Raw genomic sequence first — 57,671 nt, forward strand, 5'->3', positions numbered from 1 at the left:
GGTTGGCTCATGCTGTTAGATAAAGCACCGCTGAAATGATATTGCTGACGCTAACTATTGTGATTGGTCTAGTCTTTTGGGCACTGCGCCTGATGGATCGGGCTGTTGAAAATCAAGAATTTTCGCTGATGCTAGCTGGTTTCTTAGTCGCCTCTTCTGCCGCCGCTGTAGTCGGCGTCCATTTTTTGATGAGTGACTACTTCACGCTCATCGGCGGTCAATCCGGTTCTGCTAACCGTTACGATACCGCCTGGGTTGATAGTGACCTGCCCGTTTTGGTAGAGCGCACCAGCACGTATTCGCGCTCAAGATTTGAATAGACCTGATTTAACAGACCTGGCTTAAAGTTAGCCCCAATCGTCCGACGGCTACTGAGCTAACGCTCGTAAAAGCGCATCCCACGTAGACGGACCGACAATGCCATCGACCAATAACTGCTGATCGCTTTGGAACTGTTTGACAGCGGCTTCGGTTTGTTCTCCGTACCCACCGTCAATTTCACCCTGATAGTAACCTAGCGTTCGCAGTTCGCTCTGAAGCTGGGAGACAGCAGCACCCACAGCATCGACCCTGAGCACAGGCGGACCGTTAGGCGCTGGCGCTGGACTATTTTCCATGCTGACAACAGCGGCGGTGGGGGGTTCTACAGGCGCTTCACTGGCAGGAATCGGCTGAGCCGCCTCAGGCGTAGGGAGCAGCTTACCCCAAGTAGACGGCCCGACAATGCCATCGGCGGCAATGCCAGCTGCCGTCTGAAACCGGGCGACAGCCTCCTGAGTACTCTGGCTATAGGTACCATCGACGCTGCCTGAGTAAAAGCCCAGCAATTTTAGAGTGGCCTGCAGATAGCTCACGCTTTCGTCAGTGCTGCCCGCAGACAGAATTGGATAGGCCGGCTGCGCTATTAAGGGATCGATCTCTATAGATTGGGTAACCGATTGATCAGCACGTCTGGAAGAGCCCAGATCAGATATGCTGAGCGCTGGTGTGCCAAGGCCGAGGAGGATAGCGGGTAGTGCGATCGCCCCTGCGAAATAGATTGTCCGCTGATTAAACAATTTACGCCAGCCTTTATTAAGCAGTGGCTGTTCGTTAAGTCGCCTGTGATTGCGCGATCGCACCATTGCGGGTTTCCTCAGCCTTTTGCATAGTTCTGCTTGGCATAGTGTTGCATAGTCTGCCTTCAGCCATCTCAATATAAGCAGATATAATTCTCTGTGCAAAGGAGCGTCAAGGCCCGACCCTCAAATGCCTACATCTCACCTACCCACTCAAAACTCTACGAGCGATCGCTTCCAGGGAGCACTGCTAGGTCTGTGGCTTGTCCCCAGAGCGATCGCCGAGAGCAATCGCACCGCTGACGAGTGGGAGAACTGGGCAGCAGCAGTTGCCTTCGGGTTTGAGCATATCCTCGCCTCGCCCGCTGAGCCGCTGTCGCCTCAAAGCGCTCAGGAGAGACCTGTAACACTATCTACCGGGCGACCTATTCAACTCCCCCTCTGGCTAACTGATATAGCCGAGCTGCTGCGCTATCACGACAGCCGGGAGCGCCGCTGGCAGCGCTTTGCTACCGAGTCGCAAACATATAGGGCGCAAACATCTGGGACGCAAGCACCCGCCGAGGCTCAGTACTTGATACTCGGTGACCTTTTAGAATTCGCCCTGAGCGGCTGTGCGGATTCTCCAGTGAATTATTTAGTGCAGTTGCAAATGCGTTCTCAGCCGTATGAGCTATTGTCAGCGCCCTCTCGTCACTATCAGGGGATTTTGACCGAGATGCACGCACAATTGTCGCAGATCTGGCGATTGCCGGCCGTAAGCCAGTCTATATCAGGAAATCTCTACACTCACGATCTCACGGCTACTGAGCTGGCTGACCACGCAGCCTTTATAGGCGGGGTGCTTAGCGCACTTACCCATCCGGAGAGCTACTGCCTATCGGTACAAGCAGCGGCACGCTATGGCGGAATAGCCGCGCTAGCAGCCGGTGTGCTGGCAGGTGCGATTAGTGGACGGATGGCGCTACCTGTGCTGTGGCAGATGGGTTTATCTGCAAAATCCGAGCAAGCGCCTAGCCCTTCATCAAGTCTCAATCAAGAATTTTGTCATCAGTCAGGAAACCAGATAGAAAAGCAGGATGATTTAAACATCCCATTAAATAGAACATCTGCAGACAGGTCCCCCACAAACAAACTGGCCCAGCTTTCCCAACAGCGGCTTTCAGACGTGTCGGCGCTGGCCAATCGACTGTTTGAGCAGTGGGCAGGGATTTTGCCTGCGGCTAGCGCTCCATCGGCTGTAGTTGCTGTTAAAACAGCTTGCGGCAGGTCAGCCATCTAATTGCTTGCCTGGTTGCTTGCTACGGGTTACTCGCGATTGTTACGGCTATCGGCCTTGCCAAACCCATCCACTGTCAGCAGGCCCGACCTGAAAGCGCGTTAATCAGCTAAAAAACCCGCACTATAATGGCGAAATGATGTATTTCAAAACCCGCTTCACTCTTCCCCATACTGCCGCTGGTAGCCTCGCTACAGTGGCCCATTAGGCAATTTATTAGGTGGGCCAATGCGCGTTCTCCGTCATGTTGCCAGTTGGATTTATCAGCTGTGGCTGTGGTCGTCCAGGCGGCTGAGGTACGCCGTTCGCTATTGGAATAGGCGGATCAATCGTCGCTGTACCCCTTTAGTCAATAGCGCTCGGCAGTTTTTTCGACTAGAAGGGCTCCCCCCATCAGGGCCGAACCGGCAGGCTCGGGCAAGTCATGCTGCGCGATCGCAGACATCAGCCAGCAAAAAGTCTACCGGCAAAGACCTGATATCGCGAGGAGCCAGCAATCGAACCTGGATAGTAACGCTCGTAGCGGTTTTAGTGCTGACCGCCTGCTTTGGCCAACGCTTCTATAATCAGCCTGGCCTGGATGTACGGTCAATATCACCACAGACCTTCCGTGCGCCTGCAAGTGCCATTGTGGAGGATGAAAAGGAGACTGAGCTGCGACGCACTAACGTTCGCAATGGTGCCGTAGAGATACTCAAGCTCGATCCTGACCGCACGGCGGCGGCGGAGCGATCGCTTAAAACGCTTTTGCGGCAAGGGCGAGAGCTTCGAGAGCAGGCAGGTAGCCCCCAGTTTCTCAGCTCGGAGACTCTGTCAGAAACCACACAGGATACGCTATTTCAGGCTTCAGACAGTCAGTGGCAAATGATCTGGCGCTTAGCTGAGTTAGCGGGTGAATCCTCAGCTGAGCTATTCCCTGCGGCGGATCAGCCTGCGCCATCGCTGCCGCCCAAAATCGCCGCTCAGATGCGATCGCTAGCAGCTGACCAGGCAGATGCCCTGCAAGAGCTACTGTCTTATCAGGCCCAGTCAGGCAGCCAGGGTCTAGCACTGCTCCAAATTCGGATGGACACGCGGCGACGGCAATATCGTCAGACAGTTGATGAGCTAGCAGCAGCTAGCTCAGAGGATCAGCCCAAGGGCCCGCCCCTCTACAATTATCGCTTGTTTGAGCTCTCCGATGAGCAGTGGTCAACGCTAGAGAGCGATGCCGAGCAGATCTTTTCAGAGATGATGATTCAGGGCATTCATAGAGGCATGCCCGACGATCTACTACGCCGGGCAATAGAGCTGCGAGTACCGGCTGGGCCAACGCCAGAAGTAAAGCAGCTTACCGCTGATGTGATCGCAGCATCGCTGGTAGCCAACCTGGTTCGCGACGAAGAGCGCACCCGCCTGCGGGCCGATCAGGCCGTCAATGAGATTGAGCCGGTAATGGTCTCAATACATAGAGGCGACGTAATCGTGCGGGCTAATGAAGTCATCGATCAGTCTGATTTTGTACTGTTGGACTACTTCGACCTGACCGGGCGCTATTTTAACTGGATCGGGCTCTGCGGCTTTAGCCTGCTAGTAGCAGCGGCGGTCGCGTTTTACCTGTGGGTAGATCACCGGCAGGTTAACCAACTCAACCGGCGCGACCATGGGTTAGTGCTGCTGCTGTGTCTAGTCGTTTCCGGGCTGGCGGCGCTGCGAGTACCGACTTTGGGGCTGCCGGCTGTGGGGCTGCTGGTCGGCAGCTTTTACGGCTCAGCGTTGGGGCTGACGGTGGTGGGGCTGCTGACGCTGCTGCTGCCGGTCGGCCTATCAGTCAGTACGATTCCGCTGGTCACGGGAGCCTCAGCCGCGATGCTCGGCACCTGGATTGCGCCTCGGCTGCGATCGCGCGAAGAATTTGCCCTATTAGGCGGGTTTGTCGGCCTCTCCCAGGCCATAGTTCACCTAGTGCTGACGCTAATGCGCCTGACGGTAGCCACGCCGCTGTGGAAAGTCGTGTTTGTCGGTTCGGCCATGCATGGTCTCTATGGCCTGGCCTGGAGTGTCGTAGCGCTAGGCGTCAGCCCTTATCTAGAACACTTTTTTGATGTGGTGACGCCGATTCGCCTGGCTGAGCTGTCTAACCCCAATCGCCCGTTACTGAAGCGGCTAGCAGCCGAGACCCCTGGCACCTTTCAGCACACAATCTTCGTCGCTAACCTGGCAGAAGCCGCTGCCCGCGCTCTGGGCCGCAATGTAGAGCTGGTGAGAGCAGGCACCCTCTACCATGACATCGGTAAAATGCACGACCCTGAAGGCTTTATCGAAAATCAGATGGGTGGCCCCAACAAGCACGACCTGATTGATGACCCCTGGAAAAGCGCCAGCATTATCAAAAAGCACGTCACGCTGGGCCTGGTGATGGCGCGCAAATACCGGCTGCCAGAAGCCGTGCAGGCATTTATCCCAGAGCATCAGGGCGATATGAAAATCAGCTATTTTTACCAGCAGGCTAAGGCCAAACAGGCTGTAGAACCTACCCTGGTCGTCAATGCCGCCGACTTTAGCTACGACGGCCCGATTCCTCAAACCATTGAAACCGGGATCACGATGCTGGCCGATTCTTGTGAGGCGGCCTTGCGATCGCTCAACCCCGATGCCTCAATCGACGAAGCCTATACCATGGTGAACAAGATTCTGCGGGCTCGCTGGCGCAACCGACAGCTGATAGACAGCGGCCTCAGTCGCGATGACATGGACATAATTGCCAGCGTCTTTGTCCAGGTATGGCAGCAGCATAACCACAAGCGCATTTCTTATCCCAAAAGCGTACTGGCTGGGAAGGAGTCGTAAGGCCAGTAAATCAGTGACAAAACAATACGCATGTACTATGATTCTGGCATCCTGATTTCAGAGGTAGCGATAGCAGACAGCGGTCAAAGCCAGTGTCCTCTAAGTTTATCTAGAATCACTCAGGCTGCCCATAGGTAGCAGAACGGTAGCAGAACTTTGAAGCGCACCGATTCAACAAGACCCAACGGTCTAGAACGAACGGTGTCTAGTCGAACAAAATCTGTCTATAGGACCATGTAATGTTCCTGTGAGCGGATTTAAATAGTTTACAAACATTTGCAAATTTGTTTAAGACTCTCATTATCATGCGAACTCAATAGGCTTATTACCCGAACCAGGCAGGCTCCATTTTTCCGTAGAAATGCGCTAGGACTGTTTATGAGATCGACTTTCCGTCTTTAGTCAGCCGGTTTTCTGAGAGCTTCACAAACGATTAAATTGAACAATGGCTCTCATAAACGTTACAATTGTTTTCATAAATTAGGTTTTAAATTTCCTGTAGAGAAAAAGCGCAGATCAATATCTCTGTCCATAGCTTTTTCTCGGTGCAACTGTCTCATTTCGGGGTTCAAGCTTTAGACGGCTTGCATGCCAAGTGTTTGGGAGTTAGCCCTAGTGGTGCTCCCGGTCAAGAACTATTCTCTTACCGCTACATTTTTATGAAAGCCGCTCCTTCTGGCGATTTAGTTCGCACCTATCTCAAAGAGATTGGCCGTGTGCCACTACTCACTCACGAAGAAGAGATTATTCTGGGTAAGCAGGTCAAGCAAATGATGGAACTGCTTGCCGTTCATGCCGAGTTAGCCGAAACGTTGGGACGCGATCCTGATCAGGTGGAATGGGCTCAGGCTGCCCAGCTATCCGCAGACGATTTGGCCGTAGCGATTGAGTCGGGCGAACGCGCTAAACGCAAAATGGTCGAGGCCAATCTGCGGCTGGTCGTGTCAGTCGCCAAAAAATATATCAAGCGCAATGTCGATCTGCTAGATCTCATCCAGGAAGGCACTATCGGCATGCAGCGCGGGGTGGAAAAATTTGACCCGGCTAAGGGCTACCGCTTTAGTACCTATGCTTATTGGTGGATTCGGCAGGCCATTACTCGGGCGATCGCCGAAAAGAGCCGCACTATTCGCCTACCGATTCACATCACCGAAAAGCTCAACAAAATTAAGAAGTCCCAGCGCCAGTTCACGCAAAAAACGGGCCGCGCCCCCACCATTCCTGAGATTGCTCAAGATACAGAGCTGACCATTCAGCAGGTGCGTGACTATCTAGACAAGTCGCGGCAGCCCCTGTCGTTAGATTTGCGCGTAGGTGACAACCAGGATACTCAGCTCAGCGATCTGCTAGAAGACGATGGCCAAACGCCAGACGATTACGCCACGCAGTCATCGCTCAAGCGCGATTTAAATGCGCTGATAGCCGATCTGACGCCACAGCAGCAGCGGGTGATTTCGCTGCGCTTTGGCCTCGATGATGGCAAAAATATGACCCTGGCAAAAATCGGAGCCATGCTAGATATCAGTCGCGAGCGCGTGCGCCAGATTGAGCGAGAAGCGTTGACTAAGCTGCGGAAGCGTCGGGGCGACATGCGAGAGTACATCGCGGGTTAATCGGTATCGCGGGTCAATCGGTGGGGTCAGCCTGCTATGATGCTGGCGCACTTGACTAGCGCACTTGACTGGCGCACTCGACGGCGCGATGCTGTGACCCCACAACAATTGGCTTTGCTTTGCTTTTCGGTAATAACGGCTGCCTGCGGTCAGCTGTTGCTGAAGCTCGGGGCGCTCAAACTCGGAACCGCTGAGGCAACCGGACTACCGGGTCGTCTGTGGGCGATGGTCACTATTCCAGAACTGATTGCCGGATTTGCCGTCTATGGCACGAGTGCGATCGCCTATATTTTTCTCCTGACCCGAGTCAAGCTTAGCGTTGCGGCTCCTAGCACTGCTTTGATCTATGTGCTCTCAGTGTTAATCGGTTTTTTTGTCTTTAAAGAACCTGTTTCTTTCTCGCAGCTGCTAGGGTTAGCCTTCATTGCTTTTGGGGTGATTTTGGTGGTTTCGCGCTAGAGCAAGCGCCTGGCTAAAGCCGTTTAGTCCAGATCGCCTAGCTCGTTCTGGGGGGTTCCCAACGATGGCCCCGAAAATGATGCGGCGAAATGACACGGGGACTGCTTTGTAGTACATTAGGACTATTCTATTCGACTTGACGATTGCCCTCGCCAGCGGCGGGGGTCTTTTTTTGCCGTTTAGCAGTCGCTTGTGTCGTGAGCAAAGGGGCCAACGGTAAAACGGTATAAATAGTGGCTGCCGTTAGAAAATCTCATGCCCTTATCCATATACTCTGTAGGGCATAGGCTTTTGTGCAGGACCATGACCGCTAATTCTCAGAGTGCGCCTCAGACCTTTTATCCGCCAAAGCAGCGACCGCTGATGATCAGACTGGTACAGAGCATCACCACGCCTCTGGCCCGGCTGCTCTACAAAGTGTGGATATCGGTCTCTGAAGAAGACGTCGGCAAGGTGCGAACGATAGAGGACGCCCGCATTGTTTTTGTCTGCAACCATCCCACAATGGAGGATGGGATCAGTCTGTTTGCCCTGTCAGCTCGCCTGGGTCAGCTGTTTCACTACGTTGTCGCCTATGAATCGTTTAAAGGACTATTAGGCTGGTTTATTCAGCGGCTGGGGTGCTATTCGATTCGACGAGGATTGGGCGATCGCGCCAGCATCAGCCAAACCATTGCCCTACTTAAAAAGCCACAGTGTCGCCTGGTAATTTTTCCTGAGGGTGGCTGCTCCTACCAGAACGATACGATCATGCCCTTTCGCTCAGGGGCTATTCAACTACCGATGTCTGTACTGGCCCAACTCGCCAAAAAAGCGTCCTCCCCTGAGCAAATTCCCGATCTGTACCTAGTGCCCCTGACGTTGAAATATCGCTACTTGCAGCCCATGCGCCGGGTGATCAAAACCACGCTCGACCGGTTGGAGAGCCAGCTCCAGATTGCCGCCGTGCCAGCGGGCCACACTGATATTTACCAGCGACTGCGGCGGGTGGCTCACCAGGTGATTTTGAAAATTGAAGCTGAAGCCGGGTTGCCCCCCGAAAGCGATCTAGATTGGAATCAGCGGATCGAGCGGCTGCGGCAGATCTTTATCAAAAAGTGTGAAGCGGCGCTGGAGATTGAGCCCAATTTGCATGTACCGGTGCGTGAGCGGGTTTACAAAGTTCAGGCTCTACTAGAAGCTGAGCAAGAGTCTGCAGACGCTAGCGGCAGCAACCTCCACGCTGAAGCTGAACAGTCAGATATCTACTGGGATACTGTGCGGCTGCTCAACTTCGACGCTATTTACGATGGCTACGTTGCCGAATCACCTACGCCAGAGCGCTTTTTAGATACGCTGATGCGGTTAGAGCGGGAGGTGTTTCATCTGGAGCACGCCCAGCTTAAAGCGCTCCGCAAAGCCTACTTTTATATCGGTGACCCGATCAATCTCAAAGGTTATTTGGCAGACTATCAGCGCGATCGCTCCGGTACCACTGATCGGCTAGCTGAGCAGATCCACCAGACCATGCAGGCCAATTTGGAGCAGATGAACCAGGCGGCTCAAAGCAATGACCTGTCTTCTTTCTAGATGATTGGGTGGGTCTACAAGAATCTACGAACGTCGTTTTAGGGTACTTATGCGCTCTGAGTCACGCTGTCAGCTACCGCCATCGCTATCGCCGGGCGATCTGCTATATGTCATATCGCCTAGTGGTGGGCTACTCACCTCAGAAAAGTTTGCAGAAGGGCTGGCCATCTGGCGTCAGCGGGGCTACCGACTGCATTTGTGCGATGGCTATGATGATCGCTGGGGATATCTAGCTGGCAAAGACAGTCGCCGCCGGCAGCAGCTATTAGCCGCGCTGCAAAATCCTGAGTGTAAGGGCATTCTCTGCGCTCGCGGCGGCTATGGCGGTACCCGTTTACTAGAAGAGTGGGATTGGCCACCGCTAACAGCAGCCCCCAAATGGTTGATTGGCTTTTCAGATATCACTGGTTTGCTGTGGAGCTTGAGCAAGCAGGGCATATCGGGTGTGCATGGGCCAGTCCTGACGACGCTAGCAGATGAGCCGGCCTGGTCGATAGCGCGTTTGTTCAGCTGGGTAGAGCATCACCAGATAGCGCCTATACAAGGTCGCGGGTGGGCTGAGATGGGCTGTGGCGGTCAGGCCAGCGGCAGATTGCTGCCAGGAAATCTCTGTGTGGCCACTCACCTGCTGGGCACACCGGCTGAACCTGACTTAACCAATGTGATTCTGGCGTTCGAAGATGTCGGCGAAGCCCCTTACCGGCTGGATCGAATGCTGACTCAGTGGCGCTCTAACGGTCGGCTGAAGCAGGTGAAAGGAATTGCTTTAGGTCGCTTTAGCGGCTGGCAACCGGATCAGTCAGGGCCGACGCTGAGCGTGGCAGAAGTGATGAGCGATCGCCTCTCAGATCTGGGCATTCCGATTGTCTCTGATTTACCTTTTGGCCATGACGGTGCCAACGCCGCTCTGCCGGTGGGGATCTCCGTACAGCTCAATGCAGACGCAGGCACATTGAGCTGGCCAGATAGCGTTCTCCCATCACCGCCCGCTGAAGGATGGCCCGCTGAAGTGTGATAATCGTCAGATCTGGTACAGTCAGCTAGGATGACCCGTCTAAAATAAAGTTATCCCTCATTCTTGCTCGCCGTGGTTCCTCTTAAAGATAACAACCCCATCAGCACGACGCCGGTAGTCGTCTATGGTCTGGTTGTTCTGAATGTTGCTATTTTCCTCTACGAAATGTCGCTGGGAGAAAATGCTCTCCAGCAGTTTTTTAACACGTGGGCAATTGTCCCGGCTGAGCTGACTCAATCCTTCAGCGGCGGCGCAGCGGCTGAGCGCGAATGGTTTACGCTAATTTCTTCTCAGTTTCTCCACGGCGGATTTCTGCATGTGGGGGGCAATATGCTCTATCTGTGGGTCTTTGGCAACAATATTGAAGACCAGCTGGGTCATCTCAAGTTTCTGATTTTTTATCTGGCCTGCGGCGCGCTGGCAGGGCTAACGCAGTGGTTTTTTGACCCGGCTTCGACCGTGCCAACGCTGGGCGCTAGTGGGGCGATCGCTGGCATTATGGGAGCCTACATTATCCGCTTTCCCCGCGCTAAAATTCTCACCCTGGTGCCGCTGTTTATCTTCATCACGACCTTCCGCATTCCGGCTATTTTCTTCTTGGGCTGGTGGTTTGTACAGCAGGCCCTATATGGCATCGCTAGCTTGGGAGCGACGGCGGATGTCGGGGCAACGGGCGGCGTGGCTTACTGGGCACATGCGGGCGGCTTTGTTTTCGGCGCTGTTTTAGGGCCGCTGCTCGGGCTGTTTTCTAAAGAGACGGACCGCCATCGCTGGTAGTTATATCGCTTGCTCACAGAGACAATCCGCTTCTCTATAATCTGTTTTGTAATGGAGTCAATATGATGACCACCCAACTCAATGCGCCGACTGCGCCCGACCCGGCGTCTGTGGTTTACGAAGGTCAGTTCGGCAGCTTTACCATCGACCCGCATGATCGCCAGGAGGTAATTCTCTACCGGGCTGGATTGGTTGTGGCTGCTATCAGTTTTGCGATCGCCGTCCTCTGCGTGTTCTTTGCCAGCGCGGCAGCTCCCCTAGTAGCAACTATCTGCTACGGCCTGATGTGGCTAGCGCTTGGTCTCAGCTTCGCGAAGATCCATATCTACTTACGGCCCCTACACCGGGCGCTACAGATTTTTTGGGCGATTGGCGGGCTGGCGAGCGTGGCGATCGCCTTCATTTACCCCAGCCCTCTAGCGCTGACAGCCTATCAGCAGCCACTGACAATTTTAGGCATCGGCTTTACCTTTGCTGCCCTAACCGGCATTTTCTTCAAAGAAGCCTTTTGCTTTAATCGCCTGGAGACCAAATTTCTGGCGGTGATAGTGCCCGGTCTGCTGTTAGGCCATATGACGGGTCTTTTGCCCGACCAAACGGAGCGCGGTATGTTAGCTGTTTGGGCAGCGCTGTTTGCTATTTTTGCCCTGCGCAAAGTCATTCAGCCGATCCCGCCAGACATTGGCGACAAAAGCGTCTTTGCATACTTAGAAAAAGAGCGGCTAGAAAAAGAGCGGCAGCAGGCGGCTTAGTCTTGGCTTTAGGCTTGGCTAAGGATTAGCTTGCAAGAGGGTAGCGATCGCATTGACAATATGCTGAGCGCTGCCTTTGAGGAACGGTAGATCTAGCGTATCCGGCGTGTCCTGAGGCGTGTGGTAGTACGGGTTGCGAAAGTTAGCGGTGTCGCTGACAAAAAGAGTGGGAATATCTTTCTCCCAAAAGGGCGCATGATCGCTACGCAGCAGATCGGGGAAAAGTCTTAAAGTCGGCTCTGGAATTGGCAGACTCAGCACCCGGGGCTCACTGCGACCGGCAGAGCGCATAAATGCGTCAATCAGATCGCTCTGAGATTGCAGGCCCAACACAGCTAAAAAATCACCCGTCTCCGGCAAGTCTTGCAGCGGCAACCGCAGCGGATAGGTCTGACAGCCCTCTGCATGACAGGCGTAGCCGACCATATCAAGAATGACTGCGCCCTTCACCCCAGCAATATTGTCAGCATCTTGAGTAAACGCCAAACTGCCTAAAAGGCCGCTGCCGTCGCTCTGATGCTCTTCTTGGTCAAAAAAAACCAGCTTTAATGTCGCTAGAGAGCGATTTCCAGCTGCTGCCTGTTGCGAAAGTAGGCGGGCCGTTTCTAGTAGCGTGGCGATCGCACTGCCATTATCATCGGCTCCCGGCGAAGCAGCGACGGTGTCGTAGTGGGCACCTAGCACGATGGCCCCAGCATTAGGATCACTGCCGGGCAATTCAGCAATAATGTTCATACCGCTTTGCTGAGCACTGCCGCTTTGCTGAGCACTGCCGCTCGCAGCGGGGTCGTAGCGCTGCTGAACCGGGGTGAGGCCGTAGTCTATAAGTCGGGCAGTGATATAGCTACTAGCTACCGCCTTTTCTGAAGTACTGTAGCGAGGCTGCGCTAGGGCAGCTACGTGGGCCATCAGCCGCGCTTCATCCACTCTGAAATCTAGGCGGTCTTGAGGGCTGAGGGCTGGGCTAATATCAGAATCAATATCAAGACCAGAAAGAGAGCGGGCAGCAGAGGGTGCGCCAGAGGGTGGCATGAAAGCGTCTGTCAGTCGGTTGACCGGATTGTCCCAAGCAATGGCTATTGTGATCAAAAGAGCGATCGCAAAGAAGAGCCTGCTGCTTTTTCTCATAGGGCTAGCCGAAAGCGTACAGGCCTGACGCCCTGATAACGCCCTAATTCTATAGCAATCGTCATGGTTGCTGCCGAGCCAGGCCCTGTCGCTCCAGGCTAAGAGAGCTGATCGTCAAAGTCTGGGCTGCTTTCTTTTTGCAAAAGCCGGGAGAGCTGTCCGCGAATGTCAGCGAGCTGGGGGTTATTAGGCTTAGGAATGACGACCAAACGCACTTCGATTTCTGAGACATTGGCAATCCGAGTCGTTTTTTCCCACACCTTGCGCTCAGTGTCCGACTCAGACTCATACCGGAAAGTCACCACGCTATTGCCGACTTCCAAAATCTCGACGTTCTTAAACCAGCCGCTGCTGCTTTGGATGTAAAGCCATACGCCAGGCTTGCCAACCAGTTCCTTGAGCTTCTCTTCCATCTATGCTGCGTCCCAATCAGAAACTACGAGATTAAAAGATGACCGAAATTAGAAAGATACATCTACCTGTCGATGTATCTTTCCCACTTTGTCTTAAATTATCTAAGAAGTCTAGCACTGTCATGAAGTTGCCTGTTGAAGTTAATTAAGTAATTATTAAAAGAATATAAAAATGTAGCGTCATATGCAGTCAGGCTGTCCTTGCCCAGAGACGGCCTGAGGGCGGTGGTTTCAACTGACAGCTTCACAGCCCTGCCTGAGAAATATTCTCTACAAGATCTAAAAAGGCGTCTTTATATACAAGTGTTTATGGCGTACGTTCGATACGATGGCTTCGTAGCTTTATTTCGTAACAATGCGCGATTTCTCTTCAATAGATGCGACTGCCTACGATCTGATTGTGATTGGAGGCGGTATCAACGGAGCCGCAACGGCTAGAGACGGCGCGCTGCGAGGGCTCAAAACAATTTTGATTGATAAGGGCGACTTTGCCAGCGGCACCACTAGCTGGTCATCGCGGCTGGTACATGGCGGTCTGCGCTATTTAGAATATTTTGAATTTCACTTGGTACGGGAGTCGCTTGCTGAACGAGAAATTTTGCTCAAGAGCGCGCCTCACCTGGTGCATCCGCTACAGCTCACGATTCCTATTTACGCAAAGGGCTCGCGTAGCTACTGGGAAATCTGGGCGGGCATGATCCTCTACGACATTCTCAGCTTTGACAAAACTCTGCTGAACCACCGAATGTTGCCCAAGGCCAAACTCAAGCAGCTATTTCGCGAGGTCAATCCGGCGGGCGTGCAGGGCGCGGCGCAGTATTTTGACGCTCAGGCAGAATATGCTGAGCGGCTGTGTTTGGAAAACGTGCTCTCTGCTCAGGCAGCCGGGGCTACGGCGCTCAACTATGTGAAAGTGACGGCATTGGAGCGGGAAGGCGATCGCATCACCACCCTCACCTGCAAAGACGAATTTTCCGAAGCCACTTTCACTATCCAGACCAGCGATAAAGCAGTGATAGTCAACACTTCTGGCCCGTGGGTAGACCGGGTCTGCCGTCAGGGTGAAAGAGACCATCAGCCCGCACCGATTGGCACGAAACGCAAGATTGGCGGTACTAAAGGCAGCCATATCCTGGTAGACACCTTTCCCGGCGCACCCGAAGCCGCTTTTTATGTAGAGGCGCTGACTGATAATCGGCCTTTCTTTATCCTGCCGTTCTTAGGGCAATGTTTGATCGGCACGACAGACCTGCGGTTTGAAGGCGATCTGGATCGGGTAAAAGCCAGTGACGATGAAATTGATTACCTGATCACCGAAACTAATAAGGTCTTTCCGGCAGCCAGGCTGAGCCGCGAGTCGGTGAAATGTACCTATTCGGGCGTGCGGCCTCTGCCCTATACCGAGAGCAAAAATCCTGGGGCAGTGTCACGCAACCACGTATTGTACGACCACGGTAAAGACGGCGTGGTGAATATGGTGTCGCTGATTGGCGGTAAGCTCACGACCCACCGCCGGGTCGGCGAGGAAATGGTGGACTGGGTTTACAAGCGGCGGCAGCAGCCATCCCCGCCCTGCCAAACGCGGGTCCAGCCTTTGCCAGGCGCTATTTTGCCAACCGATCAGCGAATTGCTGAAGCGACCGCAGCCTATGGCGACCGGCTATCAAATCCGACGCTGGATCATCTCTTTACGCTCTATGGGGCGCGGGTCTTTAACTTGCTGCGCCTGATTGACGCGGCTCCTGATTTGGCCGAGCCGCTTGTGCCTGGGTTACCAGATATCAAGGCTCAGGTAGTTTACGCAGTGCGCGCTGAGATGGCCTACACGATTGGCGATATTTGCCGCCGTCGGACGATGCTGTCTTTGCAGGCCAACTATGGATTGGATGCGCTGGAGACGATTTCTCAAACCCTGCAAGCTCATTGCGGTTGGAGCGCAACAGATTGCGAAAAGGCGATCGCTAATTACAAAACCCTGATGGCCGAGAACTGCATTCCTGACTACGCAATGGCCGAGGTTTTGGGTGATGACGAGGCGCGATCGCAGCGCTCATTTGCGGCAGATGAGGCAACACCTCAGCTTGCGGTAGGCTAAGACAAAGCAGGTTATACACTTGACTGCGTAGCTATCTAACCTAACCCGCCATCATGACAGCATCTGCAACGGCTCCTTCAAATCTCTCAAATTCTACTCACGCACCGGCAGCTCAAGTACTTAACCTTGCGGTACTGGGGACGGGTGCGTGGGGTAGCGCGCTAGCTCATCTTGCCAGATACAACGGTCATCATGTGCAGACGTGGTCGCGCCGGGGGGAGCTAACGCTGGCGGAAGCGGTTGCCCAAGCCGATGTGGTGCTATCAGCTATCTCGATGAAAGGAGTGGCTAATCTGGCCGACCAGCTACAGCAGTCCTCGATGCCTGCTCAAGCGATTTTGGTAACAGCTACCAAAGGACTAGATCCTGAAACGACGCGAACGCCTTCGCAGATTTTTCGGGCAGCGTTTCCTAATCATGCTGTAGCGGTTTTGTCTGGCCCCAATCTTTCAAAAGAAATTGAAGGGGGTTTACCCGCAGCAACGGTGTTAGCCAGTGAGGATCAGGCGGCGGCTGAAACAGTGCAGCAGCTTTTCTCTTCTGATCAGTTTCGGGTATATACCAGCCCTGACCCGCTAGGCGCTGAACTGGGCGGCACGCTAAAAAATGTGATAGCGATCGCCGTCGGCGTCTGTGATGGTCTCAACCTGGGGACCAACGCCAAATCTGCTCTGATTACCCGCGCTCTGCCCGAAGTCATTCGCATTGGCATGCACTTGGGCGCAACCGAAGTCGAAACGTTCTATGGCCTGAGTGGGCTGGGCGATATGCTGGCGACCTGTAGCAGCAGCCTTAGCCGTAACTACCGGGTAGGCTACGGTCTGGCCCAGGGTCAGCCGCTCGATCAGGTTCTAGAAGAACTAGGCGGCACGGCTGAAGGCGTTAATACCGCCCATGTGCTGATGGAGATTGCGAACCGCGAGGAGATCCCCGCGCCGATTTCTCGTCAGGTAGACCGACTGCTCAAGGGCCGGATTACGCCTCAAGAAGCCTTAGAAGCGCTAATGGAACGTGAGCTAAAGCCCGAAGCCTGCGATCTGTAAAAGGCGTCTTGTCGGCTAAATATTTTCCCAGTTTTAAGCTGCCTGCCTTCCATACAAGGCGGGCAATTCTGGGGTCAAACAGATTTTTCAGCACAATAAATAAAAAATGAACAAAGACTGAGCAGCTTCTGGACTGTTCACATTTTGAAATGCTGACTACATTAACGATATACACGGAGGTCGCCAACGTTATTTTTTGTTAGGCAGTGTTATTTTTCGACAGACCAATCTTCCCACAGCTTCCTAAAGTCTCTGTAGGTATAACCTGTAGGCTTAAATTTACAAGGGTGTATAAGACCAGCGAACAACATAACAAGACACTACGAGAATATATCCATGAAAACAATTAGGTTCAAAGGGTTAGCGGCCCTATCAGGGCTCGGCTTCCTATTAGCAGCAGTCCCTACCCAGGCAGCAACTTTTACTGAAAGCGATGACGCGGGCGAAAGCCTGCAAACCGCAGCGGCAGTCACTTCTGCACAAAGTATGTCCCTGGAGTCAATCTCGGGCTCTCTCTCTGGAGATGCCGACCTGTTCAAGATTTTTCTGACGGGCGGGCAAACGTTCTCAGCGACGACAACCAGCAGCGAAACAGCAGATATTCCGGTTAACCAGGCGGCAGGGATTCCCATCGATGTCGTGATCGACCCCAAGATATTTTTGTTTGATGAATTAGGGAACGGGGTTTATGCCAATGACGATCTCTTTGGCTCTGTTCAGTCAACGTTGCTCTCTGGTCCGGGCGGATTCTCACCGACGGCATCGGGCATTTATTTCTTAGGCATTTCCGGGACGGGCTTGGAGGCCGTTAGCGCCAATGGCCAGATCTTTCCAAGTGAACCGTTTGACCAGATAGCTGGGCCGACCGGAGCTGGCGGAGGGTCGCCTTTGACCGGGTTTGTGGGCGATCGCACCGCTTCATTTGGCAAATACACCCTCTCTCTGACCGGTGCGCAAACTATTGCCGCCGCTCCCCCTACAGACCCTGCCGCCAGCGTTCCAGAGCCAGCAATGACGCTGGGCCTACTCATGGTAGGTGGCCTGATCATCTCGCAAGCCAAACAATCAAATAGGAATCAGATATCATGAAAAACAAATTTTTCTCTTGGAATTTAAAGAAGACCCTCGGCGCAGGCGGATTGATTCTAGCACTGGCGGCAGCAGCGGGAACGGCGACCTTCGTCAATGCCTCTGACCACGACGATGGTGAAACGGAACTCAAGGGCCGTAACCTGAACCTGACCGACCTGTACGTGTTTCGCGAAGGCGATCAAAATCCCAGCGCATCGCCTGACAATCTGGTGTTCGTCATGAATACCAATCCGCGATCTGTGGCCAGGCAACAATACTATTTCAGCAACAAGTCTCGATACGAGTTCATGGTCTCCCGCGTTGCTGACAAAGACGCCACGCCGACTGGAATGGCCGACATGACGCTGCGGTTTGAGTTCGCAGCGCCTGACGCCAATGACCAACAGGCTTACACGCTAACCGTGCTGGAAAATGGTGACACCGTTAGCACTGTTTCAGGGCAGACCACAGCTTTGGGCAGTGAGCCCATTGTTAATTCCGCAGATGTGGGCGGGTCTATGGTGAAGGTATTTGCGGGCCTGCGAGAAGATCCGTTTTTCTTTGACGTGGAGCAGTTTTTCCGGGTGCGAGCCGGGGCGCTGGGGATTGGTCCCGCAGTGGGCTTCCGCGATCCGGATCAAGCGGTCGATTTTGCAGCGGGCTACAACGTCAATGCGATCGCGGTTCAAGTACCCATCGCTCTTTTAAAGGGAAGCTCCGAAGCCACCACCTTTGATGTCTGGCAAACCATCTCTATCGGCAGCGGCAAGTCATTTGAGCAGGTTGAGCGATTGGCCCGTCCCGCTGTCAACGAAGGCTTAGTGGTCACTAACGACTTCTTAAACACGCTCAATAAAGTCACGCCCGCCTTTGAAGCCGCCGCCTTAGCTGGCCAAGAGCCTGCAGCGGGTGCGGCTGGCCCCATTGTCGGTGAAATTCAGCGCACGCTGATGGCCCTTGGCAACGACGAAGAGAGAACCGCTGCTCTGATCGGAGCCTTCCTACCGGATGTCATGCGAATTGATACGACTGCCCCCAGCGGCTACGGCAGCGCCTTGAATGCCCAGGGCAGCCCCATTGGCGGGCGGCTACTCAAGGATGATGTGGTCGATATTACGCTTTCGGTGCTGACCAATGGGGCGATTACCAGTGACAACGTTTCCTACGAAGGGACACCTGGCAACCCCGCTCAGGGCCACGAGCCGCTGATTTCGGACTTTCCGTATCTAGCGCCAGCGAACTAGGCAGCGCCAGGTCTGAAAGATTAAGGAAGTAGAGGGAGAGCTGGGTCGGGGGAGATCGTTTAGCCGCGATGCGCCTTCTCCAGCTTTCCCACCACTGACTCGATATCTCTCAATTGCCCCTATGGAAGCCGTTCTCGATGCAGCTTATTCATTTAAGAAAGCCTTTATCCAAGCGCTGGCAAGCTTCTAGTATCCTCTTACTGAGTTTGCTGACAGGAGCCCTATTGACGGCCACACCTTTTGGAAAACGCTTAATCGCCAGGCCGCCGTCCCGATACGCATACCCCTTTTCTCTATCGTTAGAGGGTGACAATCAACAGACCGTAGAAAGCGCTATTGCGTCTTATCAAGGGCGGGTTCAGCAGCATCCGGCAGATGGCTTAGATCGCGCTGCGCTAGCGGGCGCTTACCTAAAAATGGCTCGCGTCACGGGGGCGGCTAACTGGTATCTGCTGGCAGAGCAGGAGGCGCGGCAGTCGCTGACTAACCTACCTTTTAACAATGACGGTGCCGTGATGGTGCTAGCTGAAATTGCCCAAGCCAAACACGAATTTGCTGAAGCCGTGCGTTTGGCAGAGCAGGTCTCTGGCGCAAAATCGCTGACGGTAGTGGTTACTTCAAAACTGGCGATGGGTCAGCTAGCGGCAGCGGAAACGGCAGCAGACGAAATGGTGGATTTTGTCCCCTCTCTCGGTAGCTTAAGTCTGCGGGGGTTGACTCGGATGGCGCGAGGAGATCATCAGGGGGCACTGCTTGATTTTCAGCAGGCGATCGCCGCTGAAGAGCCCAGTGAACAGCGCGGCTCTGCTCAGATAAGAACCTTTCTAGGCAGGCTCTACGCCGAGCAGGGAAAAAGTGAACAGGCAGAGCAGCTATACCGCGAAGCCCTGAAAATTGTGCCTGACTATCCGCTGGCGCTGCTGCATTTAGCTCAGCTAGAGACGCGCTCAGGTGATTACCGAGCGGCTAATCGCTATTACTCGCAGCTCAGTACATCTGTCGCGAGCCAGGGGGTGGCGCTCCAGGGAATTGCCCGCATTCGCTCACTCCAGGGCAAAGCTGCTGAAGCCGAGTGGCAAAGTGCTGAAACGGTGCTAAGACAGCAGCTTGACGATAACGCTTTGGGACACAGGCGCGACCTGGCGCATTTGCTGCTAGAGCGCGGTCGTGACCGGGATGTGGCTGAGGCGATCGCCCTCATGCAAACCGAAACCCAAAACCGGCGCGATGCCGAAACGCTCGACATCCTGGCCTGGGCGCTATCGCGGGCGGGCCGCTGGCAGGAAGCGCAGGCCGCCATTCGTAAGGCACTTGATCAAGGCGTCCGAAATGCAGGTATTTTATACCGAGCTGCTGAAATTGAAACCGCATTAAGCCACCCAGATCAAGCTGAGAAATATATTCGCTCAGCTCAAGCGCTCGATCCATCCTTTGATCAGCAGACTCGCCAAAGACTAGGACTGGTTGCCCAAAAATAACGTTGCCATCATGACTCGAAAACTGCGTCGATACAGCATTCTGGGTTTACTAAGCGCCTGCTGCCTTTGGCTGGCTATGGCAGTGCCCGGTCAGGCTCACTGGGCCGATTTAGCAACCGCTGAAATTACCTTTCAATCGGCTGAGGTTTCATCTGGAGAGCAATCTGGGGGGCAGTCTGGGGCGCAAATTGCTCTGACCTACCCTACCCAGCTAACTGCCTTTGCCGATGACGACACCAGCGGGCAGCTTTCAGACGAAGAAATTAATCGCCATCGCGCTCAGCTCCAAACCTTTTTGCAAGATCGCATTCGGTTGCAAGACAGTCAGGGTCAAATGGCAGTCTTGAGCGTTAGCCCTCGCAGTGGCGTTGTTGGCGTCGTTTCTCCTAGCGGGCAGGCGGCTCCCAAGACCCACACAGGTTTGCAGTTGGACTATACCTGGCCAACCGCCGTTCAGGGTATTGAGATTGACTACAACTTATTTGTTCCAGATGCTCCTAAAGCTACCTGCTTAGCGACGATTTCTCAGGCAGGAGAGTTTACCAGCCACGTCTTTACCCCCCAAAAGACGACGCTGGTCCTAACGCCAGCGGGGACTGTGTTGAGTAAAGGCAAATGGGCACTGACGCTGATCGGGGTTTTTGCTTGGGGGGCGGCGCATTCAATGTCGCCCGGTCACGGCAAAACCCTGGTCGGAGCCTATTTAGTCGGCGAACGAGCTACGCCGCGCCACGCTATTTTCTTGGCAATGGTAACGACGGTGACACATACACTAGGCGTCTTTGCTTTGGGGTTGGTGACGCTGTTTGCCGCTCGCTACATTTTGCCAGAACAGCTTTATCCCTGGCTGAGTCTGCTATCGGGAACGATGGTGATGGCGATTGGGGTGAATCTGCTCTGGCAGCGGTGGCGGCGATATGTTTCTACAAAGGGCAGTAGCCATGAGGCTCACGGTCATACTCATACCCCTCATGCTCATACCCCTCATCATCACGGCCATACCCATCATCACGATCACGACCACGGTCATAGCGAGCATTCTCATAGCGAGCACACTCACGGTGAACCAGCTCACTCCCACCTGCCTGCTGAAAATGGTGAGCCTGTTACCTGGCGAAGTTTGCTGTTTTTAGGGCTGTCGGCGGGTTTAGTGCCCTGTCCGGCGGCGCTAGTGCTGCTGTTGGGAGCGATCGCCCTCGGCAACCCAACATCTGGCCTGATTCTAGTATTCGTCTTTAGCCTAGGACTATCGCTCGTGCTGACCGTGCTGGGGCTGTTGTTGGTCTATGCCAAGCAGCTATTTAAGTATTTGCCGACAACTCAGCTATCTTGGACGCGGTGGTTGCCGGTAGCTAGTGCCTCTGGGATCGTAGTTATCGGCATCGCGATTTCTACCCGGTCGCTGCTGCAAGTTTTCTAAAACCTAGAGTAGATAGTGATCGATGAACGGCTTCAGGGAGCAACGGCCTCAGATCCTTCGTCCGCACTGCTCGCATCGTCAAACAGATCGGCATCGGGGCTATCAACCGGAGCTTCAATAGCAGACGTATCGTCAGCGCTAGGACTGATGAGCGTATCTGGGATGTCTGTCGGTGTCGTTGGTGCAGATTCAGTGAGATCCGCCGCCGGTTTCTCCAGATTCGTAAGGGATTTTTCTATCTCCTCTTCTAATTTTTCTGATGCTTCTATCGACTCGTTTGCTGCGGACTCGAAGTCACTCAAATCCTCAGGAAGCTGACTGGGCTTTTCCTCGGCGGGTACCTCTAAGGGTTCAAGTTCATCAGATAGCTGGTCGAGTGGCTCATCTTCAGGCTCACTCAGGTCAGCCGGATCTTCCAGCTCAGCCTCCAACGAACGGATTTCAGCCGGATTTTCTTCAGCCGGATCAACTTCTGACTCTAGCTGAACAGCCTCCTCAGACTCTGCTGCTGCAGGCTGCTCCTCTAGCTGAAGTTCAGATTCGGTGATGTCTACAGGTTCTAGCTCCACAGGAGCGACGGGTTCAATGGGTGGCTCATAGTCAGGATCTGCAATCTGTCCAATCTGCTTCAGCGGCAGCTCACCACGCACAATTTTGGCCAGCGAATTTTGCTGCTCGGGGTCGTAATTAACTAGCCGCACCGTACTGTTAAAAGCATTGTCAATGGGGTTTCCCTGCTCATCGACCAGGGTTAGCTGCACCCAATTTTGCCCTGGCTTAAATCCTTTGAGATAGATCGGCTGCCACTGCTCAAACAAAAAGCTCTGGCCATTGACCGTACAGCGCACCCGCCAATCTGAGAGGTCATCTTCTGAGCTTTCTTGGGCGATCATATGCAGCGGCGCATTGGTCAGATAAAAATCGAGCAAGATCGGTTCAGCGCCGTAAGTGCCCTGGGGCTCGCTGTAAGTCAGCAGCGGCTGAGCCAGATCAGGCGCATTGGCTCCCGTTTTGGCGAAGACATGAAAAGTGGTTTGAGCGAAGGCTGCTTCGTTCTTAAAGCTTTCGCCCCAGGGCCGCACGGCAAATACCCTGAGCGTATGACTACCGGGCAACAGGTCTGAAAACTCTAGAGGATCGTCCAAACTATAGATAGATCGTGCCGGTTGATTATCAAGAATGACCTGCAGGTGAGGGCCCAAGCCAGTTTTTTCATCCTTATATATAGAGAGGCCGCGTAACGTCAGTTGGGCGCTGAGGCTAGTTTCTTCTATGACCTGGTCGGGCTTAGGTTTGGCGATCGCCACTTGGGGCTCGCTGTCCATCAGATTCGCCAGGTCTAAAAAGATGGCAGGCGGCGCGACCTCGCTGATTGAACCGCTGAGCGATCGCACCTGCTCGCCGCTCGGCACATCAGGCAAATCTAAAAGGCGTACAGACTGAGATTTATTAGCACAGCTCAACAGCACCAGGCTCAATAACCCGCTGAGGAATAGCCGCGCCGCTTGCTTGAGCCACCGATTCTGAGTCTCTGTCACCTTCATGAAATCCTCGCACCAAAACTTGACTGCTAAATCTGACCGCGCTACGCCACCTGATCATAATTGGACAGGGGCCCTCAAGTGATTTCTATTGCTAAACCTGACAGTCTGTTCACTTGAGCCAAAACTTTCAGGCGATAAGCCCATGCAACCAAACTTCTTTAAAGTTTGCAGAACGTCATCTTAGTCTGGGGTTCTCTATGGACGTAGCTCGTTTTCATCTATCCTCAGCCCCATTCTGCCGAAGGCGAGCCTGTAAAAAAAGCCCAACAATGCGAAATGTTTCTTTTTGTCCAGATAATCGCCAAATTTCGCTCTTCATATGTATGCAGCGAGCGTGCAAACCTTACAGGGATAGTATTTCCGCTGGTTGAACTATTGTTAACTTAATGCCGACCCGGCTCGCAGCCGTGACTATAATACGTGAGAACATCCCTTTACCTCCTTGGGTTTGGACCGATAGCGTCACGAGTCGAGTTACCTTTCGCCTGTGATTCTATGCAAATAGCTGCTTGTAACAGACAGCGCGGTCTTCACAAAGATCCGGTCTAGCTAAGTGCTCTTGCGAGTAACACTCTTGCCCTTGAGTTTTATCGATCTATCGCTCGCCTTCGGGCTGGATCGCCCACGTTGGTATCGTCCCGTTCTTTCTCTGTCTAGAGAGGAGAGTCTCCATGACAACTACACCGCGCGAGCGGGAAGCCACCAAAGCTAAGGTTGTGGTTGATAAAAACCCCACACCCACTTCATTTGAGAAGTGGGCCAAGCCAGGTCACTTTGACCGGACATTGGCTCGGGGACCTAAAACTACCACCTGGATTTGGAACCTTCACGCTGACGCTCACGACTTCGACAGTCATACCAGTGACCTAGAAGACATATCTCGAAAAATCTTTAGCGCTCACTTTGGTCATCTGGCCGTTGTGTTCATCTGGCTGAGCGGCATGTATTTCCACGGCGCTCGCTTTTCCAACTACGAAGGTTGGATGGCTAATCCGCTGGCTGTTAAGCCCAGTGCTCAGGTCGTTTGGCCGATTGTCGGTCAAGAGATCTTGAATGCTGATGTCGGCGGCGGCTTCCACGGCATTCAGATCACCTCGGGTCTGTTCCAGCTGTGGCGTGCTTCCGGCATTACCAACACCACTCAGCTCTATGCGACTGCCATTGGCGGTTTGGTAATGGCTGGTCTGATGTTGTTTGCTGGCTGGTTTCACTACCACAAGCGCGCTCCTAAGCTGGAGTGGTTCCAAAACGTAGAGTCCATGCTGAACCACCACCTAGCAGGTTTGCTGGGTCTGGGTTCTCTATCTTGGGCCGGTCACCAAATCCATGTGGCTGCCCCGATTAACAAGCTGCTGGACGCAGGCGTTTCGCCTAAAGACATTCCGCTGCCGCATGAGTTCTTGTTTGACAAGGCTTTCATGGCAGAGCTATATCCCGGTTTCGCGCAGGGTCTCAAGCCCTTCTTTACGCTAAATTGGGCAGCTTATTCGGATTTTCTCACCTTTAATGGGGGATTGAATCCGGTAACTGGCGGTCTTTGGCTGACTGATTCGGCGCACCATCATTTGGCGATCGCCGTCCTCTTCCTGGTTGCTGGTCACATGTACCGCACCAACTGGGGCATTGGTCACAACATCAAGCAAATTTTGGATAACCACAAAGGCGATCCGCTTTTGTTTGGAGGTGAAGGTCACGTCGGCTTGTACGACTTTTTAACGACCTCCTGGCACGCTCAGCTCGCCATTAACCTGGCGCTGCTCGGTTCGCTCACCATCATCGTGGCTCAGCATATGTATGCGATGCCGCCCTATCCTTACCTGGCGACTGACTACGCGACTCAAGTGTCGCTGTTTACTCACCACATGTGGATCGGTGGATTCATCGTCGTCGGTGCGGGGGCACACGGAGCTATTGCTCTGATTCGCGACTACGACCCGGCTAAGCATGTCAACAACGTGCTCGACCGGACGCTCAGAGTTCGCGACGCCATCATCTCTCACCTCAACTGGGTTTGTATTTTCCTTGGCTTCCACAGCTTTGGTCTCTACATTCACAACGACACCATGCAGGCATTGGGCCGCCCCCAGGACATGTTCTCGGATACGGCAATTCAACTGCAGCCTGTCTTTGCGCAGTGGATTCAGAGCCTGCACACCGCAGCGCCTGCCCTCAACGGCACCGCGCCTAACGCGCTAGCACCAGTTAGCTATGCCTTTGGCGGCGGTGTGGTCGCAGTCGGTGGCAAGGTTGCCATGATGCCGATTCAGCTCGGCACCGCTGACTTCATGGTTCACCACATCCATGCGTTCACTATTCACGTGACCGTGCTCATCCTGCTAAAGGGTGTGCTGTATGCCCGGAACTCTCGTCTTATTCCTGATAAGGCTGCACTCGGTTTCCGATTCCCTTGCGACGGCCCCGGTCGTGGCGGCACTTGCCAGGTTTCGGCTTGGGATCATGTGTTCTTGGGTCTGTTCTGGATGTACAACTCGATTTCGATTGTGATTTTCCACTTCAGTTGGAAGATGCAGTCAGATGTATGGGGCACAGTGTCCGACAACGGCACGGTCTCACATATTACCGGCGGTAACTTTGCCGCAAGTGCAATCACCATCAACGGTTGGCTGCGCGACTTCCTGTGGGCGCAAGCTTCTCAGGTCATCAACACCTACGGTTCGGCACTGTCGGCTTACGGTCTGATGTTCTTGGGTGCCCACTTCATCTGGGCCTTCAGCCTCATGTTCCTCTTTAGTGGTCGCGGCTACTGGCAGGAATTGATTGAGTCTATTGTGTGGGCTCACAACAAGTTGAAAGTGGCTCCGGCTATCCAGCCTCGCGCACTGAGCATTACTCAGGGCCGAGCTGTGGGCGTGGCTCACTACCTCTTAGGAGGGATCGCTACCACATGGGCATTCTTCCTGGCTCGAATGATAACAGTAGGTTAAGGAGCGCGGAGGACTCGCATAACTTATGGCAACTAAATTCCCTAAATTTAGCCAAGCGCTAGCGCAAGACCCGACCACTCGTCGGATCTGGTACGGGATTGCCACGGCTCACGACTTTGAAACCCATGACGGGATGACAGAGGAGAATCTTTACCAAAAGATCTTTGCCTCTCACTTCGGTCACCTGGCGATCATTTTCCTCTGGACCTCGGGCAACCTGTTCCACGTCGCTTGGCAAGGCAACTTTCCACAGTGGACGCAAGATCCGCTCAATGTGAAACCGATCGCGCATGCGATTTGGGATCCTCACTTTGGTCAGCCTGCGGTGGATGCGTTCACCCAAGCTGGCGCAAGCAACCCGGTTAACATCGCTTACTCGGGTGTATATCACTGGTGGTACACCATCGGTATGCGCACGAACGGCGACCTGTACATTGGCGCGGTGGGCCTGTTGGGCCTGGCAGCAGTGATGCTGTTCGCGGGCTGGCTACACCTGCAGCCCAAGTTCCGCCCGAGCTTGTCCTGGTTTAAGAATGCTGAATCTCGCCTGAACCACCACCTGGCTGGTCTGTTTGGCGTCAGCTCTTTGGCCTGGACGGGTCACCTGGTACATGTGGCAATTCCTGAGTCTCGCGGTCAGCATGTCGGCTGGGATAACTTCCTGACGACATTGCCTCACCCTGCTGGTCTCAAGCCGTTTTTCACGGGCAACTGGGGCGTTTACGCTCAAGACCCGGATACGGCTAGTCACATCTTTGGCACGGGTGAAGGATCCGGTTCGGCGATTTTGACCTTCTTGGGTGGCTTCCACCCGCAGACAGAGTCTCTCTGGCTGACGGATATGGCGCATCACCATTTGGCGATCGCCGTCATCTTCATCATCGCTGGCCACATGTACCGGACGAACTTCGGTATCGGTCACAGCATCAAGGAGATTCTGGCCACTCACCGTCCGCCTGAGGGTACGCCCTTTGGTGGCGCGTTAGGGGCTGGTCATAAAGGTCTCTACGACACACTGAACAATTCGTTGCACTTCCAGCTCGCTTTGGCGCTGGCTTCTTTGGGGGTGATTACCTCTCTGGTTGCTCAGCACATGTACGCGCTGCCGCCTTATGCTTTCATCGCTAAGGACTTCACGACTACAGCGGCGCTGTACACTCACCACCAGTACATTGCTGGATTCATCATGGTGGGAGCGTTTGCTCACGGCGCGATCTTCCTGATTCGCGACTATGATCCAGCGGCGAATGAGAACAACGTGCTGGCCCGCGTACTCGACCACAAAGAAGCGATTATCTCGCACCTCAGCTGGGTTTCTCTGTTCCTCGGCTTCCATACCCTGGGCATTTACGTTCACAACGATGTGGTCGTCGCCTTTGGTACGCCTGAGAAGCAGATCCTGGTTGAGCCGGTGTTTGCACAGTTTGTGCAGGCCGCTTCTGGTAAGGCGCTTTACGGCTTTGATACGCTGCTTTCTAACCCCGATAGCATTGCTACGACGGCTTGGCCAAATCATGGCGCTGTCTGGCTACCGGGTTGGTTTGACGCGATTAACAGTGGTACCAACTCTCTGTTCCTGGCAATTGGGCCTGGTGACTTCTTGGTACACCATGCGATCGCGCTCGGTCTCCACACCACCACTTTGATCTTGGTCAAGGGTGCGTTGGATGGCCGTGGCTCTAAGCTCATGCCCGACAAGAAGGACTTTGGCTTTAGCTTCCCTTGTGACGGCCCTGGTCGTGGCGGCACTTGCGACATCTCAGCGTGGGATTCGTTCTACCTGGCGATGTTCTGGATGCTCAACACCATTGGTTGGGTGACCTTCTACTGGCACTGGAAGCATTTAGCGATATGGAGCGGTAACGTCGCTCAGTTTAATGAGAACTCAAACTATCTCATGGGCTGGCTGCGCGACTATCTCTGGCTAAACTCTTCTCAGCTGATCAACGGTTACAACCCCTACGGGATGAACAATCTGGCAGTTTGGGCTTGGATGTTCCTCTTTGGACACCTGGTCTGGGCAACTGGATTCATGTTCCTCATCTCCTGGCGCGGTTACTGGCAAGAACTCATCGAGACCATTGTTTGGGCTCATGAGCGCACGCCTTTGGCTAACCTGGTTCGTTGGAAGGATAAGCCGGTGGCAATGTCCATCGTTCAAGGTCGTCTGATTGGTCTGGCTCACTTTACGGTGGGGTATATACTGACTTACGCAGCCTTCCTGATTGCTTCAACCTCTAGTCGATTCGGCTAGCTAGGTTGAGCCATTAGGCGAATAGAATAGAGCCCCTCAGCGTTGCTGGGGGGCTTTGTTTTTTGCAGGGATGTAACCTGGTCATAAGATATGCAGAGTGAATGGCTATGGTTACTTCTCCATCAAAACTGTACGAGCGTGTTGGGATAAAAGAATATTGGGTGGTGGATGTAGAGGCCCGAGAAGTTATTACTTTTGCGATAGGTGAGGACGAACGAAGCGGACAGATTATGGTATCTGCAGTACTGCCAAGGTTAGAGATGGATGTGATTGAGGAGGCTTTGAGGCGATCGCAGACTGAAAATGATGGGGCGATCGCTCAATGGCTAGTAAGGACTTTAGGGTAGTCAGTCATTACCGGCAGACCTGGCTCAAGCGCTTTGCCAGAGCTCGGTAGGAACGATGACGCGGTGGTTTGGCGAGATCGTCCAATACTTTGAGCACAGAACGACCAGCGGTGTTGTCGAAGGCATCAATAATAAGCTCAAGCTGATTAAGCGCTCTGGCTACGGCTTTAGAAACTTTGAGCGTTTTCGGCGTCGATATCTCATTTGCTGGCATTTTCCTACCGACGCTGCATAATCAATCCCGTAGAGCCATCTGTCGTTATTCTGCTTAATTGATGACACGCCCTAGCTAAAAATCAGGAAAAACATTCCGAGCGGCTTCTCCAATAATTTCAACCAGACGCACGACTTGTTGATCTATCTAGCTGCGCTTCTGAGCGATTTGGAGTTTGAGTTCGTCAGCTTGATTGATCAGCTCGCTTTGACTTAGTTCGTCTTGTTCCCCCGAAGCTAACCACTTAAGCTGCACTTTGCCCGATTCGGCCTCGGCATCGCCCAAAATTAGGCCCACAACTGCCCCGCTGCGATCTGCCCGCTTAAACTGCTTACCAAAGGCGCTGCCACTGAGATCGACTTCGACTGAGTAGCCGTGCTTTCTTAGCTGATTAGCGAGCTGTGCAGATTGAAACTCCGCTTTTTCGCCTCTAGAAATCAAATAAACATCCAGTTCAGGAACCGTGCTGTAACGCTCCATCTGCTCCAGCAAAATAATCAGCCGCTCCAACCCCATGCCGAAGCCAATCGCAGGCGTATCTGGCCCCCCGAGCTGAGCGACCAGCCCGTCGTAGCGACCGCCGCCGCATACCGTCGCCTGCGCTCCCAAATCAGAAGACTGGATTTCAAAGGCGGTGTGAGTGTAGTAATCCAGGCCGCGTACCAGGCGAGGATTGATATTGAAAGGAATGCCCAGATTGGTCAGGTGCTGCTGCACGCCGTCGAAATGCCGCTGAGAATCTTCGCTGAGATAGTCCAGCAGGCTAGGGGCATCAACGACGATTTCTTGGGTGCGCTTGTCTTTGCTGTCAAGAATGCGGAGGGGGTTGCGGGTGAGGCGATCGCGCGAATCTTCATCTAGCTCATCTTGGTAAGGCGTAAAGTAACTGACCAGCGCGTCACGATAGGTTTGTCGGTCTTCGCCGCTGCCGACAGAGTTGAGATCGAGCGTGAGGGCGGTGAGTCCTAAGGTGTTGAGAATTTGGGTGGCGATCGCAATAATCTCTACATCTGCCCTCGGGTCGCGACTGCCCAAAATCTCCACGTCGAGCTGGTGAAACTGCCGCTGGCGTCCGGCCTGAGGACGCTCATAGCGAAAAGCTGGCCCTAGATGCCACAGCCGCTGCACACCGCCTAGAGCGAACAGCTTGTTTTGGATAAATGCCCGCACCAGACCAGCGGTGATCTCTGGACGCAGCGCAATAGACCGGCCACCGCGATCTTCAAAGCTGTACATTTCTTTGCCAACCGCGTCAGTCGCTTCACCAATGCCCCTGGCAAACAGCTCAGTCTGCTCAAAAATCGGCGTACGAATTTCCCGATAGGCAAATTGATTAAGCGCCTGCCGCGATAGCCCCTCTATCGTCGCCCACAGCGGAGACTCAGCAGGTAAAATGTCACGGGTTCCGCGAATGGCTTGCAGGCTGCTCATAAAAACTAGATCTGGCAATGGGCTCGTCCCCAATCCTAGCTCTGAATGGACGCTGAAGGAGCCTTTAACCTGACTCGCTCTCAGGTAAATGGCAGCAGTTCAGCTCGTCAAGGCACACCCTGCCCGACTGCAGTGCCCAGCGAACTAGCCCCACCCAATTGCCAGTCGCCGTTTTGCTGGGCACGTTACTAACGTATATCGTCTAAGTTAGATCGAACGGCCTGACTGGCTTTTTGGTCTTTAGTCTGAGAAGGTCAGCTACCTGACATGGGCCTTTAATTTTGTGACTATGCTTACTACCAGTGTAATCAATCTCATCACCCTCATGGCAACTATTGACGGCCTCGATAAAATTCTCTCTGAGCTGCGCTTTGCCCTATCTCAGCGCCTTTGTAAAGTGCTGCTGACCTACCTCTTTTGTCTGATAGCATTGGTGAGTTTTCCGACCGCCAGCTTCGCGCAGAGCACCGCGCCAACGGTAGAAACCGGACGCGCCTTGTTTGACAGTGCTGATGTCGCCGCTGACAAAGTCGATCAGTTTGCTCAGGCTTACTTGCAGGTATTGAAGCTTTTGAGCGATCGCGAACCCGAACTCCCCGCTGCCGAAACCAATGCCGAAGCGCTGAAAATAGAGCAGTCTATCGAAGCAGAAGCCATTGACCTGATCGAAAGCAACGGCCTTACCCTGCCAGAATATATGCAGGTATTGGGGTTGGCCAGCCAAGACGCCACCTTCCGAGATAAAGTGCTCGGCAGAATGGACGAGTCGCTAGAGGAATAAATGCAAGATCGACATTGATATCCCTCGCCTTCTCAAAGCAAACGCCCTAGTTCCAAGGAAGGATTGACTAGGGCGTTTGCTATCTGATTAAAACAGCTGATCAGAAGCGGAAATTAGGCGTACTGTGAGTTGATTTGCCGCTGAAAGCTACTCTTCGACATACATTTCAGGCTCGACAGCAAAGTTATTCAACCGGCCTGAATCATCAACGACAAAGCCATCAGTCGTTTTGAGATCGGTATCTGATTCTTCCTTGCGAGCATCCGCAATGTCGTCTTTAGCTTGCTCGGCATCGCCGCCAGGCATCGTCCGAGTACCCTTAGGCTGCACTGCGTCACCCGTAGCTTGGGCAGTTTGCACAGCCCACTGATCACCAGCAGCGCCTTTACCCGGCAGTGCCTCTTTCACAATATTCTCGTTTTGTTCAGCAGCCATAGAGCAGCTCCTTATCAATTTTATTTATGCCAGTAGGAAGCTTACGACCGTTGGCTCATTCGGGGCTTCTTTCATCAGGCAGGTTCTAGCTCCATCGATGGAGCTAGATATGGCGATTCCTGGATGCATTCGAGAGGCGCGAGTCACTTTTCTCATTGCAACATAGGACTTTCAGCCGGTGTGATGTACCTCAGCAAAGTGACCAACGCTGTAGTGGCAGGCTAGCGTGGTGCGCAGCGTAGACTGAAAATCTTTATCCTTCTACCGACTCCAAACTATTGCGGTGGCTACTGCGGTCATTCAGCAAGCTAGAGAGTAGATAGGCCGGCTGCTGTGGATGCGGCCAGGCAAACGCATGGCGAAAAGCCGCTGCCTGGCAGGCCCGCAGCCCATCGAAGCCGATCACATCGTGAGTCAGCAGATTTTCATACTCAAAAGGCAGTCGCACATTGTGCAAACCCGCATTGTCAGTACAGATGGCAATATCTACGCCCGCATCAAAGCAGCGGTTAAACACCGTTTTGAGCTGGCTGATTTCTTTCAGGGTGCCGGTTTGTAGATAAGTAGTGGGGCATACCTCCAGGCATTGACCGCGAGCGGCGACTTCTTTGAGCAACTCAGGGTAGTGCAGAGGGATTTGAATGCCGTGGCCAATTCGCATCAGGTAGGGTAGCAGCTCAGGGTAGCAACCGTCTGTGGTCTCGTACAGATGGCCGGTGGTATTGATCCCCAGGCTCTGGGCATGAGCGTAGAGCCGCTTAATTTCTTCGAGGTTGTAAGCTGCGTCGCCCCCGGCAATATCGATACCACAGACATACTCAGGGTATTGAGCAGCTAGCTCTAGGGTGGCGCGGTTGGTTTCATAGGACAGGCGAGAGTGCAAGCAGAGAATTTGCTTGGTCACGACCGGATATTCGCTCTGCTGACTGGCGCGGCCTACTACCTCAATAATTTCGGCCATGGCGTCAATTCTTTGAACTGAGCTGAGGTGCGCCGGTGTGCGATAGAAGGGCGTATATCGCAGCTCTAAATAGGCCAGATTTTCAAAAATGTAAGCGCCGCGAATTAATCGATAAATAAAGTAGGGGAGCGCTTCTTTGGTTTGAACGCTTTCAACTAATGTGTGGAGTTCTAAATACTCTTCTAGGGTATCTTTGGGCTGAGTATAAAACTGTTCAAAGGCTGAATAGTGCGAAAACTTATCGGAAATATCGGGACGGTTGCGCTCAAAATAGCGCCACAGCACCCGAGGAACAACGGAACCACCAAGATGCCGGTGTAGCTCTGCATACAAACTCATCGGTATTGCCCTCCAAGCGAAATACGTTTAATAGTGTCGAAAAAGTACCAAAAAGGTCGGCAACATCTAACGCTCAATAGCTAATGCAAACCCCAACTAATCAAGGGCAATGAAAATGGCGACCTTGTAATTTGGTTCAAGCGATCCGGAAACTTTTCAAAACTTAATTACTCCCTTTTACACCATAACTAAGATTTTTGTGGAGAGGGTAACTATCCGGGGACATCAGCATGGAAATGTAAGCATGAACCCACTTTTGTGATTGACACTTCAATCGCAGCCTGGTGATAATGGTTGTTTGAACTCTAGCGATATATTCTCTTGGCTAACGTTATTGTTATCGGCGCTCAGTGGGGCGATGAAGGTAAAGGCAAAATCACCGATTTGCTCAGCGGCTCAGCAGACTTGGTGGTGCGCTATCAGGGCGGCGTCAATGCCGGCCACACCGTTGTCGTCTCAGACCAAACCTTTAAGCTACACCTGATTCCGTCGGGTATTCTCTACCCTAAAACCGAGTGCATTATTGGCAACGGGACGGTGATTGATCCCAAGGAGCTGATTACCGAATTAGATAAGTTAGACGAGCTGAATATCTCAACAGATAATTTGTTTATCTCGGAGACGGCCCATGTGACCATGCCCTACCACCGCCTGATTGACCAGGCGACGGAGGAACGGCGCGGGACTAAAAAAATTGGCACGACCAAGCGAGGCATTGGACCTACCTATGCTGATAAGTCTGAACGCACAGGCATTCGGATTATTGATCTGATGGACGCCGATGCCTTCGCTGAGCAGCTGAGGTGGACGATTGACTACAAGAACGTGGTGCTAGAAAAGCTCTATGACTTAGAGCCTCTGGACGCCGATGAGGTGCTGGAGGAATATTTGGTTTATGCGGACAGGCTGCGATCGCACACCACCGACAGCTCCCTGCAAATCTACAACGCCGCCCAGCAAAAAAAGAACATCCTCTTTGAAGGCGCTCAAGGCACCCTGCTAGACCTCGACCACGGCACCTACCCGTATGTCACCTCATCAAACCCGGTCGCGGGTGGTGCCTGCATTGGTTCTGGCGTTGGTCCGACCACCATTGATCGGGTGATCGGCGTAGCCAAGGCCTATACCACCCGTGTTGGCGAAGGCCCCTTCCCTACCGAGCTAGACGACGAAGTTGGGCAAACCATCTGCGAAGTGGGCGCAGAATTTGGCACGACGACCGGTCGCCGTCGCCGCTGCGGCTGGTTTGACGGCGTCATCAGCCGCTACGCCGTCCGCATTAACGGGCTCGACTGTCTGGCTATCACCAAGCTAGACGTGCTCGATGGCCTTGACGAAATCAAGGTGTGCGTCGCCTATGAGCTAGACGGCACTCGTTGCGAAGACCTGCCGAGCGGTGCCCGCCAGTTTTCCCGATGCAAGCCAATTTACGAAACGCTCCCCGGCTGGAAGCAATCAACCGAAGACTGCCGCACGCTAGGCGACTTGCCCAAAGCCGCGCTAGACTACCTGGAGTTTTTGGCCAAACTGACCGAAGCGCCGATTGCGATTGTGTCTTTGGGCGCTAGCCGCGATCAGACTATCATCGTAGAAGACCCGATTCACGGGCCTAAGCGAGCGCTGCTAAAGGAAAATACCAGCGCCTTCAAAGTAATGGCCTAAAGGACTAGACCTGAAAAATTACTGTCTAGCAGGACGCGTGATCGGTTAGAATACTTTTTCGGGCCTATTCGTCTGTGCCGAGGGCACTCGCTAGTAGCGTTGGCTGGCAGGAAGCTAGCAGCAATACAGCTTTTTAGTTTGTGGCTGACAAACGCGACTTAAAATCAGCCCCATCAACTTTGACTGAACCGTTTTTGACTGAACCCTAGTAAATTCTCATGGAACTAACAATTGACTGCACCCAGCGTGCGGCGGACGAAAAGCCCAAAAAACTGCGCCGAGAGGGTACCTTGCCAGCCGTGCTCTATGGCCACGACGGCTCTAACTCAATCGCCCTAAAGCTCAGCAACTACCAGGCTGAAGCGCTATTGCGCCAGGCAACTGTCAATAAGTCACTAATCACTGTCAACGTGACTGACATTCCCTGGAGTGGCAAGGTGATTTTGCGCGAAGTGCAGACGCATCCCTGGAAAAATAAGCTGCATCACCTTAGCTTTTTCTCGATCGCTTCCCAGTCAGAAATTGAAGTCAGCATGCCGATCAACTTCGTCGGCAACGCGATTGGTGTCACCGATCAAGGCGGTACGCTAGATACGGTGATGACCGAGATTCAGCTAAAGTGCCCACCTGACGCGATTCCTCAGTCTCTAGATGTTGATGTCTCTGAGATGAATATTGGCGACGCGCTGCATGTCGGTGAAATCACGCTGCCTAAGGGCAGTTCGGTTGCAGCAGACCCTGCCCAGCTGGTTGTTTCTGTCTTGGCACCGCGAACGATGACGGCCGCTGATAGCGAAGAGACTGGAACTGAGGCGATCGCCCCTGCGGGTGATACCGCCAAAGAGGGCGGGACCGAAGCCGCCTCCTAAACTAGACAGACGGGGCAATGCGACAGTGATCGCCCTACTAAGCGTAAAAGGGTCGGGGATAGTATTTCCCTGGCCCTTTTATGATGTTTATCCTGATAGCGCGCTCTAAGTTTTTAAACCGCAATTATCCTGATCATGGCTGATTCTACGCTCCCCATCCTTATTCAGCAGATGCTCGACCCGGCGTTTTACCCCCATCCGGTGACAGCGCCAGTCCGCCTGATGCAGACGCATGTTTCTTACGTATTGCTCACCGGAGACTATGTTTACAAGCTCAAGAAACCCGTTGACTTCGGCTTCTTGGACTATTCCACCCTGGAAAAACGTCAGCATTTTTGCCACGAAGAACTCCGCTTAAACCAGAGAGGAGCGGGCAGTCTGTATTTGGAAGTAGTGTCTATCACCCAGGCTAAATCTGCTGCAGATCAGTTTGAAATCGATGGTAGTGGGGAACCTGTGGAGTACGCGGTCAAGATGCGCCAGTTTCCGCAGTCGGCGCTGCTGAGCGCTCAGTTTGAGCAGGGCGAACTCAATGAAGACAAAGTGCGGCAGTTGGCTATTGCGATCGCTCAATTTCACAGCGAAACAGCCACTGACGACCACGTTCGCTCCTATGGAGACCCTGAGCAGATTCGCCAGGCTTTTGACGAAAACTATGAGCAGACCACGGGTTTCATCGGCGGTGATTCGATCACGAAGCCTCAGACCCAGCGGCAGTTTGATGAGACAAAAGCCTATACCGACCGTTTCTTTGCGACCCGCCAGCCGCTTTTTCAGCGGCGGTTAGATCAAGACCGGATTCGCACCTGTCATGGCGATCTGCACCTGGGCAATATCTGTGAGTGGGAAGATCAGATTTTACTATTTGACTGCATCGAATTCAACGAGCCTTTTCGCTTTGTCGATGTCATGTTTGACATTGCCTACATCGTGATGGATTTGGAGGTGGCGGGCCGAAACGATCTCAGCAATATTTTTCTCAATCAGTACGCAGAAGAGACAGGCGACTGGGAAGGGCTAGAAGTGCTGCCGCTGTACGTGAGCCGCCAGTCTTACGTACGGGCTAAAGTGACCTCGTTTATGCTGGGCGATCCGTCGATACCGGAGGCAGATCGGCAGGCTGCTAGCGACAGAGCCGCCAAATACTACCGACTGGCCTGGTCTTATGTGCAGGAAAAGCAGGGCGCTGTCGTGGCGATGGCAGGTTTGTCAGGCTCAGGGAAAAGTACGACGGCTCGGGCCTTAGCGCAGCAAACCGGGGCAATTCATCTACGTTCGGATGCGGTGCGTAAGCATTTGTCCGGGGTGCCGCTACGCGAAAAAGCGGGCGATGAAATTTACACCACAGAAATGACAGATCAGACCTACAAGCGGCTGATCACGCTAGGGATGCGACTAGCCAGTCAGGGCTATCGGGTGATTTTAGATGCCAAGTTTGACCGGCAGGCCAAGCGGCAGGAGGCAGTTGCCGCTGCCCAATCTAAGAATCTTCTCCTGACATTTCTCTATTGCACCGCTGCTGAAGATATTCTTAAGGCCCGGCTAGATGAGCGCAGCGGCGATGTTGCCGATGCCACTAGCAACATGTTAGCCAGGCAGTCTATGGAGCCCTTTGACGCCAAGACCGCCGTAAAAACTATAGATACCACTCGGCCCGCAGCCGCTGTTCAACAGCTGCTAAGTGGCGTCTTTAGCCCAGCTGAGTAGCGAAATATAGCGTTGGTCACTTGGCTTGAATACAGCAATGCAGGCAAAACCTTTGCATAACAACAGGCCAAATGTCTCGCGTTGCCCGAATGCATCCGGGTAACGCTATAAACGCATACCGACTGTAAATGGACCTCATAAAACAGTCGAGACAATCACCGTAATCGTCGCGCTGGCGATCAGGGTAAAGGCGAGTTGCACCACCCACTGCGTCGCTTTTTGATAGTTGTCAAACTTATCGTTAAACGTGCCGACGCTAGTGGTCAGCCTGTCGACGATTTTGGTAAGCACATCGACATCTGTCGTCAGCGATTCAACATTCGTCGTCAGCGATTCAACATTCGTCGTCAGCGATTCAACATCCGTCGTCAGGGTGTCTAGCTTTTGTTCTATGCGATCTAGGCGATCGCTATCAGCCGATAAAGTCATGATGCGCTACGAGCAAATGTAACTGCTTATATTATGCCCTGTAGAGATGGACGGTCGCGTCTCCCCGTGCTACCGACTCATTAATCTGTCTATCTGGATAAATAGATCCTCTTTGCTGGCAGAGTTATCTAGCACATGATCTGACTGCTGACACTTCTCAGCTAAGCTCATTTGAGCGTTTATGCGGGCTTGAGCCTCGTTAGCGGATAGCTGACTGCGCTGCATGAGCCGTTCTTTTTGCTGCGTTGGGTCACAAAAGACGACCCATGTTTCGCTCACCAGATGAGTCAGCTTTGCTTCAAACAAGAGTGGAATGGCATGCACCAGCGTTTGCTCAGGGGAGAAAGCTGCGGTGATTTCTGTGAATCTGACCCGAACGAAAGGGTGAATTTGTTTTTCTAACCACGCTTTTTCAGCGGCGTTGTGAAAGATAATTTGGCCCAACTGCTGCCGATCTAGCATGCCGGTAGGCAAAAGTATGCCAGCGCCGTAGCGATCGCCAATCGCCCCCAAAATCTCGCTCCCTGGGGCTACCGCCTGCCGCGCATACACATCGGCATCTAGCACGGGCAGACCGTACCGACTCGCCAGATAGTCTGATACGGTGCTTTTGCCCGTCGCAATGCCTCCTGTGAGGCCAATGATGCGTCTCATGGCTTTGCCCAGTTCTCTAGCCCTGCTGTGAGCCCAGGCAGGGTATATTCTTCAGCTTCAAGGGTGACTTTGCCGAGCAGCTTTTGGCAGTCTCTAGAGGTTTGGGGGCCAATGGAAGCGATCGCCACATCATCTAGCAAGGCGAGCCAGCGATCGCCAAAAGCCTGATCCATCAGCCGCGCAAAATGACGCACCGTCTTAGAGCTAGCAAACGTGATGGCATCGACCCACTGGCTTTCTAAAGCGAGCTTAGCAGCGGGCGCAATTCTCTCTGGGCAGGCTGATTCATACGCCGCCACTTCGGTTACCCGCGCGCCTTTTGCCGTCATCTCTTTTACAAGCACCGCCCGCCCGCCGCTTTCTACTCTAGGAAACAATAGGTTCAAGCCCGCCGGGTCTGTAGGGAAGTTTTCGAGCAGTGAATCGGCGATAAAGCTGGGTGGGATAAAGTCTGCAGTCAGCCCGCGCTGCCTGAGAACAGCGTTTGTCTTGTTACCCACCGCTGCAATTTTTAGCGCAGCTAAAGCCCGAAAGTCTCTACCCTGATGCAGCAGTCGGTCTAAGAAAAAATTAACGCCATTCGCAGACGTGAGAATGAGCCAGTCGAAGTCAGCGAGATGAGAAATTGCATCATCTACCGGCTGCCAACTCATCGGTGGGCGAATTTCCAAAGCGGGTAGATCGATCACCCTGGCCCCTTTCTCTACGAGCATCTGGCTAAACTGGCTGGCCTGACTCGCCGAGCGCGTAACCAGAATCGTTTTACCGGCTAAGGGCAGTGACGACGCGGGCAGCGGCGCTAGATAGTCACGCAATCCTACGACTTCGCCAATGACCAGTACGCAAGGGGAGAGCTTCGCTGCGCCGACAATCTGCGGCATACTCAGCAGCGTACCTTGCCAGATTTGCTGCTGGGGCTGACTGGCCCAGCGAATGATTGCCATCGGGGTTTCCGGTCGCTTGCTGTGGGTGAGAAGGCGATCGCAAATGTCTCGCAAATGTCTACCGCCCATCAGCAGCACAACCGTCTCCAGACGAGCCAGCACCTCCCAATTCAAAGCATCTAGATCATGCGCTGTAAACGCACCAAAGCCCCGACTCAGCACCGGATCAGTCAGCGGAATACCCGCCATCAGCGGCGCTACCAGCACAGAAGACAGCCCCGGTACCACTTCAAAGCTACAGTCTGCGGCCCTGAGCGCCTGGATTTCTGCCGCCGCCCGGCCAAACACAAACGGATCACCGCTCTTGAGCCGCACCACCTGCTGACCGGCCTGACAAAGCCTGACCAACAGCCGATTGATCTCAGCCTGGGGGGTACTGGGCTGTCCGCCGCGCTTACCGACATGCCACTGCTCACAGGTTGCTGGCAGCTGCTGCAAAATTGAGCTGTCAATAAGTGCATCGTACACCAGCGCATCGGCCTGGCCGATCAACTGCTGACCATAAACAGTGAGGTAGTCACCCTTCCCAGGCCCTGCGCCGACCAGATAAACTTTGCCGCTTGCCCCGTCAGACATGGTAAATCCATCAACCTACTGACTCTATTCTGTGGCATGAGCGACACAGATTTGTAAGCAGAGGCTAACGATCTAGCGTCTCATCCGCCGGGACAATCTCTTGAAGCGTTGCCAAAAACACGATGCCAGGAGCCATCAAATCTACCGTCACTATGTGAAACAGCAGCGGTCAGGGCTCATTTTTGGCATAGCGTTCATAGTCACTGCCTTGAAGGAGCGATCGCGCCGCCGCCGTCTGGTCCGGTCGCCTCAGCAAGCAACTGCCGTGGATAAAACCGGCCACGACGATGACTAAACACAGCCCCGTCGCGGCAATTTTCAGCGCTTTTAAAATTAGCAGCGGTTGGCGTCACAGCGGTCTGTAACAGCTCGCTTCTGTAACCACTTACCTGAATCTGTGTGTCGCTACATGTGAACTTGTGAAGAATCGTCATAGCAAGCAGCTAGGCGAGACTGGCTAGATAAAATAGAAGAGTCTCTAAAAGTAGAAGTAGTACTTTTTCACCTCTGTACTCACCACACCCGGCCCAGATCATCCAGTTGCTACTTCTAAGTTAGCGCCATTACAGTCAACACCCGCCGGGTTAGCGATCTCGAACATCTTCAAGGAGATTGGGTCATGACACTTTTTCAAAGACTAAACAGTGCGTTTATCTATCTAGCCGAGGCTGCCTATCGCATCTTTAGTCCACACAAGGACGCTTATCCGGCAACAGGGCTCCAGCCTTACAGCGGAGAAGTCTATGCCAAGGAGTCGGAGTGGTAAAGTAGCCCCAAAGACTGCCCCAGAGAAAGACTCAGAGAAAGTCTCAGCCAGACTAAGCCTCAACCATTTCAGAGCTGCTGGACTCCACTACCTTATCGCTAGACATTTCCTCTAGAACAAGGGCAGAAAGGGCCGGAATAGAATCATCGCCGGTAATCAGGCGGGCACCGCGCTGACTGGTGAAGTAGTGCCAGCCCCACTGGAGCATCACCAGCAGCTTGTTATCGAACTCGATCAGATAATAAATGTGAACAAAAATCCAAATAATCCAGGCGGGGAAGCCTGAGAGGTTAGCAAAGCCCAAAGCGGCAACGGCTTCATTGCGGCCAATGACCGCCAGGCTACCGTTGTCTTTGTAATTAAAGGCACTGACGGTTTTGTTCGTCAGGCGGCGCTGAATGGAGGTTGCCAGGTAGTTGCCTTGCTGCATGGCGGTCGATGCCGTGCCGGGCAAGGGGCCATCGTGGTCGTGGGCGTAGTGCGCCAAGTCACCGGCGATAAAGAGATTGGGGTGGCCCGGTACGCTGAGATCTGGTTCTACAATGACGCGGCCAATGCGGTCTAGCGCTGCGCCGGTCTGCTCGGCGATCGCCTTACCCAGTGGCGACGCCTTAATACCAGCAGCCCATAAAACGGTGAAGGCCTGGACTTTTTCTTCTTGATCACCGCTCTTGAGCGTTACGGTGTCGCCTTCAATATTGGTCACCAGGGTTTTAGTGCGCACTTCTACGCCTAGCTTTTCTAGAGACTTTTTAGCTGCGGCTGAAAGGTCAGTTGGGTAGGGCGGTAGCACCCGATCCATTCCTTCTAACAGCACAATCTTAGTCTCACCCAGGTTGATGCTGCGAAAGTCTTCTCTGAGGGTCTCGTAGGCCAGTTCAGCAAGCGCGCCCGACAGCTCTACGCCAGTAGGCCCAGCGCCGACGACGAAAAAGGTCAGCAGTGCTTCCCGGCGGGTGGGGTTAGTTTCTTTTTCAGCCGCTTCAAAGGCTAAGAAAATACGGCGGCGAACCTCCAGCGCATCTTCAATGGTCTTCATGCCGGGAGCAATAGCCGACCACTCATCTTTACCAAAGTAGTGGTGGCTAGAGCCGGTAGCGACAATCAGGCTGTCGTAGCTGACAATTTCACCATTTTTTAGACGCACCTGCTGAGCTGCCGCTTCAATGCCGGTGACCTCGCCCATCAGCACCTGCACATTTTTTTGCTTGCTAAGGATGGCGCGCAGCGGTGAAGAAATGTCTCCGGCTGACAGACCGCCTGTGGCCACCTGATAGAGTAGTGGCTGAAATAAATGAAAGTTGCGCTTGTCAATCAACGTTACCTTGACAGCCGCTTTGCCCAGTGCCTTTGCAGCGTACAGTCCGCCAAAACCGCCGCCGACAATCACCACATGGTGCAGTGTCTGTTCGCTAGCAGTAGCTGAGGCTGAGACGGGCCGGTTCTGAAGAACTGCTGTCATGGTTAGCAACCGATAATATATGCGACTTAACTAAAGTTTATAACTCTCGCGGACTTTTTTGGCCAGTCTCCCCCCCGACGCTTCATAGAAATTTGTTGACATTCGGCTTTATTTTTAGCGCGACTAGGGTTCGGCTACAGCAGTAGTATCGAGAGTCTGATAGGTTATAAGGTTAAGGTGCTGCAGAGGGCGCTACCGTGTGAGAAAATCGCGGTAAGGGCTGGGGTGAGGCGAGTAGGAGAGACCACATGGGGCTAATCGTTCAGAAGTATGGCGGCACCTCTGTCGGCAGCGTCGAGCGCATTCAGGCAGTTGCTGAGCGCATTCAGGCAACCGCTCAGGCAGGGCATGCGGTGATTGTCGTCGTCTCTGCCATGGGCAAAAGCACTGACAGTCTGGTGCAGCTTGCCCATGAGATCTCTAGCAATCCTAGCCACCGGGAAATGGACATGCTGCTATCCACTGGCGAGCAGGTGACCATTGCGCTGCTGAGTATGGCCCTGCACGAACGGGGGCAGGCAGCCGTTTCACTGACCGGGGCGCAGGTAGGCATTGTCACAGAAGCCAAACATACCCGCGCTCGCATTCTAGAAATTAAAACCAAGCGCCTTGAGCGCCACCTGGAAGAGGGTAAAGTCATCGTAGTGGCAGGCTTTCAGGGCACCAGCCGCCGCAATAACAGCAGCGACGATGTTGAGATTACAACGCTGGGTCGGGGGGGCTCTGACACATCAGCTGTAGCCTTAGCAGCGGCGATGCAGGCAGAATGCTGCGAAATCTATACTGACGTACCCGGCATTCTAACTTCAGATCCTAGACTGGTGTCCGATGCGCAGCTGATGGCAGAGATCACCTGTGATGAAATGTTAGAGCTGGCAAGTCTCGGAGCTAGTGTGCTGCATCCTAGAGCCGTAGAAATTGCCCGCAACTACGGCATTACTCTGGTCGTGCGCTCTAGCTGGACAGACCAGCCGGGGACTCGGGTGACTGCCCCCGATCCTCAGCCTAGAGCCTTAGCCGGGTTAGAAATCGCCAACCCGGTAGACGCGGTAGAATTTGACACTGATCAGGCCAAAGTAGCGCTGCTGCGAGTACCCGATCGGCCCGGCGTCGCCGCTCAGATCTTCGGCGAACTCGCTGACCAAGCGCTGAATGTAGATCTCATTATCCAGTCAATTCACGAAGGCAACTCTAACGATATTGCTTTTACGGTGCGCTCTAGCACGCTCAGGCAGGCAGAAAGCGTCGCTGAGCACATTGCCCCGGCGCTGCGTAGCCACCCTACTGCTACCCACGAAGCCGAAGTGCAAACCGCGAGCAATGTCGCCAAAATTAGCATTGCCGGAGCCGGAATGATTGGCAGGCCCGGCGTAGCTGCGGGTATGTTTTCAGCGCTGGCTGCTGCTGGGGTCAATATTCAAATGATCTCGACTTCGGAGGTGAAGGTGAGCTGTACCGTTGTTGCCGAAGATTGCGATCGCGCCATTGCCACCCTCTGCGCTTATTTTGAAGTGACCAGTTCTCCGGCCCGGCTCGATCAGCGCCGCACCCTTCCATCTCCAGCTGACCTACCGTCGGTGCGAGGAGCCGCGCTTGACCTGAAGCAGGCGCAGCTAGCCATTCGCTATGTGCCCGACAAACCTGGACTGGCCGCACGCATCTTTCAGATTTTGGCGGAGCGGGGCATCAGCGTCGATATGATTATTCAGTCGCAGCGCAGTCGCCCTCATCACGGCCAGATGACGCGCGATATTGCCTGTACGGTCAGCCAAGATCATGCTGACTTAGCGCGCGAGGTGCTGCAGGCAGCGGCAGCAGAGCTAGGCTATGGGGAAGTGTCGGTGAACGGAGCGATCGCCAAAGTCAGCGTCGTCGGCGTGGGTATGATCCATCGCCCTGGCATTGCCGCCGCCATGTTCAAATCGCTGGCTAAAGCAGGCATCAACATTCAAATGATCGCCACCTCCGAAATTAAAATTAGCTGCGTGGTAGAGCAAGAGCAGGGCGTGCAGGCGCTGCGAGTAGTGCACTCGGCCTTTGACCTGGCCGGTGTAAAAACGGTGGAGATCCCGGCATGAGCCAGGAAGTCGCTGTGTTTTTGGGCAGTGTAGCGCTGCTAATTGGCTATCTGGTGTTTTCGGCCAAAACTGAAATGGGCACCCGGTGGCCCTGGCAAAAGTGAGCAATTAATGCTGTGGAGGGATATCTACACTTCTTAGCAGCCGCTAAACTTGCGATATTAAACAGGCAAGATGATTTTGTAAAACCTTTTGCGAGATCAGTTGCGCGCCCTCTCGACACAGCAGACTATCTCCAATGAACAATCCCATCGAAACTTTTTACAACTGGTATCGCGGCGCTATCCGTAACCCTCAATATCGCTGGCTGGTTATTTTAGGCACGGCCCTCTATCTTGTCAGCCCGGTGGACCTGTTGCCAGATTTTATTCCTTTAATCGGCGTAATCGACGACAGCATCGTCGCGACGCTGTTGCTAACTGAACTCTCTTCTTTGGCCATAGGCTATCTGAGGGACCGCCGAGGCGTTGACATTGCAGACAGCGATATCAAAACTGAAGACGGCACTGTAATTGATGTCGAAGCTAGCTAGAGTGGCCGGGTGGTTTTTCACTCGATTGAGAACGCTCAGAGGTATCTGAGGTCTGTGCGGCGGGCACTGTCTCCTCAGGTTTACTTGCTTCAGTAGTCTAATCAGCTGATTCTGCGAGCTTCCAGGTGCCAATATCCCAGGTGCTGGCATCCCAGGGAGTCGGATCTATGCCGGTGATGCGATCGCTGACTCCGTTTGTCACTGCCCGCCACACAATCGGAATCACCGCGACATCCTCTGCCAAAATCGCATTCATCTGCTGAAAGAGCTGAGCCCGCTTTTGCGGATCGAGTTCTTTGCTGGCCTGTGTCCACAGCTTGTCGTATTCAGGATTGCAGTAGCGAGCATTGTTAGGCTTTTGCCATTTGTTTTCAAGCGAAGCAATCTCATCACAGAGCCACCAGCTCATGTAAATAGCCGGATCGGGCGTATCGCTGCCCGCGTTGTACTCCTGCATGTCCGCGTAAAAGTGGTTGATGCTGCGAGTCTGCGCCGGATCTGCTGAAAAGAAATCATCTACCGCCACCTGGCGAATCTCTACTTCAATGCCGACGGCTCTCAGATTTTCTTGAACCAGCGACTGGGTTTCCTGGCGCACCGGGTTAATCGGCGTTTGGAAGATGACGCGCATCTCCCGGCCGTCTTTGTCGCGGATGCCGTTGCCATTGCTGTCTTTCCAACCGGCTTTATCTAACAGGGCCTTAGCGCCCGCCGGATCGTAGCGATGGCTAATCTGAGGGTTAGCGTACTGCTGCGGATAGGTCAGCAGCTGACGGACTGGCTGACCGGCATTGCCGTAGATCTGATTGGCGATCGCATCTCTATCAATCGCCTGATCGATAGCCTTGCGCACCTGGCGATCATTCAAAAACGGATGCGGATTTTTTACACTAGAACGCTCCCCCTCCTTGGTTACCTGATCAGGGTCCGTAGGATTGAGCATAATCCGCTCTACGTAAGAGCCAAAAGTCGCGACGACTTTACCCTCGCCCGCACTGGCTAGCGCTACCCGATCATCCACATCTAGCTGCAAGTTGTGAGCAAAATCAGCGTCGCCATCTCGCAGCACCCGCCGGGCCGCTACATAGGGCGTCACCTTACCTTCTAGCTCCACCAGGCTAAAGAATGGCAGGCCATCACGATACTGCTCATTAGCAGCGAACGTCCACTGACCATCCGATACCGTAATAAAGCGATAGGGGCCAGTACCAACTGGCTGCAGGTTGGCTGGAGCCCGCCGCACATTCACCCCCTGCACGTCAGCAAATACATGCTTGGGAATCACCATGCCATTTTGGCCAGTAAACGGCAGCTCCCAAGACGGATTAGGCTGCTTAAAGGTAATCTTTACGGTGAGCGGGTCGATGGCCTCTACTTTTTCAATCGCCTCGTAGTATTTGTCAGTCACCGCCGCCACTTCGGGGTCACTGACAAACTCGTAGGTAAATACCACATCTTCAGCGGTGAAAGGCTGACTGTCTGACCAACGCACATCTGGCTTCAGCTTCCAGGTAACAGAGCGGCCATCGGCAGCTAGCCCACCATTCTCTACCGTCGGAATAGCCGCTGCCAGCACCGGAATTAGCTGGCCGTCAGGCTCGTAGGTAGCCAGCGGCTCATAGACAATCCGCGCCGCTTCAAAGTCTTGAAATCCGTTGGCCAGGTGAGGGTTTAGCGTCGTCGGCGTGCGGCTGTAGAGCAGCTTTAAGACGGCTTCATTGCGAGCGGCTGCGGGCGCTTCGCGGCTGGCCTCTTGAATCAGGGCAGGCCCAGCCGTGCAGGCCGGTAGCCCTAGTAGCAGCCCCAGCAAAAAAACGGAGCGCGGTAGCCTCAACAGCGAAGTCCTTAGCTGTCGGTAGGCAAGTAAAGATCTGATCACAACTATGCACCGTGCGAGCTAAATAAAGTTAATAGTTCAATGAGAGTAATATTGAACAAACACATAATTCCTTCTACAGACTGCGCCACCCGGATTACCTAATCTGCGAGCTGGCAAATTTTTATGCGATCGCTCAAAAGCTCATCTCAAAAGCCCATGTATAGTAGCGCGAGTTACCAATTTCTGTGTTTGTGACTCAGCCGCTAATAACGGCGGCACTGCCCCAGAAATCTCCTGACCACTCTCAGTGACTGAGTAGTAATAGGCGGTAGATGCACCCTGATGTTTCCTCGGCCTTGGGGCCGGGGAATTTTCTTGTTTAGGCCGTATTTGTCCTGACATCGGTCTCTCCAGCGGAATAGTTAATTGGTAGATGCACCCTGACCGTTCCCTAATGCTCTTTTGAGCGTTGGGGAATTTTTTTAACTATTTTTTCCCTTCAGACCCAAGCTTCAGGCCCAAACTCTAGAGTCAGCCTTTCAATCGGCCCTGCTCAAAAGCAGCACTAAACCAGGTCACTAGCGCAGTAGGGACCCGGTCACAGCAATATAAATATATTTGTCACAGCTGACACAGCCGATTTAGGCGGGTTCGTCCGGCGTCGCCTCAGCAGCAGGTTCAGCCGTCTCTACGGTAGTGTCATCAGCAGCTGCGGTAGCTTCAGTAGTCTCAGTAGCTTCAGTGGCTTCGGCGGTAGCTTCATCAGCTTCTTCCACTGCCGGGGGTTCCGGTTCAGCAGATTTTGCTGTAGGTTTGGGGCCACGTATCAGAGCAGGATTTAACGGAGTTCTCGGCGCATCGTCTTTGTCACGGCCCCGACCCTTGCCCCGGCCTTTACTCCCACGACCGCGTCCTTCACTGCGATCTTCACCGCGATCTTCACTGCGCTCTGCTTCGCCAGCGGGGCGATCGCCTTTCTTGATAGGCCGGGGCGCATTGCTAGCAGGTACCGATTCAGATTTGGCCGTGTCAGAGCTGGCCGTGTCAGATTTGGCCGTATCAGAGTTGGCAGCTTCGCGATCGCTCTTCTTGATAGGACGATCTACCATGATTTATCCGCCTGTACGTAAATTGCCAACCAATCGTATCACAGGGGATTGGGAGAAATAGACAGGCCGCTCAAAATGCGCTACATCATGCCTTGATCCATCGAGGGTTCACTGCCCAGCAGCGGCGTATCCCCTTCAGAAGAAGCATCGATGGTCTTACCCACTTCACCATTGTCAAGCACAGCTTCAGGGTCAAAATTGAGGCCCAACACGTCAATCAGCGCGTCTTCATCCGAGTTGAGCTGATAAAACGGCACCATCAGGTTAGACAGTTTGGGTTCGAGCGCGTTAACCACCCCCAAAATCAAAAACGAAGACGGACGGCGTCCGCCCTCCGGTGTGCGTACAGAAGTATTAGCCATCTGCACTTCTAGCCAGGTGCGGTTGGCGCGAAAATAGTCCAACCACTTATCTCGAATAACCGACGTAAAATTCTCAAAAAAGGCCATGTTAAAACCTGTAAGGGATCAGCAAACTGCGCCAGGGAATGCCCACCGTAGCTATACAACTACGGCTCGTTGATTGAGCTTTGCACGGCATAGCCCCAACATCGCAGCAATCTAGCACCCTTCAGGCGTTATGACTAGACGGTAACCAGATCAAATCTGAAATCCAATCTTCATCGGGACGGCGCAGGCGCAGCGACTAGCGGGTTAATCGTATCAGCTTGAGCAGTCAGCAGCCGTTGAGCGATCAAATGTTTAGCGGTTAGCCGTCCCTAGCTGAGAAAGTCGAAAATCCAGAGGATTAGCTGTCGGCGCGAAGCCAGGTGCTGCCGACGGCCAGGTCATCGGTCTGCACGCGCTCAGTCACATCCACCGCCGAACCTTGTCGGGCCTGCCAGTCAGCTATCGCCCGGTGAATTTCAGCGGCAATCTCTGCGTGAGACTTGGTCACAACCGGGTCTGCCTCTAGCAGCTGAGACTTGTAGTAAAGCATCTGCGAAAAATCGCTGAGATCACCCGATAGCAGCTCAGCCGGAGAGACATTAATTGGCCCGGCCTGCATAATCTGCGCAATCAGCTGCGGGCTTAAGATCGACTGAAACTGCTGAATGTAGGCCCAGGCAATTGACTGTACTTCTGTCTGCAAATCGCCCTTGCTCACATAGCTAGCCACTCGCTGCGCGATCGCCACCCATTCTGGTGCGACCCATCGACTGATTGCTCGCTTTAAGTCAAAAGACTTCGTCACCCGGTTGAGCAATAGCCGCCCCCCCGAACGACTCAGACTGCCATCATTGAGCGTGGCAATCACAGTCTGCACCAAACTGGTGATTTCACCTGCCGACCAAACTGCATCATCTGGGGCAAACTGCTGTAAATAGGCGCTGAGTACATTGCTGACAGTCTCCTCTCGCGCCTGCAGCCAGACCGCTGCTTGTTCTGCTAGCAGCTGAGCTGTCACGTCTATCGGAGAATCGTCGGGGCCCAGACTATTGAGAGCGGCGATCGCCTCGCTAATCGACCCTTCTATCTGGCTGTTCTCAACGGCAGCGACATTGGCCAAAATGGCTCCAACCACTGCCCGCAGTTCCAGCTCAGAATCCGGCGGACCAAAGGTAACTGTATAGGCTCGCAGCGCGCTGAGGACTTGCTTGAGCTGATCAATCGTCGAACTTTCTGTCGGACTTTCTGTCGAACTCTCTATCGAACCTTTTACCGAACCTTCCACCGGTTCAGCAGCAGACGCCGGATCTAAAGCCACGCTTGGCGAACGGTCTGCAACCGGCGGCACCGCCACCGCGTCTTCATCCGGTTGACCCGCTAACCCGAACAGTTTGCGAAATTGAAACATAGCGTTTATCCCCAATTTCAGATGAAGCAGCCTAACTGACAGGCTACGCAGGATCTACTCTACCGTCAGGACGATACGGCACAGTTTTCTATCGCGCAGCGAATGGTAGCTGCCACTGAACAGGCTAGCGCCGAAAAGTCGTAGCCCCCTTCTAAGCCAAACAAAATCCTGGGGCCCATGAGTTCCCAGCAGGCATGAGTAAACCAGCGGTAGTCATCGGGCTGCAGCGAGAGGCTCGCCAGCGGATCGGCCTGAGTCGCATCGTAGCCCGCGCTGACAATCATCAGATCAGCGCCAAAGTCTGCCAAAAATGGCCGCGCTTGATCGGCCCAACGCTGCTGATAGTCGGCGAGCTGAGCACCGGGAGGAAGCGGCAGGTTTAATACATTTTGATGTTGGCCGGTTTCTGAAGCTGCGCCCGTGCCCGGATAAGCCGGTGACTGATGAAACGAGCAGTAGGCCAAGTTTGCATTCGCCTCGACCAGCGCCTGGGTGCCGTTACCGTGATGCACATCCCAATCGAGAATAGCCACCCGGCTGATACCTGGGCAGGTCAGCGCATAGTGAGCTGCGATCGCTGCATTTGAAAGCAGGCAAAACCCCATCCCCCGGTCGCGCTCAGCATGGTGGCCCGGTGGCCGCACCAGAGCAAACGCAGGCGATTTCTGCTGCCATACCCAGTCCACCCCATCCAGCCAGGCCGCCACTGCTAGCAGCGCCAAGTCGTAGCTCTGAGGCGATACCACCGTGTCGCTATCGATATGACCACCACCCCGCTGGGCGATCGCGTCTAGCTGGTTCACATACCCCGGATCATGCACCCGACACACGTGGGGCAATACCGACCGAGCAGACGGTTCAATCCAGGCGATCTGAGTGGCCCATTCGTCGGCTTGCAGGCCAGAATTTTGGCAATTTTTGAGATGGTCAACGACCGCGCTTAGGCGACCGGCATTTTCCGGGTGTCCAAGGCCCGTATCATGACCGGCAAAGAGACTGCTGTAAAAAACGGGAAATCGATAATTCATCAGGGTTTCAAAGCAATCGCAAAGAAGACATTCAACAGCCAACAGCGCCCTTAGAAAGGGTTAAAATGTGATAGAATATTGAGCGTACTTATGATTGATTTGCCCACTGCCAGCACCGCCAAAGTTCTAGCTGTTTAGCCCGGTTTTTTCTAGAAAAACCATTAATCATCACAGCGCGAAAACCAACCCCCTCTACGTTACTCACAAACTGTTCAAAAAAACTGTACAAGCTGTTAAAGGCAACCGCTAAAAGCCGACCCATTTTTAATTCCTTTATTCAACAGATTTACTGCTTTTAGCAGTCTTCTAAAGAGGGCTAAAAGACACTTTTCACTGAGCCACTCGCCATCTGCTGGCGTCAAAAGCATACTTTATTTACTTCTGGAGCTTCCTACATGAGTAGTCCTCAAGAGCGCATTGTCCCGACTGATCTGCGCAACGAGATGTCTCGGTCTTACCTGGAATACGCCATGAGCGTCATTGTAGGCCGGGCGTTGCCAGATGCGAGGGATGGCCTCAAGCCGGTGCATCGGCGCATTCTCTATGCCATGCACGAGCTAGGACTCACCGCCGACCGGCCCTTTCGGAAATGTGCTCGTGTCGTCGGTGAAGTGTTAGGTAAATACCACCCCCATGGCGATACGGCAGTCTACGACGCGCTGGTGCGGATGGCTCAAGATTTTTCGATGCGTCACCCGCTCATCAATGGCCACGGCAACTTCGGCTCAATTGACAATGACCCGCCAGCGGCTATGCGCTACACCGAGTCGCGGCTACAGGCGCTCACTGGAGATGCCCTACTGCAGGACATTGAAGCTGAAACCGTCGATTTTGCCGATAACTTTGACGGTTCTCAGCAGGAGCCCGTGGTGCTACCTGCCCGCATTCCGCAGCTGCTGATTAACGGCTCGTCGGGCATTGCCGTAGGCATGGCGACCAATATCCCGCCTCACAATTTGGGTGAGGTGATCGATGGCGCGATCGCCCTGATCGATAACCCCGACCTCACCAGCATAGAACTCATGGCCTATGTGCCGGGGCCAGATTTTCCTACGGGCGCTCAGATCATGGGCTCTCAGGGCATTCGCGACGCCTACACAACCGGACGAGGCTCCGTCACCATGCGCGGGGTGGCCTCCATTGAGACCCAGGCCATTCGGGGTCGCCCCGACCGAGAGACGATCATCATCACCGAGCTGCCCTACCAGACCAACAAAGCCGCGATGATCGAGAGAATCGCCGACATGGTGAATGAGCGCCGCTTAGAGGGCATCTCTGACCTGCGCGATGAGAGCGACCGAGACGGCATGCGCATCGTCATTGAGCTCAAGCGCGACGCCTACCCCCGCGTTGTGCTCAACAACCTCTACAAGCAGACGCCCCTGCAAAACAACTTTGGCGTCAACATGCTCGCGCTGGTGAATGGGGAGCCGCAGCTACTGACCCTGCGAGACTTCCTGCAGGTCTTCATCGACTTCCGCATCGAAACCATCACCCGTCGCACGCGCTATCAGCTGCGCAAAGCCCAGGAGCGCGACCATCTCTTGCAGGGCTACCTGATTGCCCTGGATAATCTGGATGGGGTGATTGCTCTGATCCGGGGCTCTGCCGATGCCGCTAGCGCTAAGGCCGAGCTAGTAGAATCCTACGGACTGTCTGAAACTCAGGCTGACGCGATTTTGCAAATGCAACTGCGCCGCCTGACCGCTCTAGAAGCTGAGAAAATTCAGCAGGAGCATGAGGACTTGATGCTCAAGATCGCTGACTTAGAAGATATTCTGGCCAATCGTGAGCGCATTCTGACCATTATCAAAGAAGAAATTACTCAGATTCGCGCTGCCCATGCCAATGATCGCCGCACCGTGCTGGAGCAAGGAGAAAACGACCTGTCGGATATTTCGCTGATTGCCAATGAGCAGGTGGCGATTTTAGTGACCGAGCAGGGCTACATCAAGCGGATGCTGGTTGATACCTTTGAAGCTCAAAACCGGGCAACCCGTGGCAAGTCGGGCACCCGGATGAAAGACGACGACGGCATTGAGCATTTCATCACCTGCTGCACTCATGATCACGTCCTTTTCTTCACCGACCGGGGCGTTGCCTACTCGCTGCGGGCCTATCAAATTCCTGAAAGCTCGCGCACAGCCAAGGGCTATCCGCTGGTGCAGATGCTGCCAATTCCCAAAGAAGAAAAGGTGACTTCGGTCATCGGCGTCAGCGAGTTTAGCGAAGACGAGTATCTGGTGATGCTCACTCAGGGCGGTTTTGTGAAGAAGACGGCGCTCTCAGCCTTTAACCGCATTCGCACGAATGGCTTAATTGCGATTTCTCTAGAAGCGGGCGATCAGCTGCGGTGGGTGCGTCTAGCTCGCGCTGAGGACAGTATTCTGATTGGCTCCCAACGGGGAATGACCATTCACTTCAAGACAGACCACAATCAGCTACGACCCCTGGGCAGGCCGACTAAGGGGGTGCGCGCCATGTCACTGAGAGAGGGCGATCGCCTGATCAGTATGGATATTCTCTCTTCTCAAATTGTCGCGGCGATTGAGGAAGCGACTGCCAGTGGTGAAGCCGACGACGACACAGCTAACGGTGACCAGGGGCCGTGGGTGCTGGTGGTGTCGGCAGGCGGACTCGGTAAGCGGGTACCGGTTGCTAACTTCCGGCTACAAAACCGGGCTGGGATGGGGCTAGTTGCGATGAAGTTTCGCAAAGCAGCCGACGAGCTGGTAGCCCTGCGGATTGCTGAAATTGAAGATGAGCTGATGATCGTCAGCAGTCGCGGCATTATCATGCGGCAGTCAATCGACGCGATTTCGATTCAGTCGCGGATGGCGACCGGGGTGCAGCTGCAGCGGCTAGACGATGACGATGCGATCGCCGCTGTTGCCTTGGTTCCTCATCTCGAAGAAGAGGAAGAGGAACTGCCGCCTGACGACGTTGCTGAGGCGATCACCGATACCGTCGCCGAAGCCGAAGCCGTCACTACCCTAGATGAAGATCTAGCGGAAGAAGACCCGATAGCAGACCCAGCCGAAAGCGAAGACGCTCCCGAGGGATAAAGCCTACTGCCTTTAGGCTTAACAATGGGCTTGACGACGCCCGTCTGAATAGATCTCTGCAGAGCTGCGGAAGGCATGGAATATGCCTACCCGCAGCTTTTTTAGTGGCAGATGGATCACAGCAGCTTACCCGGCGAAATTATTCCTACTTTAGACTTACTTCTTCTAGGGTTCAATGCCGTATTCTGAAGGCGATCGCAGAAGTCTCTAAGGGCGCTGTCTCAATTGCTTAAACCAAACGTCCCGAATCAGCCGCCTACCGATAAAACTGCCTGTTGATAGATAGGCGGCAATAGCTTTGTTAAAAAAAAATCGTCAATCCCGACGTTTTTTTTCTGCAAATAGCACTAAAGCTGTACTCTTATCTCTAAATCTCGGTAAAGCTTACTGATTTTTGATGTTAGCTACGCTTAGAAACTTTACACACTCCAAAATATGACCCATCTAATACCTTCCCTAACAGGTATTAGCTTATTAGGGCCTGGTTTATCGCCGAGCCTCGCTCAAGCTAGTACCCGAAATGACTTCAGTTTTAACGCGATCCTAGCGGGCCTGGGCATCGGCGTCGGCGAATTTTTGCCTAGACTGCTAGGCGCGATTCTGCTTTTGGTCGTCGGTCTCATCATTGCCTACATCGTCTCCTGGGCGGTGAGGGGCCTACTCAAAAAAACCAGTATTGACGATCGTCTGGCCGCCTCGGTTACGGGCCGTCCTGCTAGCGAAGTGCCCGCTGCTAAGTGGATCAGCAGTATCGTTTTCTGGATCATTGCGCTCATTGTCCTGATTGGCTTTCTAGAGACGCTGCAGCTAACGGCGGTATCTGAGCCACTCAACGATCTCGTCAGCACCGTCTTAGCGTACATACCGCGAATCTTCAGCGCCGGTATTTTACTGGCAGTCGCCTGGGGTGTCGCCACTGTGGTCAGAAGCCTGGTCAACAATGGCCTGGCCAGATTTAACTTAGACGACCGCCTGGCCGAAAACACTGGCGTTGATCCCCGGCAAAATTCTGTACGAATTCATGAGACCCTGGGCAATGCGCTCTATTGGCTCGTGTTTCTGCTGTTTTTGCCCCTGATCTTAAATGCGCTAGAGCTGAATGGTCTACTACAGCCCGTTCAAAACCTGATTGATCAGTTCTTTGCGGCTATTCCCCAGATTCTCAAAGCACTCTTGATCTTTGGCGCAGGCTGGCTGCTGGCCAAAATCGTCCGAGGTATCGTGACGAACCTGCTCTCAGCTACCGGAATCGATAACCTGGGCCGTCGTTTAGGGCTTTCGCAAAGCACAACACCGGGCACGGGTCTATCGCTCTCTAGTCTGGCAGGCACAGTTGTCTATGTGCTGATCTTGATCCCGGCTGCGATCGCCGCTCTCAACGCCCTCAACATTGATGCCATCTCTGATCCTGCGATCAGCATGCTCAATCAGATCTTGAACTTCATTCCACTGCTGTTGGCCGCCGGTGTGGTTCTGACGGTGTTTTACTTCATCGGTCGCTTCCTAGGCGAGCTAGTCACTAACCTGCTAGCCAGCGCCGGGTTTGACAGCGTGCTTGATATTTTAGGGCTGCCCGATATCTCATCATCGACCAGATCTGCTACCTCGCCGCCTGCTTATCAGCCATCAGATTACGGCAGCACCGCTGTGCAGCCCGGTTCAACTACCATTCAGCCACCGGCTGGGATGGTCTCACCCGCTACTAGCACTAGTCCTATTGGCAGTAGCGCTATGAGTACTGGTAGCACTGGCAAAACTCCCTCTGAAGTAGTGGGGTTAATCGTGCTGGTTGGCGTTGTTCTCTTCGGCGCGGTGACAGCCACTGAGATTCTACAGCTCGATCAGCTCACACTGATTGTTCGGGCAATTATGGAAATCGCTGGTCAGGTACTGGTCGGCGTCGTCATCTTTGCCATTGGTCTATATGTGGCCAACCTGGCCTTCCGGCTGATCAAGAGCAGCAGTAACTCTTCTTCCAATACGCTAGCTCAGGCCGCACGGGTAGCAATCTTAGCCTTTGTCGGCGCGATGGCACTCGGTCAGATGGGCGTTGCTCCCAATATTGTGAACCTGGCCTTTGGTTTGCTGTTGGGTGCGGTGGCAGTAGCGATCGCCATTGCCTTTGGCCTGGGCGGTCGTGAGGTGGCCAACGAAGAGCTGAGAAACTGGCTAGGACACCTCAAGAAGTAGCCTCCTACTGAGGTCTACTCAAAACTAAAGCGCAGCTAGATACTTAGCTAAAAAGCCCACAGTCAGGAACCTTCAGTTCACTGGCTGTGGGCTTTGCTTTGAGCGCTCATGAGCGCTTTTGAGCACTGTTTAAGCCTGGAAGAGTACTCAAGGTGTCAGGCATTTCCTCAGAGCCTCCTATACAATGAGCACGAAAAGGAAAATCAAAATCCTGTATGAAAAGTGACGAGCTTGCTAAGTACATAGAAGCCACTGACGGCATGAGTAAGCCCTGGCTACTGCTCCAGCTACGTTTGGCCAAACTCAAAGAACGTCGTCAAGAGATCACCACTGAAGAATTTAACCGCCAGCTTGCCGAACTCCATACAGAACTCATGAAATTAGGCCAATGGTGGATCGGTCAAGAAGAAGACGTCTTTTAAAGGTTTAAGGAAACAAGATGAGCAAAGCCGCTGCTAGCCCCAAATCCAGCAAACAATCCAAAGACGCCATCGTCGACTCTGACACTCAGCAGACCAGCACATCAACCGACGGTAAAGCTAACGGTAAAGCCAGCGACAAACCCGATGCAAAATCAGGCGCTAAACCATCCGCCAAAGCTAAACCATCTGCCAAACCAGAGAAAGCACCTCGACCCGACGACATCCAGCTCAGCGACAGTCAATGGTACCTCAGCCGCGAACTAAGCTGGCTAGAGTTCAACCGGCGCGTCCTGCACGAAGCCCTTGACTCGCGCACACCGCTGATAGAGCGGCTCAAGTTTTTAGCCATCTTCTGCTCCAATCTCGATGAGTACTTCATGGTGCGAGTCGCCGCTACCAAGCAGCAAATCGACGCGAATGTCAGCAAACGCACCCCAGATGGCCGCACCCCTACTGAACGTCTCAAAGACATCAGCCAGCGGCTGCGGCCCATGACCATTCAGATGCACCACTTTTTCCAAACTGAGCTGCGGCCTAAGATGCTTGCAGAGGGCATTTACCTGCTTGACTATGCCGATCTCAATCCCGATCAAAGCGCCTACTTAGATCAGTATTTTATTGAGCAAGTTTTTCCAGTACTAACGCCGCTAGCCGTCGATTCCGGGCACCCCTTTCCCTACATTTCCAATCTCAGTCTCAACCTGGCTGTTGAGATTCATGATCAAGAGTCCGCCGAGCCTCACTTTGCGCGGGTGAAAGTCCCTAAGGTCTTGCCGAGATTTGTTCAACTGCCCGATAGCCTGCAACCGCAGTCAGACCAGCCCTGTCACTGGGCGAGTGTGCCGATGGAGCAAGTGATTGCCAACAATATAGCGGCCTTATTTCCCGGGATGAGCGTCAAAGACTGCTATGCCTTTCGCATCACTCGCAACGCCGATCTATCCGTAGAAGAAGATGAGGCCGACGATCTCATGCTGGCCATTGAGCAGGAGTTGCGCAAGCGTCGCTTAGGCGGCTCTGTCGTCCGGATGGAGCTTGAGATCGGGATGAGCCCGGCCATGTGCACTACGCTAATGAATGAGCTGAAGCTACAGGAAGAAGACCTTTACGAAATCGAAGGACCGCTTGGCCTGACCGATCTGATGAGCCTGATGTCTCTGCCTTTGGCAGAACTGAAAGACCCTGATTGGACACCGGTCACACCATCTTCCTGGAAAGCGACCCAGCACGCCGAGGGAGAATCTGTCTTTTCGATGATTCGGCGGTGCGATCGCTTAGTTCACCATCCCTACCACGCCTTCTCGGGCACCATCCAAACCTTTATCACCCAGGCCGTTAGCGACCCCGCCGTGCTGGCCATCAAAATGACACTATATCGCACCTCCGGCGATTCTCCTATTGTCAACGCGCTGATCAAAGCTGCTGAAAATGGCAAGCAGGTAGTGGCCCTGGTCGAGATCAAAGCTCGCTTTGACGAAGAAAATAACATCAACTGGGCCCGCACGTTAGAACGCTCAGGCGTGCATGTGGTGTATGGCGTTATGGGCCTCAAAACTCATACCAAAGTAGCCCTGGTCGTTCGCCGAGAAAAAGACATGATCCGCCGGTATGTGCATATTGGCACCGGCAATTACAATCCCAAAACCGCCCGGATTTACACCGATCTGGGTCTGCTGAGCTGCCGTCCGGATCTAGGCACAGATCTAACTGACCTATTTAACTACCTGACCGGCTACTCCCGGCAGCACGCTTATAAAAAGCTGCTGATTGCCCCCGTTAGCCTGCGCGACCAGATGATTCAGTTCATTCATAAAGAAGTTGAGCAGGCCCAAAGTGGCAAAAAAGGCCACATTATTGTCAAAATGAACGCCTTAGTTGACCCCACCATTATCATAGAACTCTACCGGGCCTCTCAAGCGGGGGTCGAAATCGACCTGATTGTTCGCGGCATCTGCTGCCTGCGGCCTGGCATTCCCGGGGTGAGTGAAAATATTCGAGTAATCAGCATCATTGGCCGATTTTTAGAGCACTCTCGCATTTTCTACTTTTACAACGAGGGCAACCAGCG

The 57,671-nt window shown here is 53.7% G+C and carries 46 protein-coding genes and 2 pseudogenes (1 of these 48 cut by a window edge); 31 read left to right on the forward strand and 17 right to left on the reverse strand.

Annotation, left to right across the window (positions count from 1 at the left end):
- Positions 1 to 35: 35 nt before the first annotated feature.
- Positions 36 to 320 carry a hypothetical protein gene (locus CKL79_RS01905; RefSeq protein ID WP_121967882.1) on the forward strand — a complete coding sequence of 95 codons (285 nt, stop codon included), beginning with the start codon at positions 36 to 38 and terminating at the stop codon, positions 318 to 320.
- A 48-nt stretch (positions 321 to 368) separates the two neighbouring features.
- Here CKL79_RS01905 and CKL79_RS01910 read toward each other — a convergent pair whose 3' ends face one another.
- A complete protein-coding gene (locus CKL79_RS01910; protein WP_121967883.1) occupies positions 369 to 1,124 on the reverse strand; it encodes a peptidoglycan-binding protein in 756 nt (251 codons plus the stop codon).
- A 124-nt stretch (positions 1,125 to 1,248) separates the two neighbouring features.
- Here CKL79_RS01910 and CKL79_RS01915 point away from each other — a divergent pair, with 124 nt between their 5' ends.
- The 8 genes from CKL79_RS01915 (at position 1,249) to CKL79_RS01950 (ending at position 11,351) form a co-directional block, all read left to right on the forward strand.
- Positions 1,249 to 2,340 (forward strand): hypothetical protein, encoded by a 1,092-nt coding sequence (locus tag CKL79_RS01915; protein WP_121967884.1) that lies wholly within the window; start codon positions 1,249 to 1,251, stop codon positions 2,338 to 2,340.
- Positions 2,341 to 2,565: 225 nt separating this feature from the next.
- Entirely contained in the window at positions 2,566 to 5,166 is a 2,601-nt protein-coding gene (locus CKL79_RS01920; protein WP_121967885.1) for an HDIG domain-containing metalloprotein, read from the forward strand.
- 659 nt (positions 5,167 to 5,825) lie between these two features.
- On the forward strand, positions 5,826 to 6,779 hold the full coding sequence (locus tag CKL79_RS01925) for an RNA polymerase sigma factor, RpoD/SigA family (protein ID WP_121967886.1): 954 nt from the start codon (positions 5,826 to 5,828) through the stop codon (positions 6,777 to 6,779).
- A 93-nt stretch (positions 6,780 to 6,872) separates the two neighbouring features.
- Positions 6,873 to 7,238, forward strand: coding sequence for a transporter (locus CKL79_RS01930; protein ID WP_121968008.1), 366 nt, complete (start codon positions 6,873 to 6,875; stop codon positions 7,236 to 7,238).
- A gap of 303 nt (positions 7,239 to 7,541) precedes the next feature.
- A complete protein-coding gene (locus tag CKL79_RS01935) occupies positions 7,542 to 8,807 on the forward strand; it encodes a 1-acyl-sn-glycerol-3-phosphate acyltransferase (protein ID WP_121967887.1) in 1,266 nt (421 codons plus the stop codon).
- 49 nt (positions 8,808 to 8,856) lie between these two features.
- The gene (locus CKL79_RS01940; RefSeq protein WP_121967888.1) at positions 8,857 to 9,822 is read left to right on the forward strand and encodes an LD-carboxypeptidase; all 966 of its coding nucleotides are present in this window, start codon (positions 8,857 to 8,859) and stop codon (positions 9,820 to 9,822) included.
- Positions 9,823 to 9,894: 72 nt separating this feature from the next.
- On the forward strand, positions 9,895 to 10,599 hold the full coding sequence (locus tag CKL79_RS01945) for a rhomboid family intramembrane serine protease (RefSeq protein ID WP_121967889.1): 705 nt from the start codon (positions 9,895 to 9,897) through the stop codon (positions 10,597 to 10,599).
- 65 nt (positions 10,600 to 10,664) lie between these two features.
- Positions 10,665 to 11,351, forward strand: coding sequence for a DUF2301 domain-containing membrane protein (locus tag CKL79_RS01950; RefSeq protein WP_121968009.1), 687 nt, complete (start codon positions 10,665 to 10,667; stop codon positions 11,349 to 11,351).
- Between the two features lie 18 nt (positions 11,352 to 11,369).
- Here the strand turns inward: CKL79_RS01950 and CKL79_RS01955 are convergent, their stop codons facing one another.
- Positions 11,370 to 12,479, reverse strand: a complete 1,110-nt coding sequence (locus CKL79_RS01955; protein ID WP_121967890.1) for a M28 family peptidase — start codon at positions 12,477 to 12,479, stop codon at positions 11,370 to 11,372.
- Between the two features lie 98 nt (positions 12,480 to 12,577).
- Positions 12,578 to 12,892 (reverse strand): DUF6679 family protein, encoded by a 315-nt coding sequence (locus CKL79_RS01960; protein ID WP_121967891.1) that lies wholly within the window; start codon positions 12,890 to 12,892, stop codon positions 12,578 to 12,580.
- A gap of 355 nt (positions 12,893 to 13,247) precedes the next feature.
- Here CKL79_RS01960 and CKL79_RS01965 point away from each other — a divergent pair, with 355 nt between their 5' ends.
- The 6 genes from CKL79_RS01965 to CKL79_RS01990 all read left to right on the forward strand — a co-directional run bounded on the left by CKL79_RS01965 (position 13,248) and on the right by CKL79_RS01990 (position 21,243).
- Entirely contained in the window at positions 13,248 to 14,987 is a 1,740-nt protein-coding gene (locus CKL79_RS01965) for a glycerol-3-phosphate dehydrogenase/oxidase (RefSeq protein ID WP_121967892.1), read from the forward strand.
- A 53-nt stretch (positions 14,988 to 15,040) separates the two neighbouring features.
- Complete coding sequence (locus CKL79_RS01970; RefSeq protein ID WP_121967893.1) at positions 15,041 to 16,030, forward strand: NAD(P)H-dependent glycerol-3-phosphate dehydrogenase; 990 nt, start codon at positions 15,041 to 15,043, stop codon at positions 16,028 to 16,030.
- A 336-nt stretch (positions 16,031 to 16,366) separates the two neighbouring features.
- A complete protein-coding gene (locus CKL79_RS01975; protein ID WP_121967894.1) occupies positions 16,367 to 17,119 on the forward strand; it encodes a hypothetical protein in 753 nt (250 codons plus the stop codon).
- Positions 17,116 to 18,345 (forward strand): DUF4331 domain-containing protein, encoded by a 1,230-nt coding sequence (locus CKL79_RS01980; protein ID WP_121967895.1) that lies wholly within the window; start codon positions 17,116 to 17,118, stop codon positions 18,343 to 18,345. The genes CKL79_RS01975 and CKL79_RS01980 overlap by 4 nt, the downstream gene beginning before the upstream one ends.
- Positions 18,346 to 18,569: 224 nt before the next feature.
- Positions 18,570 to 19,823 carry a tetratricopeptide repeat protein gene (locus CKL79_RS01985; protein WP_170943929.1) on the forward strand — a complete coding sequence of 418 codons (1,254 nt, stop codon included), beginning with the start codon at positions 18,570 to 18,572 and terminating at the stop codon, positions 19,821 to 19,823.
- A 10-nt stretch (positions 19,824 to 19,833) separates the two neighbouring features.
- Entirely contained in the window at positions 19,834 to 21,243 is a 1,410-nt protein-coding gene (locus CKL79_RS01990; protein ID WP_121968010.1) for a sulfite exporter TauE/SafE family protein, read from the forward strand.
- Between the two features lie 32 nt (positions 21,244 to 21,275).
- Here CKL79_RS01990 and CKL79_RS01995 read toward each other — a convergent pair whose 3' ends face one another.
- Positions 21,276 to 22,787: a hypothetical protein gene (locus tag CKL79_RS01995; RefSeq protein ID WP_121967897.1), complete on the reverse strand. Its 1,512-nt coding sequence runs from the start codon at positions 22,785 to 22,787 to the stop codon at positions 21,276 to 21,278.
- Between the two features lie 671 nt (positions 22,788 to 23,458).
- On the opposite strand from CKL79_RS01995, the gene psaA reads away from it, so the two are divergent.
- From psaA to CKL79_RS02015, 4 genes and pseudogenes are all read left to right on the forward strand, one after another.
- On the forward strand, positions 23,459 to 25,732 hold the full coding sequence (gene psaA / locus CKL79_RS02000; protein ID WP_121967898.1) for a photosystem I core protein PsaA: 2,274 nt from the start codon (positions 23,459 to 23,461) through the stop codon (positions 25,730 to 25,732).
- 25 nt (positions 25,733 to 25,757) lie between these two features.
- Entirely contained in the window at positions 25,758 to 27,986 is a 2,229-nt protein-coding gene (gene psaB / locus CKL79_RS02005) for a photosystem I core protein PsaB (protein WP_121967899.1), read from the forward strand.
- A gap of 107 nt (positions 27,987 to 28,093) precedes the next feature.
- Positions 28,094 to 28,333: a Uma2 family endonuclease gene (locus CKL79_RS02010; protein WP_240518595.1), complete on the forward strand. Its 240-nt coding sequence runs from the start codon at positions 28,094 to 28,096 to the stop codon at positions 28,331 to 28,333.
- A gap of 43 nt (positions 28,334 to 28,376) precedes the next feature.
- Positions 28,377 to 28,568: pseudogene (locus CKL79_RS02015) on the forward strand (transposase); the annotation flags it as partial.
- A 126-nt stretch (positions 28,569 to 28,694) separates the two neighbouring features.
- On the opposite strand, the gene hisS reads toward CKL79_RS02015, so the two are convergent.
- Together hisS and CKL79_RS23720 are read right to left on the reverse strand one after the other, a co-directional pair.
- On the reverse strand, positions 28,695 to 29,978 hold the full coding sequence (gene hisS / locus CKL79_RS02020; RefSeq protein ID WP_121968011.1) for a histidine--tRNA ligase: 1,284 nt from the start codon (positions 29,976 to 29,978) through the stop codon (positions 28,695 to 28,697).
- Between the two features lie 64 nt (positions 29,979 to 30,042).
- Positions 30,043 to 30,174: pseudogene (locus tag CKL79_RS23720) on the reverse strand (helix-turn-helix transcriptional regulator); the annotation flags it as partial.
- Positions 30,175 to 30,303: 129 nt separating this feature from the next.
- Here CKL79_RS23720 and CKL79_RS02030 point away from each other — a divergent pair.
- Complete coding sequence (locus tag CKL79_RS02030) at positions 30,304 to 30,759, forward strand: DUF4168 domain-containing protein (RefSeq protein ID WP_170943930.1); 456 nt, start codon at positions 30,304 to 30,306, stop codon at positions 30,757 to 30,759.
- 147 nt (positions 30,760 to 30,906) lie between these two features.
- Here CKL79_RS02030 and CKL79_RS02035 read toward each other — a convergent pair whose 3' ends face one another.
- On the reverse strand, positions 30,907 to 31,194 hold the full coding sequence (locus tag CKL79_RS02035) for a hypothetical protein (RefSeq protein ID WP_121967902.1): 288 nt from the start codon (positions 31,192 to 31,194) through the stop codon (positions 30,907 to 30,909).
- Between the two features lie 253 nt (positions 31,195 to 31,447).
- The gene (locus tag CKL79_RS02040) at positions 31,448 to 32,494 is read right to left on the reverse strand and encodes an adenosine deaminase (RefSeq protein WP_121967903.1); all 1,047 of its coding nucleotides are present in this window, start codon (positions 32,492 to 32,494) and stop codon (positions 31,448 to 31,450) included.
- Between the two features lie 321 nt (positions 32,495 to 32,815).
- Here CKL79_RS02040 and CKL79_RS02045 point away from each other — a divergent pair, with 321 nt between their 5' ends.
- From CKL79_RS02045 to CKL79_RS02055, 3 genes are all read left to right on the forward strand, one after another.
- Complete coding sequence (locus CKL79_RS02045) at positions 32,816 to 34,156, forward strand: adenylosuccinate synthase (RefSeq protein ID WP_121967904.1); 1,341 nt, start codon at positions 32,816 to 32,818, stop codon at positions 34,154 to 34,156.
- A 218-nt stretch (positions 34,157 to 34,374) separates the two neighbouring features.
- The gene (locus CKL79_RS02050) at positions 34,375 to 35,025 is read left to right on the forward strand and encodes a 50S ribosomal protein L25/general stress protein Ctc (RefSeq protein WP_121967905.1); all 651 of its coding nucleotides are present in this window, start codon (positions 34,375 to 34,377) and stop codon (positions 35,023 to 35,025) included.
- A 135-nt stretch (positions 35,026 to 35,160) separates the two neighbouring features.
- Entirely contained in the window at positions 35,161 to 36,732 is a 1,572-nt protein-coding gene (locus CKL79_RS02055) for a bifunctional aminoglycoside phosphotransferase/ATP-binding protein (protein ID WP_121967906.1), read from the forward strand.
- 135 nt (positions 36,733 to 36,867) lie between these two features.
- Here CKL79_RS02055 and CKL79_RS02060 read toward each other — a convergent pair whose 3' ends face one another.
- From CKL79_RS02060 to cobA, 3 genes are all read right to left on the reverse strand, one after another.
- On the reverse strand, positions 36,868 to 37,161 hold the full coding sequence (locus CKL79_RS02060) for a hypothetical protein (protein ID WP_240518596.1): 294 nt from the start codon (positions 37,159 to 37,161) through the stop codon (positions 36,868 to 36,870).
- 69 nt (positions 37,162 to 37,230) lie between these two features.
- A complete protein-coding gene (gene coaE / locus CKL79_RS02065; RefSeq protein WP_121967907.1) occupies positions 37,231 to 37,815 on the reverse strand; it encodes a dephospho-CoA kinase in 585 nt (194 codons plus the stop codon).
- Positions 37,812 to 39,335 carry a uroporphyrinogen-III C-methyltransferase gene (cobA, locus tag CKL79_RS02070; RefSeq protein ID WP_121967908.1) on the reverse strand — a complete coding sequence of 508 codons (1,524 nt, stop codon included), beginning with the start codon at positions 39,333 to 39,335 and terminating at the stop codon, positions 37,812 to 37,814. The genes coaE and cobA overlap by 4 nt, the downstream gene beginning before the upstream one ends.
- Positions 39,336 to 39,435: 100 nt before the next feature.
- On the opposite strand from cobA, the gene CKL79_RS22825 reads away from it, so the two are divergent.
- Entirely contained in the window at positions 39,436 to 39,630 is a 195-nt protein-coding gene (locus CKL79_RS22825; protein WP_141242134.1) for a hypothetical protein, read from the forward strand.
- 324 nt (positions 39,631 to 39,954) lie between these two features.
- A complete protein-coding gene (locus CKL79_RS02075) occupies positions 39,955 to 40,101 on the forward strand; it encodes a nicotinate phosphoribosyltransferase (RefSeq protein ID WP_121967909.1) in 147 nt (48 codons plus the stop codon).
- 52 nt (positions 40,102 to 40,153) lie between these two features.
- Here the strand turns inward: CKL79_RS02075 and CKL79_RS02080 are convergent, their stop codons facing one another.
- Positions 40,154 to 41,563, reverse strand: coding sequence for an NAD(P)/FAD-dependent oxidoreductase (locus CKL79_RS02080; RefSeq protein WP_121967910.1), 1,410 nt, complete (start codon positions 41,561 to 41,563; stop codon positions 40,154 to 40,156).
- 248 nt (positions 41,564 to 41,811) lie between these two features.
- Between CKL79_RS02080 and CKL79_RS02085 the strand changes: the two genes are divergently transcribed.
- Positions 41,812 to 43,641, forward strand: a complete 1,830-nt coding sequence (locus CKL79_RS02085; protein ID WP_121967911.1) for an aspartate kinase — start codon at positions 41,812 to 41,814, stop codon at positions 43,639 to 43,641.
- Between the two features lie 238 nt (positions 43,642 to 43,879).
- On the forward strand, positions 43,880 to 44,173 hold the full coding sequence (locus CKL79_RS02090; protein ID WP_121967912.1) for a DUF1232 domain-containing protein: 294 nt from the start codon (positions 43,880 to 43,882) through the stop codon (positions 44,171 to 44,173).
- A 97-nt stretch (positions 44,174 to 44,270) separates the two neighbouring features.
- On the opposite strand, the gene CKL79_RS02095 is transcribed toward CKL79_RS02090, so the two are convergent.
- The 5 genes from CKL79_RS02095 to CKL79_RS02115 all read right to left on the reverse strand — a co-directional run bounded on the left by CKL79_RS02095 (position 44,271) and on the right by CKL79_RS02115 (position 49,926).
- Positions 44,271 to 46,052 (reverse strand): peptide ABC transporter substrate-binding protein, encoded by a 1,782-nt coding sequence (locus CKL79_RS02095; RefSeq protein WP_240518597.1) that lies wholly within the window; start codon positions 46,050 to 46,052, stop codon positions 44,271 to 44,273.
- Between the two features lie 581 nt (positions 46,053 to 46,633).
- A complete protein-coding gene (locus CKL79_RS02100) occupies positions 46,634 to 47,101 on the reverse strand; it encodes a hypothetical protein (protein WP_121967913.1) in 468 nt (155 codons plus the stop codon).
- 80 nt (positions 47,102 to 47,181) lie between these two features.
- Positions 47,182 to 47,550, reverse strand: a complete 369-nt coding sequence (locus tag CKL79_RS02105; protein ID WP_121967914.1) for a DUF5331 domain-containing protein — start codon at positions 47,548 to 47,550, stop codon at positions 47,182 to 47,184.
- 298 nt (positions 47,551 to 47,848) lie between these two features.
- Positions 47,849 to 48,898 carry a hypothetical protein gene (locus CKL79_RS02110; protein WP_121967915.1) on the reverse strand — a complete coding sequence of 350 codons (1,050 nt, stop codon included), beginning with the start codon at positions 48,896 to 48,898 and terminating at the stop codon, positions 47,849 to 47,851.
- 65 nt (positions 48,899 to 48,963) lie between these two features.
- Positions 48,964 to 49,926, reverse strand: coding sequence for a histone deacetylase (locus CKL79_RS02115; RefSeq protein WP_121967916.1), 963 nt, complete (start codon positions 49,924 to 49,926; stop codon positions 48,964 to 48,966).
- A 395-nt stretch (positions 49,927 to 50,321) separates the two neighbouring features.
- Here CKL79_RS02115 and gyrA point away from each other — a divergent pair, with 395 nt between their 5' ends.
- The 4 genes from gyrA to ppk1 all read left to right on the forward strand — a co-directional run.
- Positions 50,322 to 52,991 (forward strand): DNA topoisomerase (ATP-hydrolyzing) subunit A, encoded by a 2,670-nt coding sequence (gyrA, locus tag CKL79_RS02120; protein ID WP_121967917.1) that lies wholly within the window; start codon positions 50,322 to 50,324, stop codon positions 52,989 to 52,991.
- 435 nt (positions 52,992 to 53,426) lie between these two features.
- Positions 53,427 to 55,181 (forward strand): mechanosensitive ion channel, encoded by a 1,755-nt coding sequence (locus CKL79_RS02125; RefSeq protein ID WP_121967918.1) that lies wholly within the window; start codon positions 53,427 to 53,429, stop codon positions 55,179 to 55,181.
- Between the two features lie 215 nt (positions 55,182 to 55,396).
- Positions 55,397 to 55,603 carry a hypothetical protein gene (locus tag CKL79_RS02130; protein WP_121967919.1) on the forward strand — a complete coding sequence of 69 codons (207 nt, stop codon included), beginning with the start codon at positions 55,397 to 55,399 and terminating at the stop codon, positions 55,601 to 55,603.
- A 17-nt stretch (positions 55,604 to 55,620) separates the two neighbouring features.
- A protein-coding gene (gene ppk1 / locus CKL79_RS02135; protein ID WP_121967920.1) for a polyphosphate kinase 1 crosses the window boundary here: on the forward strand, positions 55,621 to 57,671 show its 5' portion. It continues 247 nt past the right edge of the window; only the first 2,051 of its 2,298 coding nucleotides appear in the window; it begins with the start codon at positions 55,621 to 55,623; its stop codon lies beyond the right edge, outside the window.

It is taken from the genome of Leptolyngbya sp. BC1307 (assembly GCF_002286735.1).
Classification (GTDB): domain Bacteria; phylum Cyanobacteriota; class Cyanobacteriia; order Phormidesmidales; family Phormidesmidaceae; genus Phormidesmis.

Excerpts from the sequence above, each read along its gene's own strand:
- CKL79_RS01905 (WP_121967882.1), top strand. The coding sequence starts at position 36 with ATGATATTGCTGACGCTAACTATTGTGATTGGTCTAGTCTTTTGGGCA.
- CKL79_RS01910 (WP_121967883.1), bottom strand. The coding sequence starts at position 1,124 with ATGGTGCGATCGCGCAATCACAGGCGACTTAACGAACAGCCACTGCTT.
- CKL79_RS01915 (WP_121967884.1), top strand. The coding sequence starts at position 1,249 with ATGCCTACATCTCACCTACCCACTCAAAACTCTACGAGCGATCGCTTC.
- CKL79_RS01920 (WP_121967885.1), top strand. The coding sequence starts at position 2,566 with ATGCGCGTTCTCCGTCATGTTGCCAGTTGGATTTATCAGCTGTGGCTG.
- CKL79_RS01925 (WP_121967886.1), top strand. The coding sequence starts at position 5,826 with ATGAAAGCCGCTCCTTCTGGCGATTTAGTTCGCACCTATCTCAAAGAG.
- CKL79_RS01935 (WP_121967887.1), top strand. The coding sequence starts at position 7,542 with ATGACCGCTAATTCTCAGAGTGCGCCTCAGACCTTTTATCCGCCAAAG.
- CKL79_RS01940 (WP_121967888.1), top strand. The coding sequence starts at position 8,857 with ATGCGCTCTGAGTCACGCTGTCAGCTACCGCCATCGCTATCGCCGGGC.
- CKL79_RS01950 (WP_121968009.1), top strand. The coding sequence starts at position 10,665 with ATGACCACCCAACTCAATGCGCCGACTGCGCCCGACCCGGCGTCTGTG.
- CKL79_RS01955 (WP_121967890.1), bottom strand. The coding sequence starts at position 12,479 with ATGAGAAAAAGCAGCAGGCTCTTCTTTGCGATCGCTCTTTTGATCACA.
- CKL79_RS01960 (WP_121967891.1), bottom strand. The coding sequence starts at position 12,892 with ATGGAAGAGAAGCTCAAGGAACTGGTTGGCAAGCCTGGCGTATGGCTT.
- CKL79_RS01965 (WP_121967892.1), top strand. The coding sequence starts at position 13,248 with ATGCGCGATTTCTCTTCAATAGATGCGACTGCCTACGATCTGATTGTG.
- CKL79_RS01970 (WP_121967893.1), top strand. The coding sequence starts at position 15,041 with ATGACAGCATCTGCAACGGCTCCTTCAAATCTCTCAAATTCTACTCAC.
- CKL79_RS01975 (WP_121967894.1), top strand. The coding sequence starts at position 16,367 with ATGAAAACAATTAGGTTCAAAGGGTTAGCGGCCCTATCAGGGCTCGGC.
- CKL79_RS01980 (WP_121967895.1), top strand. The coding sequence starts at position 17,116 with ATGAAAAACAAATTTTTCTCTTGGAATTTAAAGAAGACCCTCGGCGCA.
- CKL79_RS01990 (WP_121968010.1), top strand. The coding sequence starts at position 19,834 with ATGACTCGAAAACTGCGTCGATACAGCATTCTGGGTTTACTAAGCGCC.
- CKL79_RS01995 (WP_121967897.1), bottom strand. The coding sequence starts at position 22,787 with ATGAAGGTGACAGAGACTCAGAATCGGTGGCTCAAGCAAGCGGCGCGG.
- psaA (WP_121967898.1), top strand. The coding sequence starts at position 23,459 with ATGACAACTACACCGCGCGAGCGGGAAGCCACCAAAGCTAAGGTTGTG.
- psaB (WP_121967899.1), top strand. The coding sequence starts at position 25,758 with ATGGCAACTAAATTCCCTAAATTTAGCCAAGCGCTAGCGCAAGACCCG.
- CKL79_RS02010 (WP_240518595.1), top strand. The coding sequence starts at position 28,094 with ATGGTTACTTCTCCATCAAAACTGTACGAGCGTGTTGGGATAAAAGAA.
- hisS (WP_121968011.1), bottom strand. The coding sequence starts at position 29,978 with ATGAGCAGCCTGCAAGCCATTCGCGGAACCCGTGACATTTTACCTGCT.
- CKL79_RS02030 (WP_170943930.1), top strand. The coding sequence starts at position 30,304 with ATGGCAACTATTGACGGCCTCGATAAAATTCTCTCTGAGCTGCGCTTT.
- CKL79_RS02035 (WP_121967902.1), bottom strand. The coding sequence starts at position 31,194 with ATGGCTGCTGAACAAAACGAGAATATTGTGAAAGAGGCACTGCCGGGT.
- CKL79_RS02040 (WP_121967903.1), bottom strand. The coding sequence starts at position 32,494 with ATGAGTTTGTATGCAGAGCTACACCGGCATCTTGGTGGTTCCGTTGTT.
- CKL79_RS02050 (WP_121967905.1), top strand. The coding sequence starts at position 34,375 with ATGGAACTAACAATTGACTGCACCCAGCGTGCGGCGGACGAAAAGCCC.
- CKL79_RS02055 (WP_121967906.1), top strand. The coding sequence starts at position 35,161 with ATGGCTGATTCTACGCTCCCCATCCTTATTCAGCAGATGCTCGACCCG.
- CKL79_RS02060 (WP_240518596.1), bottom strand. The coding sequence starts at position 37,161 with ATGACTTTATCGGCTGATAGCGATCGCCTAGATCGCATAGAACAAAAG.
- coaE (WP_121967907.1), bottom strand. The coding sequence starts at position 37,815 with ATGAGACGCATCATTGGCCTCACAGGAGGCATTGCGACGGGCAAAAGC.
- cobA (WP_121967908.1), bottom strand. The coding sequence starts at position 39,335 with ATGTCTGACGGGGCAAGCGGCAAAGTTTATCTGGTCGGCGCAGGGCCT.
- CKL79_RS02075 (WP_121967909.1), top strand. The coding sequence starts at position 39,955 with ATGACACTTTTTCAAAGACTAAACAGTGCGTTTATCTATCTAGCCGAG.
- CKL79_RS02080 (WP_121967910.1), bottom strand. The coding sequence starts at position 41,563 with ATGACAGCAGTTCTTCAGAACCGGCCCGTCTCAGCCTCAGCTACTGCT.
- CKL79_RS02085 (WP_121967911.1), top strand. The coding sequence starts at position 41,812 with ATGGGGCTAATCGTTCAGAAGTATGGCGGCACCTCTGTCGGCAGCGTC.
- CKL79_RS02090 (WP_121967912.1), top strand. The coding sequence starts at position 43,880 with ATGAACAATCCCATCGAAACTTTTTACAACTGGTATCGCGGCGCTATC.
- CKL79_RS02100 (WP_121967913.1), bottom strand. The coding sequence starts at position 47,101 with ATGGTAGATCGTCCTATCAAGAAGAGCGATCGCGAAGCTGCCAACTCT.
- CKL79_RS02105 (WP_121967914.1), bottom strand. The coding sequence starts at position 47,550 with ATGGCCTTTTTTGAGAATTTTACGTCGGTTATTCGAGATAAGTGGTTG.
- CKL79_RS02110 (WP_121967915.1), bottom strand. The coding sequence starts at position 48,898 with ATGTTTCAATTTCGCAAACTGTTCGGGTTAGCGGGTCAACCGGATGAA.
- CKL79_RS02115 (WP_121967916.1), bottom strand. The coding sequence starts at position 49,926 with ATGAATTATCGATTTCCCGTTTTTTACAGCAGTCTCTTTGCCGGTCAT.
- gyrA (WP_121967917.1), top strand. The coding sequence starts at position 50,322 with ATGAGTAGTCCTCAAGAGCGCATTGTCCCGACTGATCTGCGCAACGAG.
- CKL79_RS02125 (WP_121967918.1), top strand. The coding sequence starts at position 53,427 with ATGACCCATCTAATACCTTCCCTAACAGGTATTAGCTTATTAGGGCCT.
- CKL79_RS02130 (WP_121967919.1), top strand. The coding sequence starts at position 55,397 with ATGAAAAGTGACGAGCTTGCTAAGTACATAGAAGCCACTGACGGCATG.